The 56,623-nt window shown below is 66.4% G+C and carries 56 protein-coding genes (2 of these 56 only partly in view); 43 read left to right on the forward strand and 13 right to left on the reverse strand.

The annotated features are described in order from the left end of the window. Window positions 1–278: the start of an anti-sigma factor gene (locus MBR110_RS25220; RefSeq protein WP_176315224.1), read on the reverse strand. It extends 454 nt beyond the left edge of the window; the window shows 278 of its 732 coding nt (coding positions 1–278); the start codon lies at window positions 276–278; the stop codon falls past the left edge of the window. After that, window positions 275–886, reverse strand: coding sequence for a sigma-70 family RNA polymerase sigma factor (locus MBR110_RS25225; RefSeq protein WP_014725779.1), 612 nt, complete (start codon window positions 884–886; stop codon window positions 275–277). The genes MBR110_RS25220 and MBR110_RS25225 overlap by 4 nt, the downstream gene beginning before the upstream one ends. Window positions 887–1,128: 242 nt before the next feature. Here MBR110_RS25225 and MBR110_RS25230 point away from each other — a divergent pair, with 242 nt between their 5' ends. Next, complete coding sequence (locus MBR110_RS25230) at window positions 1,129–1,698, forward strand: lipocalin family protein (protein ID WP_059897252.1); 570 nt, start codon at window positions 1,129–1,131, stop codon at window positions 1,696–1,698. Between the two features lie 141 nt (window positions 1,699–1,839). Here the strand turns inward: MBR110_RS25230 and MBR110_RS25235 are convergent, their stop codons facing one another. Next, a complete protein-coding gene (locus MBR110_RS25235) occupies window positions 1,840–2,499 on the reverse strand; it encodes a carbonic anhydrase (protein WP_014725781.1) in 660 nt (219 codons plus the stop codon). Between the two features lie 25 nt (window positions 2,500–2,524). On the opposite strand from MBR110_RS25235, the gene MBR110_RS25240 reads away from it, so the two are divergent. From MBR110_RS25240 to MBR110_RS25250, 3 genes are all read left to right on the forward strand, one after another. Further along, entirely contained in the window at window positions 2,525–2,935 is a 411-nt protein-coding gene (locus MBR110_RS25240) for a hypothetical protein (protein WP_175562443.1), read from the forward strand. Then, window positions 2,893–3,846 carry a GlxA family transcriptional regulator gene (locus MBR110_RS25245; RefSeq protein ID WP_014725782.1) on the forward strand — a complete coding sequence of 318 codons (954 nt, stop codon included), beginning with the start codon at window positions 2,893–2,895 and terminating at the stop codon, window positions 3,844–3,846. The genes MBR110_RS25240 and MBR110_RS25245 overlap by 43 nt, the downstream gene beginning before the upstream one ends. Window positions 3,847–4,389: 543 nt before the next feature. Further along, window positions 4,390–5,031, forward strand: coding sequence for a response regulator transcription factor (locus MBR110_RS25250; RefSeq protein WP_014725784.1), 642 nt, complete (start codon window positions 4,390–4,392; stop codon window positions 5,029–5,031). 198 nt (window positions 5,032–5,229) lie between these two features. Here MBR110_RS25250 and MBR110_RS25255 read toward each other — a convergent pair whose 3' ends face one another. Then, window positions 5,230–6,480: a sensor histidine kinase gene (locus tag MBR110_RS25255; protein WP_258570002.1), complete on the reverse strand. Its 1,251-nt coding sequence runs from the start codon at window positions 6,478–6,480 to the stop codon at window positions 5,230–5,232. Between the two features lie 532 nt (window positions 6,481–7,012). Between MBR110_RS25255 and MBR110_RS32300 the strand changes: the two genes are divergently transcribed. Next, window positions 7,013–7,300 (forward strand): DUF3331 domain-containing protein, encoded by a 288-nt coding sequence (locus MBR110_RS32300; protein WP_059740502.1) that lies wholly within the window; start codon window positions 7,013–7,015, stop codon window positions 7,298–7,300. 137 nt (window positions 7,301–7,437) lie between these two features. After that, a complete protein-coding gene (locus MBR110_RS25265) occupies window positions 7,438–7,806 on the forward strand; it encodes a response regulator transcription factor (protein WP_181709655.1) in 369 nt (122 codons plus the stop codon). A 295-nt stretch (window positions 7,807–8,101) separates the two neighbouring features. Here MBR110_RS25265 and MBR110_RS25270 read toward each other — a convergent pair whose 3' ends face one another. Next, window positions 8,102–8,548 carry a cupin domain-containing protein gene (locus MBR110_RS25270; RefSeq protein WP_181709656.1) on the reverse strand — a complete coding sequence of 149 codons (447 nt, stop codon included), beginning with the start codon at window positions 8,546–8,548 and terminating at the stop codon, window positions 8,102–8,104. Between the two features lie 250 nt (window positions 8,549–8,798). Here MBR110_RS25270 and MBR110_RS25275 point away from each other — a divergent pair, with 250 nt between their 5' ends. Continuing rightward, window positions 8,799–9,146, forward strand: a complete 348-nt coding sequence (locus tag MBR110_RS25275; RefSeq protein ID WP_181709657.1) for a hypothetical protein — start codon at window positions 8,799–8,801, stop codon at window positions 9,144–9,146. A gap of 28 nt (window positions 9,147–9,174) precedes the next feature. Then, window positions 9,175–9,279, forward strand: coding sequence for a helix-turn-helix domain-containing protein (locus MBR110_RS32640; RefSeq protein WP_366918699.1), 105 nt, complete (start codon window positions 9,175–9,177; stop codon window positions 9,277–9,279). A gap of 218 nt (window positions 9,280–9,497) precedes the next feature. Here the strand turns inward: MBR110_RS32640 and MBR110_RS25285 are convergent, their stop codons facing one another. Beyond that, window positions 9,498–10,394, reverse strand: coding sequence for an oxidoreductase (locus MBR110_RS25285; protein ID WP_175984332.1), 897 nt, complete (start codon window positions 10,392–10,394; stop codon window positions 9,498–9,500). Further along, on the reverse strand, window positions 10,391–11,611 hold the full coding sequence (locus MBR110_RS25290) for an MFS transporter (protein WP_175900112.1): 1,221 nt from the start codon (window positions 11,609–11,611) through the stop codon (window positions 10,391–10,393). Before MBR110_RS25290 ends, MBR110_RS25285 begins: the two co-directional genes overlap by 4 nt. Window positions 11,612–11,749: 138 nt before the next feature. Between MBR110_RS25290 and MBR110_RS25295 the strand changes: the two genes are divergently transcribed. Beyond that, window positions 11,750–12,685: a LysR substrate-binding domain-containing protein gene (locus MBR110_RS25295; RefSeq protein WP_181709658.1), complete on the forward strand. Its 936-nt coding sequence runs from the start codon at window positions 11,750–11,752 to the stop codon at window positions 12,683–12,685. A gap of 125 nt (window positions 12,686–12,810) precedes the next feature. On the opposite strand, the gene MBR110_RS25300 is transcribed toward MBR110_RS25295, so the two are convergent. Continuing rightward, entirely contained in the window at window positions 12,811–13,554 is a 744-nt protein-coding gene (locus tag MBR110_RS25300; RefSeq protein ID WP_014725792.1) for a carbonic anhydrase family protein, read from the reverse strand. Window positions 13,555–14,242: 688 nt separating this feature from the next. Between MBR110_RS25300 and MBR110_RS25305 the strand changes: the two genes are divergently transcribed. The 5 genes from MBR110_RS25305 to MBR110_RS32305 all read left to right on the forward strand — a co-directional run bounded on the left by MBR110_RS25305 (window position 14,243) and on the right by MBR110_RS32305 (window position 23,999). Continuing rightward, on the forward strand, window positions 14,243–14,905 hold the full coding sequence (locus tag MBR110_RS25305; protein WP_014725793.1) for a response regulator transcription factor: 663 nt from the start codon (window positions 14,243–14,245) through the stop codon (window positions 14,903–14,905). Beyond that, entirely contained in the window at window positions 14,905–18,159 is a 3,255-nt protein-coding gene (locus MBR110_RS25310) for an ATP-binding protein (RefSeq protein WP_181709659.1), read from the forward strand. Before MBR110_RS25305 ends, MBR110_RS25310 begins: the two co-directional genes overlap by 1 nt. A gap of 275 nt (window positions 18,160–18,434) precedes the next feature. Continuing rightward, complete coding sequence (locus MBR110_RS25315) at window positions 18,435–19,268, forward strand: EAL domain-containing protein (protein ID WP_059897260.1); 834 nt, start codon at window positions 18,435–18,437, stop codon at window positions 19,266–19,268. Between the two features lie 932 nt (window positions 19,269–20,200). Next, window positions 20,201–22,771 (forward strand): YadA-like family protein, encoded by a 2,571-nt coding sequence (locus MBR110_RS25320; RefSeq protein WP_181709660.1) that lies wholly within the window; start codon window positions 20,201–20,203, stop codon window positions 22,769–22,771. 700 nt (window positions 22,772–23,471) lie between these two features. Continuing rightward, entirely contained in the window at window positions 23,472–23,999 is a 528-nt protein-coding gene (locus MBR110_RS32305) for a hypothetical protein (protein WP_014725800.1), read from the forward strand. A 75-nt stretch (window positions 24,000–24,074) separates the two neighbouring features. Here the strand turns inward: MBR110_RS32305 and MBR110_RS25330 are convergent, their stop codons facing one another. Then, entirely contained in the window at window positions 24,075–24,392 is a 318-nt protein-coding gene (locus MBR110_RS25330; protein WP_014725801.1) for a hypothetical protein, read from the reverse strand. A 128-nt stretch (window positions 24,393–24,520) separates the two neighbouring features. Then, window positions 24,521–25,405, reverse strand: coding sequence for a winged helix-turn-helix domain-containing protein (locus tag MBR110_RS25335; protein ID WP_176327364.1), 885 nt, complete (start codon window positions 25,403–25,405; stop codon window positions 24,521–24,523). A 1,445-nt stretch (window positions 25,406–26,850) separates the two neighbouring features. Between MBR110_RS25335 and MBR110_RS25340 the strand changes: the two genes are divergently transcribed. Next, a complete protein-coding gene (locus tag MBR110_RS25340; RefSeq protein WP_014725802.1) occupies window positions 26,851–27,156 on the forward strand; it encodes an H-NS histone family protein in 306 nt (101 codons plus the stop codon). A gap of 615 nt (window positions 27,157–27,771) precedes the next feature. Then, a complete protein-coding gene (locus tag MBR110_RS25345; protein WP_181709661.1) occupies window positions 27,772–29,178 on the forward strand; it encodes a YadA family autotransporter adhesin in 1,407 nt (468 codons plus the stop codon). Window positions 29,179–29,295: 117 nt separating this feature from the next. On the opposite strand, the gene MBR110_RS25350 is transcribed toward MBR110_RS25345, so the two are convergent. Further along, window positions 29,296–29,718: a hypothetical protein gene (locus MBR110_RS25350; protein ID WP_175562444.1), complete on the reverse strand. Its 423-nt coding sequence runs from the start codon at window positions 29,716–29,718 to the stop codon at window positions 29,296–29,298. Window positions 29,719–29,785: 67 nt separating this feature from the next. On the opposite strand from MBR110_RS25350, the gene MBR110_RS25355 reads away from it, so the two are divergent. Continuing rightward, complete coding sequence (locus tag MBR110_RS25355) at window positions 29,786–30,535, forward strand: carbonic anhydrase (protein ID WP_034192777.1); 750 nt, start codon at window positions 29,786–29,788, stop codon at window positions 30,533–30,535. 165 nt (window positions 30,536–30,700) lie between these two features. Continuing rightward, entirely contained in the window at window positions 30,701–31,120 is a 420-nt protein-coding gene (locus tag MBR110_RS25360) for a hypothetical protein (RefSeq protein WP_014725807.1), read from the forward strand. A gap of 34 nt (window positions 31,121–31,154) precedes the next feature. Here the strand turns inward: MBR110_RS25360 and MBR110_RS25365 are convergent, their stop codons facing one another. Both MBR110_RS25365 and MBR110_RS25370 read right to left on the reverse strand, forming a co-directional pair. Beyond that, complete coding sequence (locus MBR110_RS25365; RefSeq protein WP_059463617.1) at window positions 31,155–32,765, reverse strand: carbamoyltransferase C-terminal domain-containing protein; 1,611 nt, start codon at window positions 32,763–32,765, stop codon at window positions 31,155–31,157. A gap of 31 nt (window positions 32,766–32,796) precedes the next feature. Beyond that, window positions 32,797–33,864, reverse strand: coding sequence for a HoxN/HupN/NixA family nickel/cobalt transporter (locus MBR110_RS25370; RefSeq protein WP_059694206.1), 1,068 nt, complete (start codon window positions 33,862–33,864; stop codon window positions 32,797–32,799). 657 nt (window positions 33,865–34,521) lie between these two features. Here MBR110_RS25370 and MBR110_RS25375 point away from each other — a divergent pair. From MBR110_RS25375 to MBR110_RS25495, 25 genes are all read left to right on the forward strand, one after another. Then, the gene (locus MBR110_RS25375; protein WP_034192889.1) at window positions 34,522–35,595 is read left to right on the forward strand and encodes a hydrogenase small subunit; all 1,074 of its coding nucleotides are present in this window, start codon (window positions 34,522–34,524) and stop codon (window positions 35,593–35,595) included. Window positions 35,596–35,652: 57 nt separating this feature from the next. Beyond that, complete coding sequence (locus tag MBR110_RS25380; protein WP_011880063.1) at window positions 35,653–37,509, forward strand: nickel-dependent hydrogenase large subunit; 1,857 nt, start codon at window positions 35,653–35,655, stop codon at window positions 37,507–37,509. A gap of 118 nt (window positions 37,510–37,627) precedes the next feature. Next, on the forward strand, window positions 37,628–38,338 hold the full coding sequence (gene cybH / locus MBR110_RS25385; RefSeq protein ID WP_011880064.1) for a Ni/Fe-hydrogenase, b-type cytochrome subunit: 711 nt from the start codon (window positions 37,628–37,630) through the stop codon (window positions 38,336–38,338). A gap of 7 nt (window positions 38,339–38,345) precedes the next feature. After that, window positions 38,346–39,023 (forward strand): HyaD/HybD family hydrogenase maturation endopeptidase, encoded by a 678-nt coding sequence (locus tag MBR110_RS25390; protein ID WP_014725812.1) that lies wholly within the window; start codon window positions 38,346–38,348, stop codon window positions 39,021–39,023. Next, window positions 39,014–39,364: a HypC/HybG/HupF family hydrogenase formation chaperone gene (locus MBR110_RS25395; RefSeq protein WP_059561329.1), complete on the forward strand. Its 351-nt coding sequence runs from the start codon at window positions 39,014–39,016 to the stop codon at window positions 39,362–39,364. Before MBR110_RS25390 ends, MBR110_RS25395 begins: the two co-directional genes overlap by 10 nt. After that, complete coding sequence (locus MBR110_RS25400) at window positions 39,361–39,885, forward strand: hydrogenase (RefSeq protein ID WP_014725813.1); 525 nt, start codon at window positions 39,361–39,363, stop codon at window positions 39,883–39,885. The genes MBR110_RS25395 and MBR110_RS25400 overlap by 4 nt, the downstream gene beginning before the upstream one ends. A 17-nt stretch (window positions 39,886–39,902) precedes the next feature. After that, a complete protein-coding gene (locus tag MBR110_RS25405; protein WP_059897270.1) occupies window positions 39,903–40,766 on the forward strand; it encodes a hydrogenase expression/formation protein in 864 nt (287 codons plus the stop codon). A gap of 2 nt (window positions 40,767–40,768) precedes the next feature. Continuing rightward, entirely contained in the window at window positions 40,769–40,996 is a 228-nt protein-coding gene (locus tag MBR110_RS25410) for a rubredoxin (RefSeq protein WP_011880069.1), read from the forward strand. A 2-nt stretch (window positions 40,997–40,998) separates the two neighbouring features. Further along, entirely contained in the window at window positions 40,999–41,547 is a 549-nt protein-coding gene (gene hybE / locus MBR110_RS25415; protein WP_081064240.1) for a [NiFe]-hydrogenase assembly chaperone HybE, read from the forward strand. Beyond that, window positions 41,544–42,857, forward strand: a complete 1,314-nt coding sequence (locus MBR110_RS25420) for a hydrogenase maturation factor HoxV/HupK (RefSeq protein ID WP_176315212.1) — start codon at window positions 41,544–41,546, stop codon at window positions 42,855–42,857. The genes hybE and MBR110_RS25420 overlap by 4 nt, the downstream gene beginning before the upstream one ends. Next, a complete protein-coding gene (locus tag MBR110_RS25425) occupies window positions 42,845–43,192 on the forward strand; it encodes a hydrogenase maturation nickel metallochaperone HypA/HybF (protein WP_011880072.1) in 348 nt (115 codons plus the stop codon). Before MBR110_RS25420 ends, MBR110_RS25425 begins: the two co-directional genes overlap by 13 nt. Window positions 43,193–43,221: 29 nt before the next feature. After that, entirely contained in the window at window positions 43,222–44,259 is a 1,038-nt protein-coding gene (gene hypB / locus MBR110_RS25430) for a hydrogenase nickel incorporation protein HypB (RefSeq protein WP_131754505.1), read from the forward strand. Beyond that, entirely contained in the window at window positions 44,256–45,431 is a 1,176-nt protein-coding gene (locus MBR110_RS25435; RefSeq protein WP_176043231.1) for a Kae1-like domain-containing protein, read from the forward strand. The genes hypB and MBR110_RS25435 overlap by 4 nt, the downstream gene beginning before the upstream one ends. Further along, window positions 45,422–45,679: a HypC/HybG/HupF family hydrogenase formation chaperone gene (locus tag MBR110_RS25440; RefSeq protein ID WP_011880075.1), complete on the forward strand. Its 258-nt coding sequence runs from the start codon at window positions 45,422–45,424 to the stop codon at window positions 45,677–45,679. Before MBR110_RS25435 ends, MBR110_RS25440 begins: the two co-directional genes overlap by 10 nt. Then, complete coding sequence (gene hypD, locus MBR110_RS25445; protein WP_176315211.1) at window positions 45,676–46,812, forward strand: hydrogenase formation protein HypD; 1,137 nt, start codon at window positions 45,676–45,678, stop codon at window positions 46,810–46,812. Before MBR110_RS25440 ends, hypD begins: the two co-directional genes overlap by 4 nt. After that, the gene (hypE, locus tag MBR110_RS25450) at window positions 46,809–47,885 is read left to right on the forward strand and encodes a hydrogenase expression/formation protein HypE (RefSeq protein ID WP_011880077.1); all 1,077 of its coding nucleotides are present in this window, start codon (window positions 46,809–46,811) and stop codon (window positions 47,883–47,885) included. Before hypD ends, hypE begins: the two co-directional genes overlap by 4 nt. Window positions 47,886–48,005: 120 nt before the next feature. Then, complete coding sequence (locus MBR110_RS25455) at window positions 48,006–49,508, forward strand: sigma-54-dependent transcriptional regulator (RefSeq protein WP_045579647.1); 1,503 nt, start codon at window positions 48,006–48,008, stop codon at window positions 49,506–49,508. Then, the gene (locus MBR110_RS25460) at window positions 49,505–50,542 is read left to right on the forward strand and encodes a HupU protein (protein ID WP_181709662.1); all 1,038 of its coding nucleotides are present in this window, start codon (window positions 49,505–49,507) and stop codon (window positions 50,540–50,542) included. The genes MBR110_RS25455 and MBR110_RS25460 overlap by 4 nt, the downstream gene beginning before the upstream one ends. An 8-nt stretch (window positions 50,543–50,550) precedes the next feature. Beyond that, entirely contained in the window at window positions 50,551–52,008 is a 1,458-nt protein-coding gene (locus tag MBR110_RS25465; protein ID WP_181709663.1) for a nickel-dependent hydrogenase large subunit, read from the forward strand. Between the two features lie 54 nt (window positions 52,009–52,062). Then, the gene (locus tag MBR110_RS25470; RefSeq protein WP_081053382.1) at window positions 52,063–53,466 is read left to right on the forward strand and encodes a PAS domain-containing sensor histidine kinase; all 1,404 of its coding nucleotides are present in this window, start codon (window positions 52,063–52,065) and stop codon (window positions 53,464–53,466) included. A gap of 810 nt (window positions 53,467–54,276) precedes the next feature. Further along, window positions 54,277–54,981, forward strand: a complete 705-nt coding sequence (locus MBR110_RS25475; RefSeq protein ID WP_034192768.1) for a beta-ketoacyl synthase chain length factor — start codon at window positions 54,277–54,279, stop codon at window positions 54,979–54,981. Next, on the forward strand, window positions 54,965–55,759 hold the full coding sequence (locus MBR110_RS25480) for a lysophospholipid acyltransferase family protein (RefSeq protein ID WP_034192767.1): 795 nt from the start codon (window positions 54,965–54,967) through the stop codon (window positions 55,757–55,759). Before MBR110_RS25475 ends, MBR110_RS25480 begins: the two co-directional genes overlap by 17 nt. Continuing rightward, the gene (locus tag MBR110_RS25485) at window positions 55,734–56,039 is read left to right on the forward strand and encodes a phosphopantetheine-binding protein (RefSeq protein ID WP_034192766.1); all 306 of its coding nucleotides are present in this window, start codon (window positions 55,734–55,736) and stop codon (window positions 56,037–56,039) included. Before MBR110_RS25480 ends, MBR110_RS25485 begins: the two co-directional genes overlap by 26 nt. Beyond that, window positions 56,036–56,284 (forward strand): acyl carrier protein, encoded by a 249-nt coding sequence (locus MBR110_RS25490; protein ID WP_011880087.1) that lies wholly within the window; start codon window positions 56,036–56,038, stop codon window positions 56,282–56,284. Before MBR110_RS25485 ends, MBR110_RS25490 begins: the two co-directional genes overlap by 4 nt. 2 nt (window positions 56,285–56,286) lie before the next feature. Continuing rightward, a protein-coding gene (locus MBR110_RS25495) for a membrane protein (protein ID WP_034192765.1) crosses the window boundary here: on the forward strand, window positions 56,287–56,623 show its 5' portion. The gene runs 299 nt beyond the window's last position; the window shows 337 of its 636 coding nt (coding positions 1–337); the start codon lies at window positions 56,287–56,289; the stop codon falls past the right edge of the window.

The following is a 56,623-nucleotide window of genomic DNA, read 5'->3' on the forward strand; positions in this document are numbered from 1 at the left end:
TTCCACCATCCGCTTGATCGTGCGTCGCCGTGAGCGGGCGGCGCAGCGGCGAAGTCGAGTTCGTGCTGGATTTTCGTCCAGACGCGCGCGGGCGGCGCGACCGGCGCGACGTCTTCGGCGAGCGGCGCGAGACGGCGCTGCCAGCGCTCGAGCGTGGCGCGGAACATCGGATCGCGTGCGGCGGACTGCTCCAGCTCGCGGCGTGCGTCGGCGTCGAGCACGCCGAGGGCGTATTCCGCGCAGCGCAGTTCGGGATCGTGATCGGGCGGCGTATTCATTGCTCCAGACACACCTTTAGCTGCATCAGGCTGCGCCGGATCCAGCTTTTCATGGTTCCGAGCGGCACGCGCAATTGCGCGGCCAGCTCACTGTAGGTCGCACCGCTGAAGAAGGCTTCGCGCACCGCGCGGCCGTGATGCGGATCGAGCCGCTCGAGGCAGCGCTCGAGGCGTTGGCGCTGCTGACTCGCCTCCGCGAGCGCGGCCGGCGTCGGAGCGTCGTCGGGGAGCGTCAGCCAGTGTTCGTCGTCGAGCTGCGCGTCGCGATGCTGCCGCAACCGGTCGATCGTCCGGTTGCGCGCGAGCGTGACGAGCCATGTCATCGCGCCGCCGCGCGCCGGGTCGAACGCATCGATGCGCCGCCACGCGGTGGTGTAGACCTCCTGAAGGAGATCCTCGGCTTCCCCGTGATCGTGCACCATCCGCACGATGACGCCGAACACGTGCGCCGCGCTCAGCCGGTAAAGCTCGGCGAAAGCGGCCTGATCGCCGAGCGCCGCCTGCGACATCACGCGATTCAGGTGTTCGCGGCGCGCGGCGTCCGCGTCGCCGTCGCGCGCAGACGCCGACGGAGCGACGCGCCCGGCATCCTTCGGCCTGTCGTTCATGCGGAGAAAATGGCGCGCAGAGCCATGGCTTGAATGTGGAGCGAAATATAGCACTGTCGGACGTACCGGTTGAGCGATCGCGGTCGACACGCCGCCTGTCGTGCAGGCCGGCGGGCGTCGCAGGATCTTCAGTCAGATACGAGCGTCGCGCGCGTGCAGATGCAGCCGTCGTTCGCGGGATGCTGCAGCATCCCGCCGGTCGGGTGCAAAATGGCCGGACATCGTGCCTGGAGAGCTAGTCAATGAAGCAAAGTATCGTCCGTAGGCCCGCGCGTGCGGTGTGCATGATCGTCGCCGGCGCAGCACTGTTGCTCGCCGGATGCACCGGCCTGGCCGGCGGGCCGAGCGGCAATGCGCAGGTGCCGCAACCGGCCAGGCCCGTCGATCTCGATCGCTACGTCGGCCGATGGTACGAATTCGCGCGCTACGAAAACCGCTTCGAACGGGGATGCGACGGCGTGACGGCCGCCTATGCGAAGCGGGAGGATGGCCTCATCGGCGTGCGCAACAGCTGCCGCGAAGGCGGTCCGAACGGCCCGGTGCGGAGCTCCGAAGGGCGGGCGAGAATCGTCGCCGGCAGCGGCGACGCGAAACTGAAGGTGTCGTTCTTCGGGCCGTTCTTCTTCGGCGATTACTGGGTGCTCGATCACGCCGACGACTACTCATGGTCGATCGTCGGCGAGCCGTCGGGCCGGTTCCTGTGGATCCTCACACGCAGCGCGAAGCCTTCTGCCGACGAGGCCGCGGCGCTGATCGAACGCGTCCGCACGCTCGGTTACGACACGAAGATGTTGCGCCGCACCGCGCATTAGGGCGGCCGCGCGAGGTCGGCTCAGGGAGGCGACACACGCAAGCTGCATGCACGCGGCCGATCGAAGCGCATGGCGGGCGCGTGCCGACCGGCCTGCGACCCGGCTCGCGCCGGGCCACTGCCGGCGCAAGCCGGTAAGCGACTAAACCTGCCCGCGATCGCGCGCGTTCACGGCGACCACCGACGGCGATTCCGCAAGCGGGACGAAGCGCCGCGTCGCGCCGTCGAGCGCGTCGATGCCGCCGCTCTCGATGTCGTAGACCCAGCCGTGCAGGTTCATGCGGCCTTGCTCGAGCGCGAGTGCGACCGACGGGTGGGTGCGCAGGTTCGCGAGCTGCGCGATCACGTTTTCGCGGACCAGCCCGTCGAGCTTGGCGCGCGGCGTGTCGTATTCATGGGCGGCATTGATGACCTTCGCGGCATCGGCATGGCGCAGCCAGTTCGCGACGGCCGGCAGATGATCGAGGCACGTGCAGCGCGAAATCGCGCCCATCGCGCCGCAATCGGAGTGGCCGCAGATCACGATGTCGCGCACGCCGAGGACGGCGACCGCGTATTCGACGGTGGCCGACACGCCGCCCGGCTCGGGGCCGTACGACGGCACGATGTTGCCGGCATTGCGGATGACGAACAGTTCGCCGGGTTCGCGCTGCGTGAGCAGCTCGGGGACGACGCGGCTGTCGGAGCACGTGACGAACAGCGCTTTGGGGCTCTGTGACGTGGCGAGTTGCTTGAACAGCGCCTCGCGTTGCGGAAAGATGTCGCGCTGAAAACGCAGAAAACCGTCGATGATGTCTTGCATGCTTGCTCCAAGGCTTCAAGTTCGGATGCCGGCGCAGAAGCGGCACGTGCCCCTGCGCGGCGCGCAATATTATCCCGATATCGAGCCGGTGTGGTATCGCGCCTTCGCGAGCCTTCGTGTGGGGGCAGAACGCTCGCGCGCAAATGCTGCTGCGCAGATTCCGCTGGATTTTTGGGGTCGCACCGAAAACGAGAGGGTCGCGCGAAGCGTGCCGATCGGCACTCGGCGCCGTTTTCCCGGCTCGCCGTATGGCCATTCTCCCGCGCCGGAAAAATCTTGTAGCATCGCCGGCGTGCCAGCGGGCAGGCAGCGAGCGCCGCTGCCTGCCGGCTTTTTCCTGTTTGTCGCGGTCATGCCGGGTGGGCCGGCGGTGCCGATTCACATGAGGTCAGTATGCGTCGCATTGGGCTCGTCCTCGTCCCGCAGTTCCAGGTGATGAGTTTGCTAGCGTTATCCGTGTTCGACATCGCCAATCTGCGGGCCGGGCGCTCGCTGTACGAGGTCAGCGTCATCTCGGAGGATGGCGGCCCGGTGGAGGCGTCGTTCGGCATGTGCGCGTCGACCAGGCCGGCTCACGCGGCGGAGCTGCACACCGTATTCGTCGGGGCGTCGTTGTCGAAGCCGCCGCTGACCGACGGCATGCGCCAGTTGCTGCTCGATCTCTCCGGCAAAGTCGAGCGGATGGCCTCGATCTGCCTCGGCGCATTTCTGCTGGCCGACGCCGGCCTGCTCGACGGGCGCCGCGCCACGACGCACTGGGCGTACGTCGACCAGTTCAGGGAGCGCTTTCCGGCGGTGAGCGTCGAGAAGGACTGCATCTTCGTGCGTGACGGCAGGATCTGGAGTTCGGCCGGGATGAGCACGGCCATCGACATGGCGCTCGCGATGCTCGAGGAGGATCTCGGCGCGGATGCCGCGCTGGAGGTCGCCAAGGATCTCGTGATCGAACGGTGGCGGCGCTCGGGCGCGCAGCCGCAGACGTCGGTGCTGCTCGAGCATCCGGCGCGCAGCAACCGGATCCACGACGTCATCACCTACATCCGGCAGCATCTCGGCACCGAGCTGACCGTAGAGAAGCTCGCCGACGTGGCGCGAATGAGCAAGCGCCAGTTCACGCGTCGCTTCAAGGACGAAACGGGCCTGACGCCGGCCAAGGCGGTCGATCGCATCAGGCTCGAAACGGCGCGCGATTTCCTGACGAGTTCGTCATGGACCATCGACACGATCGCGCGCGAAACCGGATACGCGGATCCGGAGCGCATGAGGCGCTCCTTCGTGCGCGCGTTCGGACAGCCGCCGCAGGCGCTGCGGCGGCCGGCCACGGCCGAGCCCGTGGATCCCGACTGACGCGTGCCGGCGGATGTCGCCCCCAGCATGGCGCGAAACGAGGGAACTGTGTCCCTCCGCGCGCATCGTTGATAAATAAAATGAGCGCTGTCCGGATGGCATCGGTTCCGGGATGTCGCCGGCCGGGGCCTCGCAGCCGATGGGGCGCATCCAGCTGATCTCGCGTCAACCCGTCGACATCGTTTCCGCCAGTTGGACAAACTTTCCGCACCCGATTTCAGTGCCGCGCTCGGCTGCGTTCGCGCATGGGGGGCGATGCTGGTGCTCGCCGATCCGGCGACGGCGGCCCGACCACCTCGATGCGACGCGACGCTCGCAGCACGACGGCCGGCCGCTGGTTCGGCGGCGAAGGGACGCGGTCGGTCGGGCGCGTGCCGGGTACGCGCGCGAACGCGCTCGTCCGCCGCGCAGCGCACGCAATTGCCCGCGGCAAGCATCGAGCACCGGTGACGCAAGCGCCGTCGGACACGCCGGCGCGAGATGCGTCGCGGCCCGCATTCGCGGCACTGAACCATGACTGAATGGACCGTTGAGACGCAGGATATGGCAGAGGTAGCGACGCAAGACGGTTCGACGCCGGTCGTGTACATCGTCGACGACGATGCCGCGGTGCGCGCGTCGCTCGATACGCTGTTGCGCTCGATGGGCATGCGCGTCGCGACGTTTGCGAGCACGGCCGAATTGCGCGCGACGCAATGGGCGGACGCGTCGAGTTGTCTGCTGCTCGACGTCCGGCTGCGCGGCGAGAGCGGGCTGGTGTTCCAGCAGGCGCATGATCGGCCGCCGGTGCCGATCGTCGTCATCAGCGGCTTCGCCGACGTCGAGGTGTGTCGCAAGGCGCTGAAGGGCGGCGCCGTCGATTTTCTGGTGAAGCCGTTTACCGACCAGGAGCTGATCGACGCCGTGAACCTCGCGCTGTCGCTCGATACGGCTCGGCGTACGAACGACAGCACGCGCCGGCGGCTGCAGCAGTTGTTCGAGCAGCTCACGCGGCGCGAGCGCGAGGTGCTCGCGCACGTGGTCAGCGGGGCGTTGAACAAGCAGATCGCTTCGCAGCTCGGATTGAGTCTGATCACCGTCAAGCAACATCGCGCGTCGGTGATGCGCAAGATGAATGCGTCGTCGCTCGCCGACCTCGTGCGCAAGTCGGAAGCCATCGGCGTGCATGCGCCGGTGGCGGGTTAGGCGGCGCGGCGATGACGGCCGTTCGGTGTGGTTTCAGTTCGGCTTGCCGATCGAGGTGCCGGGCTCGAACCTGTCGGTGACCGTCTATGGGGGGCGGCCGTCGTGTTGATCCGGCGCTTGGGCGAACCGCGCGTTAAGCCGCCCCGCGGCGACGAGGGCAAGCGTTCAGCAAAACTGCGTCCGGCGCTACGGCGTTCTTCACGCGTCGGCGGCGTCGGCGGCGTCAGCCGGACGGCGCGCCGGTAGCGCGAACGAGAAGCGGCAGCCCGCGCCCGGTTCGCCGTGTGCCCATATCCTGCCGTGGTGCGCGTCGACGATCGAGCGAGCGACGGTGAGGCCCATTCCCATGCCGTCGCACTTGCTCGTGAAGAACGGCTCGAAAAGCTGGTCGATCGTCGCCTGTTCGACGCCGGGGCCCGTATCGCAGACGTCGAACACGACTTCGTCGGCATTCGCGGTGACCGACACGCTGAGCACGCGCTCGCGCGACGAACCGATATCGATCGCCTGGATACCATTGAGCAGCAGATTCGCGAGCACCTGCTGGATCAGCACCGGATCGGCGAATACGCGCGCGTCCGGATCGATCGAACGTTCGATGAGGACGTCCTTTGCGCTGGCTTCGGGCGAGACCAGAAACAGCGCGGCATGCACGGCGTCCGACGCCGCGAACTCGACGAACTGGACCGGCGCCTTGGCGATGAAGCCGCGAATCTTGCGGCATATCTCGGTCGCGTCGCGCGCCCAGCGCGCGGCGCGGGCGATGGCGGCCGTCGCTTCGCCGATGTCGGGCTCGTCGCGAGCGAGCCAGCGCAACGCGGCTTCGGCCGATGAACCGACGGCCGACAGCGGCTGGCTCACCTCGTGCAGGATCGATGCCGACATCTCGCCGAACAGCGACACGCGCGCGGCACGCGCGGCTTCCGCGCGCAACGCGTCGAGCCGGTCGCTGTGCTCCTTCTGTTCGGTCACGTCGAACGCGTAGAAATGCAGGCGCCGGTAGCCGTCCTCGTGCTTCGGCAGCGAGCAGCGCCACACGATCGGCACGCTGCGGCCCTTGAAGGTCAGCAGCGTGCGCTCGCCCTGGCACGCCGGGCGAGCGTCGTAGATGGCACGCAGCACCGCGCGGTTGCTCAATCGATCGGGCGGCAACAGGATCTGCGCATGCTCGAGGAAATGCGCTCTCGACTCCGCTTCGAACAGGCTCACCACCGCGTCGTTGACGGCTACCAGCGTGTGCTGCGCGCGCAGCTCCGCGACGGCGTGCGGATGCTCGTCGAAATAGCGGTCGAGATCGACGATGCCCGACCGCCGCAGCGCCTGCACCGCCCAATAAACGTGCGACCAGTCTTCGATCAGGATCGGTATCGGCGCCGACAGAAAGAACTCGCTTTCCGCCGGAGGTGAGCCGCCTGGCGGCTCGATCGTGAGGGTTGCGGACGTGGGCATTAGGACCAGGTGCTTGCGCTGAGGGCTCGCGTTGCGCGCGAAAAACCGGATGGACGGACGTGACGCATCGGGCCGGCGAACGATGCGTTGCATGTGCGTTCGATGCAAGTGCAACTATAAGGGAGATCGTTGCGCGTTGCAGCGCGTGCCGCGGGCGACGGATCGACAACCCAAACCTTGGTATGAGATGGAATCCACCACCGGCTGATGGTTCAGACGAAATCGTTCCACTAGACTCGCCTTCGACGTGAGTGAAGGGCGTGGTGCCGCGAAGCGGGGAATCGCCGAGGCGGGAGCTTCGCGGTTTCTTCGGCGCAACGCACCGATGGCGGGCGCTGCATGCGCGGTCGATGCGAGGGGAACGGAAGATATGACGCAGCCAACGTTTGCATACGACGATGTGTTCGAACGTGCACTGATGCGCTTGCTCGATCCGTCGAGAGGCGCAGGCGCGTGCGAGGGCGTGGCCGACGCGGCAGGTCGGCGGACGCGGCGCGGGGCGACCGCCGACGCTGCGGCCGACGTGGCCGACATGACCGCGCCTGCGGCCGTCAAGATCAGGATCGTCGAGATTCTGTCGGCGACGTCGGTCAGTGTGCGCTGGAGCGATCCGAGATTCGGGCATTTCGGCGAACAGGTATGGCGCTGCGTGACCGCGCGGATGGCGTCGCGCTGCGTGCTGACCGGTGTGCCGATCCATTGCGGCGATCGTGTGTATCGCCCGCAGGGGCGCGGCCGTACCGTGCCGTGCAACTGGGACAGGATGATCCACGCGGCAGCCGTCGCGCCGGGCACTTCGTGCATGGCGGACGACCAGTGACGCACGAGGGACCGCGGCCGGTATCGCACACTTCCACCTGGGCATGACCGTCGCGGCAGCGCGCCGGCGATACGTTGCCCGAAATCCGGTTGCGTTCCCGGCCCGGCCGGCGAGCGTGGCGTCACGCGAGACATGCTGTGCACGACAAGACGGTTTGCATCATCGACGATGAAATGGCGGTAAGGCAGTCGCTGGAATCGCTCGTGCGCTCGATGGGCGCGCGCGTGATGTTGTACGCGTCGGCCGAAGCGTTTCTCGCGCACGGAAGCGGCGGGCCGTTGCACTGCATCGTATGCGATATCCAGATGCCCGGTATGTCGGGCATCGAACTGCTCGCGTGCCTGCGCGCGCGCTGCTGCGACGTGCCGTTCATCTTCGTGACCGCGCACCTGAGCGCGCGGCGGCTGGGCGACGCGCAACGTCTCGGCGCATTGTGCGTCCTGGAGAAGCCGTTCGATCCGGGGGAACTGGTGCAGCGGCTGATGTGGGCGCTCGCGGATTGCTGACAGGGCGGCAGCGGAACACCTTCACTGCGTGCATGCGCTCTGACGGAGGCGCGGGTTGCGCCGCTGCCACCGTGGTCGCGATTCATTCGCCGGGACGCGTCGGCCGTGTTGCCGTGCAGCGTGCGAACCGGATGTGGGCCATACCATCACGATCGTACGGCGCCGACGAGGCGGCGCGCGCTGCCATATCGAGCGCCGCCCGACGCGCCGCTCGCGTCGTGTCCGCCATGCTCCACGGCGACGCACTGCCACGAGCGGCTGTCACTTTACGCAACACGTGATCGGTGGCGCACCGTCACGCGCGCGCCGCCTGCTGCGCTTCGAACATGCCGTGCAGAAGCTCGAGCGAGATCTCCGCGATCGGCGTGCCGTCATCGCTCAGGATTTCATACAGCAGTTCACCGGGCTGCGGGCGCATGCTGAACAGTACGATGGCGCCCTCATCGCCACCGCCCTCGCGATGCGGCGTCTCGGCCGCCGGCGTGATCGTGTAGATGCCGGTCGGACGCGCTTCCCGCAGGCTGCCGTCGTGTTCGTAGATGCGGTGCTCGCCCTGCACGACGAACGTATGGTTCAGCGATGTATGGCGATGCGAAACGATCTGCCGGCCCGCATCGAACCTGAAGATCACATCGGCGATTCGCTGCTCCATGTCGACGTTCATGATGAAGAACGCGAAGTGCGGGAATTCGCCGAAGGGCTGCCAATCAATTGCGCTGGCGTCGAAATTGCTAACGGTCATGCGTCTGTCTCCTGAATGGATCATGTCCGTTTACTTGGGGTGGGCGGAAACGTCCCATCAAGATATGCGCCGGATCGCACCCACACTTGCCATTTCGCGCCACGTGCCGATGCGGTGGTTCACCGGATCGGCGCGATGTCGGCTGTAGGCCTGACGCGCGCGCGGTCGATGGGGCCGCTGGTCGAGGCCGTGGTGCTATGCGGCGTTTCGGTCGAGCGCGCTGTTCGCGCGGGCCGGCTTGCCGCCGCGATTGATCGACGATCCGGACCATCTGATTCCGCTGCGGGACCAGTTGGCCCTGGTCGAGCATGCGCGGCGCGGTGGCGAAGCTCGCCATGCCGATGAACTGCTCGACGCGCCGAATCCGATGCGCACAACCGGCCCGCTGCACATTCCGCCGTCGCTGCCGGACGAGGACGACTTCGTCTGTACCGTGACCGAATTGGTTCGTACCAGCACGTTGCTGGACCAGCAGGCTCGCGTCGACTGGGTAGCGAAACGGCTCGGCATATCGAGCCGAATCCTGCAACGGCAGTTGGCGATGCACGGGCGCGATTTCCGGAGGATTCGTCAGGATCCGTCAGGCGGTTTCCTGTGAACGGGCGCACGCGATGCTCGCAACCGGGATGCGCGTGACCGAGATCGCGTATGAACTCGGCTACAGCGATCCCGCGCATTGTTCGCGCGCGTTTCGCGCGTGGACCGGGCGGCCTCCGCAGCGGTGGCGGTAGCGCCGCATTGGCAGTGCGTCGAGGTTGGGATCGCGAACGCGGAAATTCAGCAAAGCCGCGTGCTTCGGAGGCGATGCGACGGGGAGCAGATCGCGGCCACCGTCGATGCAGAGAACGCGCGCCTGTCCGCAGCGAATCCGGTCAAGAAGTTCGCGATATGCGTCACTGCGTTTGCCGAACGGTGCAACTCGATTCGCTCGGGTGGCGGTTCCCTGAGCCTAGCCTGGCCCATCGCTGGCGGCGGCAAGCAGCGGTACGACCAGATCGCTGATCGGCGTCGGAATGCCGTGAGATCGACCGAATCGCTGCACGACGCCGTTCCGGCAATCCCATTCGAGCGGGTGACCGTGCTGCCGGTCGGCGAGAATGGACGTGCCCAGATCGGGCGGATAGCGCCGAAATGCATCGACGATTTCCTGCGGCACGTCGTCGCCCAGCTTCGCCCCTTCCGCGCGGGCGACCACAAGACATTCGCGCAGATAAGCGAGCGACAGATCGGCGATGTCGCTTCGCGCGTACATTCCGGCGCGACGGCCGGTCAGCACCATGAGCCCCGCGACCGCGTTCTGCAACAGCTTGCGCCACGCGAGCGAGATGAAATCCTCGGCGACGTCGACCGAGCAGCGCGTGCCGCGCAAGGCCGACACCACCACGCTGCTCGCCGGCGTATCGGGCACAGTGAGGCGCGGCGCGGCGCGCAGCCACACCGACGCGCCCGACTCGCGTTGCGCCGGAAACCAGACCACCGACGGCACGACCGTCGCGCCCGCCGCGTACGGGGCGAAGGCGGCTTGCTGCTCGACGCCGTTCTGCAACACGCAGACGACGGAGTTCGTATCGCTGAGCGCGGCGAGCCATGGCGCGGCGCTCGCCACCTGGGTCGACTTCACTGCCACGAACACGAGATCGAACCGTTCGCGGATCGAATGCGGATCGGTGATGACGGGCCCCAGCACGACGATCTCGCCGCCATCGAAGCGCAATTTCAGTTGCGCGTGCGCCGAGCGGCCGCAGATCGCCGGCGTGCGGCCGGCTTCGTGAAGCGCGGCGGCGATGGTGGTTCCGATCGCGCCCGGGCCCACGACGGCGATGGTTGGGTGGTCACGCTTGGTCATCGTGTTCCTCCTGATTGGTCATGCGCCAGATGCGGACGCAGTGCGACGGCGAACGGAAAGATCGCCAGCGCGGTCAACGCGGTGGCATAGGTCGCGCCACGCACGCCGATCGCGTCGCCGAGGAAGCCGTAGAGCACCGGCGAAAGTGCGCCCGATGCAATCGTCCCCGTGTAGAAGATCGCGAACGCGCGCTCGGTGCGGTCGGGCGACGACATCTCCGGAACGGTTCCGTACAGCACCGACGATGTGCCGTTGAGCATCATGCCGAGGATCGGCAGCAGCACCATGGTAAGCGTCAACGGCAGATACATCATCGCGACGATGCACGCGGCCGTCCCGCCCTCCGTGAGCAGCACCGTGGCGACCACGCCGGTGCGCGCGCCGAGCCAGCCGCACATGAATTTGCCGGCCGCCCCGCCGATGAACACCAGCGCGAGCGCCGTGCCGACGAGTGGCGGCGACACGCCCTTTGCGTTGAGCAGGAACGGCAGAAACGTGAGCAAGCCCATGCGTACGGCCGTATCGAGCACGCCGATCGAGAACAGGGCCCGGAATCCGCTTCCCACCGCGCCGTCGCGGCGAGCCGGCGCCGCGGCGCCGGCCGTCACGTCGCGAGACGCCGACGGCACCGCGGGAAACGACGACGCGATGACCGCGGCGAGTACGCAGCCCAATCCGGCGACGATCCAGAGCGCGTGACGCCACGGCATCATCGTCGCGAACAGCGAAATGGCTGCCGGCAGCGCGGATTTCCCCAGATCGCCCGAAAAGTTGTAGATACCGAGCGGGCCTCTCGCGTCGCGCCCATAGCTGCGCGACACGGCCGCCGATGCGATCGGGTGCTGCGTGCTCGACCCGACGCCCGAAAGCGCCAACGCCGCGGACAAACCGAGCAGCCCGCCCGACATCCCCGCCAGCGCATAGCCCAGCGCGGCCAGCAGCGTGCCGACGGCGAGCGTGGCGCGACTGCCGAAGCGTTCCGCCAGACGCCCCGCAGGCAATTGCAGCGTCGCCATCGTGCCGGCATAGACGCCGCGCACGATCGCGAGCGCGGCGAAGTCGAGCCCGAACTCCGCCTGCCACACCGGCAGCAAGGCGTAAATCATGTCCGTATAGCCGTCGTGCAATGCGTGCGCAATGCACGATAGCCACAGCACGCGCGGCCGCGATTGCGCAGCGTCCGCGGCCATCGGAGGGGAAAAATCCGGCAAGCGCATCGTGGTTCTCTCCGTACGCGAGGGAGGTGGGAGCCGCTCGTGGTGTCGATTTCAGCCTCGCCGTGCGAATTCTATGACCGAGCTCGAGGGCATTTCAATTGAGCTAAAATCGCGCCACCAGAGAGAAAAAGTCACGCCATGAGCGGAATCGGAGAAATTGCGAAGTACCGGGACGAGTTGCCGCCGCTCAATGCGCTGCGCGCGTTCGACGCGGTCGCGCGGCACGGCAGCTTCGCGGGCGCCGCGGTCGAACTGCACGTCACCCACTGGGCCGTAGGAAAGCAGATCCGCTTGCTGGAAGACTGGTTCGGCCGCCCGTTGTTCGACCGTCGCCCGCGCGGCGTCGTGCTGACCGACGACGGCGCCGCGTTGCTCGGCGACGTCAGCAGTGCGTTCGAGCGCCTCGGGACCGCGGCGGTGCGGCTGCGCCAGCACGCGTCGACGCAGCGGATATCAGGTGTCGTGCGGGTGAACGTGCCGATGAGCTTCGCGTTTTGCTGGCTGCTGCCACGGCTCGCCGATTTCCATGCGCGTTACCCCGACATCGACGTGCGGGTGTCGACGACATCGCGCAAGCTGCGCTATGTCGCCGACGCGTTCGATATCGGCGTCCGGTCCGGTGCGGAGGAAGGTGCGAGCGTGGTGTCGCGATCGTTGATGGCCGACTTGCGCATGCCGGCGTGCAATCCCGCATTGTTGCGTCAGCATCCGATACAGAGCGTGACCGACCTGCGCCATCACACGCTGCTGCATTCGGCCACCACGCGCTCCGCGTGGTCGCACTGGTTGAAGGCGGCCGGCGCCTCCGATCTGCGGGCGGTGCGCCACGTCGAATTCGATCACGTGAACCTTCAGCTATGCGCGGCCGTCGAGGGGCTCGGCGTGGCGCTGGCGTCGCTGCCGCTGATCAGTCGCGATCTCGCCGAGGGGCGGCTCGTGTGTCCAATCGCAGCGCCGGTATGGCGCGCTGACGACTACATGCTGGTGACGAATGCCGATCGCAGCGCAGATCCCGTGGTAGCCGCGTTCGAGCAATGGATCGAACACATGGCCGGCCGCGACGGCGGCGCGTGAGCGCGTGGCGCAACGACAGTGTGTGTGGTCGAGCGCCTCGGTTTGACCGGCCGCCGGCTTTCGCGGCGATCCGAAGCAACGCACCCGAGGACGCTCTCGAGAATTGAAATGCCCGACCTGACGGGTCAGCTGAGGAAGACGACCTTGCCGCCGACCAGGTGGTACATGGCGCCGACGATCTTGATCTTCCCGTCCTTCTCCAACTGGGCCAGCACGCTGCTGCGGCGACGGATCTCGCTGATCGTCAGTTGAACATTGGTCGTCGCGACCGCGTCGACGAACTCGTTGTTCTTGCTGCTTCGGTCGCCGGTGTACGTGGTGCTCTCGACCGCGGGTTTGATTTTCGCGAGCAACTCGGTCAGATTTCCGAGTTCCGCGCCGTCGATGGCTCCCTTGATTGCGCCACAGGACGTGTGCCCCATTACCAGCACGACTTTCGAGCCGGCCACGGCACAGGCATATTCGAGACTGCCCAACAGGTCGTCGTTGGCGACGTTGCCGGCGACGCGGGCATTGAAGGTATCGCCGATGCCGGCATCGAGAATGACTTCCGCCGGTGCGCGCGAGTCAATGCAGCTCAGAATCACGGCGGCAGGGTATTGACCGTTTACGCTGGCCCGCTTCTGGGCGAGGTAATCATGCGTATGCATTTTGCCCAATCGGAATCGGTCATTACCCTTCTTGATCATCTCCAGCACGTCGTCGGGCGTCATCGCGTCACGCTGGGCCTTGGTCAGCGCAGCCGCTTCCGCGGCCCCGGGAAATATCCCGCCGACGATTCCGAGCGCCGCGATGCCGAATGCGGATTTCAGGGTGGCGCGACGCCCGATGTGGTGCGCGGTACAGCAATCGCTATCTTCGTGATTCATTGATACCTCCGGAGTATATTTTCCCGTAATTGAAACTTGGCGCCCATGAAAATTACAGCGCGCAATGAGGCGTTGCAAGAATCGTTTTTGATATAGATCAATTGCGTTGTGGAATTTCGGTATTTCAAATTTCCAGACTGCTAAACATTAAATGAGGATATCGTTTTGTTTATCAATCTGATATCGTTATTTAAAGTATTGTATTCCGATTTTGTGCGTGACATTCTCGCGCTATTTGTGGTATTGATTTGGCGCGTTATGCATGTAAATTGAAGCGCGCCGTGTATTAAGTCGACGACGCGGCGCGATACCGGGAAAGCGCGTACGCCGGAGGCTCTGACGGATAGACGTGCCCGCGCGGCAGGCGGCGGGCGCCGGTTTTCATCGCGATAAAACGATTTGGATCACATACGAAATCGACCGCGAGTTCTACTCACGGTAGAATGCGAGCATACAAGCCCGCATGGAACGTACACAAGCCCATCTTCTGACGACGCTCGTGTGAATACTCGCAATGGACGACAAATGCGCGCGTGAAACTGCGAAGCGGGGATTGCAGGCGCCGTTGGGTCGGGTCTAAACGCGCAGCGCGTTCGACGGCCCGCGGTTCGACATCGAGATTGTTCCGGAGTCGGCCTGTCACGTCCGCTAGAGGCCATTTCGTTTTTCTGCCGTTTTTGGAGTTGTCATGTCCCACGTCGCATTGACCACCAACGTCGCGGTTGCCGACGATCACCCGATCGTATTGCGCGCCGTGACGAGCTACTTCGACTCACTGCCGGGGTTCCGCGTGGCCGCGGCGGTCTCGTCGGGCAGCGCGTTGCTGGATGCGCTCCGCGAGCAAAAGGTCGATCTGGTCGTGACCGACTTCGCGATGCAGCAGGGCGATGACGACAAGGACGGATTGCGCCTGATCTCCCAGTTGATGCGGGCCTACGAACACACGCCGGTGGTCGTCTTCACGATGCTCACGAATGCGGGCTTGATCAATCAGCTGTGCAGGATGGGCGTGGCCGGAGTGGTCGGGAAGGAAGAGGAGATCGGCGAACTCGGCCAGGTCTGCAGAAAGATCCTGAACGGCGCGACGCAATCGTTGTCGCCGGGCATGGCCCACCGGCTCGCGCTGGCCGGCAGTTTGAAGCCCGGCATGTCGGACTTCCAGGCATTGACGCCGAAGGAGCTCGAGGTCGTGCGGCTGTTCGTGACCGGCGTGGCACTGACGGACATCGCACGCATGCTCAATCGTTCGCTCGGGACGATTTCCACGCAAAAGCGTTCTGCAATGCGCAAACTTCATGTGGAGACGAACGTCGATCTGATCGACTGCGCGCGTGAGCAGGGACTGCTCTGATGCAGAGCATTCTTCAAGAATCCGACGGCTCGCCGCTGAAGAAATTCTATTCGGTCGAATCCAATCTGACGCGCGAGCGTCGCGTGTTTTCCGTCGTCATTGCGCTGCTCGTGGCGCTTGCGCTGGCCGTGTCGATCATCACGATCGTCGGATTGTTCCAGACGGCGTTCAGGCAGGAGGAGCAAGCCGCGCGCATTCACGAGAGGGAGGTGGTCGATACCTTCCTGCAGCGGCGCATGGTGCTCACGACGGCCGCGCTCGTACTGCAGTTGCGGATGAACGGCACACCGGCGATGACGAGCGTGGCCGCACCGAACACGTGCACGGCGATCGACCAGAACAAGGTCGACGACAACGCGCTGCGCGAGAGCTGCGACTACACGGTGCAATTGCTGACGAACACCGGGCAGGCGCCCAGCATCGGCATGGTCACCGCGGACGGCTCGGTCGGCTACGGTCATCTGTTTCCGATGGGCGACCTGAGTGCGCTGCGTTCGAGCACGCCGGCCGAACTCGTCGCCGCCGTGCTGGATCGCTACAAGAGGCGCGGCATCGACCCAGCGGAAGCCGCCCGCAAGAAACAGATCCTCTGGTTCGCAGTCGGGAGCGGCGGGCAGGGCGGCGAGTTGCACATGGTCGGCGCTTCCGTGGTGTTCAGGGGCGACGAGCTCTATGCGATCGTGCTGACAAGCGTGGATCTGCACAGCCTGATCGCGACGATCGAGCGCGCGGGGCGCGTTCAGCAGCCGGTCGTGGTGGATGCGGACGGCGTGCCACTGGTCGATGCGGCCGACGTCGCGATGGTCCGCCGCGTCGACGCGAGCCTCGTCACGAAACAGGATGGCCTGTATCACTGGGTGCCGGGATTCGGCTGGGCGCTGCGCCGCCCGGCGCTGTACGCGGGGTTCGGGCACATGATGTACCTGCTGCCGCTCGAGCTGCAGCTGCGGTCGATGCGTTACGAGCTGTGGCTGATCGGCGGCGCCACGATCGTGCTGATCGCGCTGCTGTTCATCGCGTTCCGCTACTGGAACTACCGGTTTCTGACGCGCATCTATTCGGAGGCATCGCGCGCGCTCGAAAGCGAGATGCTCAATCACTTGCTGGTGCATGCGACGCCGGTGGGCCTGTGCATCGTGCGGCGCGTGACGCTCGAGATCGTGGTCGCGAACCCGATCGCGCGCACGATGCTCGGGCTGCGGATCGCTGACAAGCATCTGCCGCCCGAGTTGCAGAACACGTTCGAATCGGCGCTCACGGACCAGGACGCCGACGCGGACGATTCCCGCATTTTCCAGTTCCCGTTCGCGCTGTCGCGCGCCGGGCATGCGGCCGTCTACATCGAGATCACCTACGCGCCCGCGACGCTGAACGGCCAGGAGGTGTTCTTCTGCGCGATCACCGACATGACGGTCCATCATCAGGCGGAAATCCTGCTGAGGGAGGCCAAGCTGACGAGCGATGCCGCCGCGAAGGCCAAGGTCGCCTTCTTCGCGTCGATGAGCCACGAGATCCGCACACCGCTCGCGTCGCTCGTCGGCAACATCGAGCTGCTCGCAGGCGGCGCGCTCGTGCCGGAGCAGCAGGCTCGCGTGAAGGCGATGGAGACGTCGGCCCGCGGGCTGATGCAGATCGTCAACGACGTGCTCGACTTTTCGAAGATCGACGTCGGCGAGCTGAGCCTGATGGAAGAATGGGCGTGCGTCGCCGATCTGCTCGAGCGTCTCGCGCTGTCGCACGCATCGCTCGCGACGCAGCAAGGGTTGAAGTTCTATACGGTGTTCGAGCGCAACCTCCCGTCGCGGCTCTACTTCGACCCGATCCGCATTTCGCAGATCGTCAACAACCTGCTGAGCAACGCGCTGAAGTTCACGCCGTCCGGGAAGATCGTGCTGCGCGCGAGCTGGCGCGCGGGCGAGCTCGAGATCAGCGTGACGGACTCCGGCATCGGCATTCCGGACGACCTGAAACAGCGACTGTTCCTGCCGTTTACGCAAGGCGACAGCAACCGGCTTACGCAAGCGCGCGGCACCGGCCTCGGGCTGTCGATCTGCGCGCGCCTGTGCGACTTGATGAAAGGACAGATGGATTTGCAGAGCACGGTGGGCGTCGGAACGCGCATCACCGTCACGCTGCCGCTGAAGGCCTCCGAGGGCGATGTGAGCTGCGCCGGCTGGACGCTGCCGTATCGTCGCGTCGCCGTGCTGTGCCGCGCGCAGGAGAACCTCGAATGGCTCGGCAACTTGTTCGACCCGGCCGACGCAGTCGTGACGGCCGTGTCGAATCCGGTGGACCCGATCGACGCGCATGCGCACGAGTTCCTGATCGTGACGGACGAGTTCGCGCCGGCGGAAGTGTTGGCGTGGTGGCCGACGCCTGGCTCGATCGTGTGGGCCGCGCAGGCCGGGCCGCTGGTGCCAAGCCGGCGCGACGACGGCGGTATCGAGATCAGCATCTACAGCCTCGAGGGATTGAAGTCGGCGGCACGGATGCTGACGGCGGGACGCGACGTGCCGATCGGCGTGGCGAACCTGCGCGGCGGCGCCGGTGCCGCGACGATCCTGATCGTCGAAGACAACCTGCTCAATCGCAGCTTGCTGCTCGATCAGCTGACCACGCTCGGCGCGCACGTGATCGAGGCGACCAACGGCGAGGAAGCGCTGGCGCTGCTGTCGAAGGAGACCGTCGACATCGTGATGACCGACATCGACATGCCGGTGATGGACGGATTCCGGTTGCTCGCCGAGATGCGGGCGCAGGGTTTCGCGATTCCGGTCTATGCGGTCAGCGCGAGCACGCGGCCGGAAGACATCGCCGAGGGGCGCGCCCGCGGCTTCACCGACTATCTGGCCAAACCCGTTCCGCTCGAGACGCTCGCGGCCATCGTGCGGCAAAGCGCCGAGCGTGGCCGCTGTGACAAGCGGCGGGGCGACGAAGGTGATGTGGCCGACGCGCTTCCCGACGTACCCGACGTGCCGCAAGCGTACGTGGAGGCCTTCCGCATCCAGGCCGGCCGGGAACTCGCCGAGTTCGACGAGGTGATGCGCGAGCGTACGCTGACGCGGCTCAGGCACTGGCTGCATGGCGTCGCAGGCGGGCTTGCGGTGCTCGGGCCGTCCGGGTTGTACGAGCAATGCCAGGAGCTGCGGACCTACGCGCGCGAAGCGGTCGAATGGGATCGCGAAGTCGAATTGCAGGCGATGGCCATCCGCGATCAGCTTGCGTACATGGCCGCGGTCCTGGCGCGACGCTGATCGTCAGCCGCGCGACGTTGCGCATTGATCCGGCGCGCGCGATTTGGCGCGCCGGGCCCGGTCTGTCGCAAAGCACGTGCTCGTCATCCTCCCGATCTCTGAATCTAAGAATTGTGATTCGCGCGCCGCTGTGCCCGGTTTACCTTTGACGGAAGTTCGCGCGCGCATCGCAGCAAACGCTTCGGATCAGGGGTGGCACGATGCGACGTCGCGCGCGACGGACATGAGGCGCCGCAATCGCGGCCCGTCGATAACGGCGTCTTTGGGAGAGCAACATGGGAGCGGGCATCCCGCATCATCGGGACGCATGGACCGCTTGGGAGCACGAGGTCGACTTCCCGTTCCGGGCGGCCGAGCTCGAGCAGGCGATCGAGCTCGGTGAGTTCGCAATCGATTACCAGCCCATCGTTTCGACGTGGTCGGCGGCCGTGACCGGCGCGGAAGCGATGGCGACATGGCATCACCCGCGATGGGGTGCATTGAGTCAGGCAGTTTCGTACGCGATTGCAGATCGGCTGGGCGTATCGGCGAGCATCAGCGAATATGTCGTGCGTGAGGTGTGCCGGCAGTTGGGCCAGTGGTACAAGCAGCGCAGTGGCGCGCTGCCGATCTCGCTGAGGCTGTCGGGCGCGCGGCTGTGTGCCGACGGAATGTCGGAGCATCTGGCGCGGTCGGTCGCGGAATTCGGCGTGGCGCCGGCGCAGTTGACGCTCGACATTCCGGAGATGCCCGAGCGCGAGGAATCGCAGTCGTTGCTCGACACGCTCAAACGTTTGCGACGAAAGGGATTCGGCATCGTGTTGAGCGATTTCTGCGCGCACCACACGGCGATGTCGACGTTGCTGGTGTTGCCGGTGACGGGCGTGAAGTTCAGCGAGCCGTTCACCGCGCGCTTGCCGCAGTCGACGACGGCCGAGGCTATTCTGTCGAGCGTGTCGCGCCTTGCACATGACCTGCGCTTGACCTTGACTGTGTCCGGCGTCGACAGCGCAAGCCAGCTCGAATTCCTGCGAAAGTACCGCCACATCGACTTGCAGGGCGACGCGCTGTTCAAGCCGATGAACGCGCAAGCCTTGCTTGCTTGTGCCGACGGGCGCGGGTCGTCATGAGGCTCTTGTCGTGAGGCGCTATGCCCGCTTGTCGCTCGCAACGAGTTCCGGGAACCCGAGGTACCGCAGTAACGCGGCGGCGTGACGCCGCCGCATGTGCCGCTGCTCCGTTCATACGATCAAGGCGCCGCAATGCAACGCGTCGAGTACGCTGTTGTGTCAAGTCCCGCACCGGGATGTCGGCGAAAACATCGCTCGCAGCAATGCGCCGGCGTTCGTGAGCGCAATGCGGAGTGCGCGTGATTCAACGCGTGTTCATGCCCACCAAGTTGGAACATCGTGTATCCGGGCTTCGCATGAAGCGCGGCGTCGATTGGATAGCGATCGAGCAGCGATGAAAGGCGTTTCGCCGCCAGTCGCGGATCTGGTTCACTCTTCGGTTTGAACTCCATTTGCCAGCGGTGCGACCGATCCGAGGTACGCGTCCCTGCGCGTGCAGGTGCGGCGAAGCGCGCGTGCCAGGCGCAGCCCGTGGAAATACACGACCGGTTCAATGGAAAATCGCCGGTCTGCCTGAGGTGTCGTCGACGCGCGTGCTCGTAGCTCTTCAAGGGCGACTGTCGACAGCTTGCTGCGCTTCTATCATCTGATCCCTGTTTCGGCTTCGTGACCTGAGTCGCTGCAGGCTCGCGTCGATATCCATCTGTCGGTTGCCGTTCGTACATACGTACTTGTGTCGCTGCGGATTCGGACGTGTACGGAAAATTAGAACAATTGAGATATTCTGATTTTCTGTATCTCGATATCTTTGAGTCTAGATCTCGCGGGGTGATGTGAAGACATTCTGTCCTTGGCGAGCCTTCTCGATTAATCCGATGTGCCGGGTTAATTCCATGTTCTGACCGTGTCGTTGACGACGCTTCCGGCTCGATTCGAGTCATGTGTGTCCGCCATCAACGTAGCACTACGAACTAAATTCGTGGGAGGATTGCATGAACAAGATTTACAAAACGGTGTGGTGCGAAGCGACGCGTACGTGGCTTGCAGTGTCGGAGAACGCAGTAGGGCACGCTGGCGGAACGTCGAAGATCGTCGAGCCTGCGCTCGAAACGAAGCGCTTTTTGAAGGTGACGCTTCTGGGTGCGGCAGCATTGCTTGCGCTCGGCATGGTCGGACCGTTTGCCCCCGAGGCGCACGCTGCATCGAATACTGGCTTGTGTTTGACGTACAAGGGCGGCACCAACAACGTCAGCGGCAACGGTGGCGTGCTGTCCAACGGCTGTAATTCGGCAGCCTGGATCAATGGCTTGACGCCCGGTGGATCGACCGATTGGGTCGGGTTGACCGCGGACGATACGCAGGTCGTTCTCGACGGCAATGCTGGCAAGATTTACTTCCGCACGGGCGGAGCGAATGGCAACGTATTGACGATGTCGAATGCAACCGATGGCATATTGCTCAGCGGTGTGGCTGCCGGTGTCCGGTCGACCGACGCCGTCAACATGTCGCAGCTGAACTCGCTGTCGACGTCGACTGCGAGCAGCGTCAGTTCGCTGTCTACTTCCACGGCCAGCGAAATCGCATCGTTGTCTACTTCTACGGCTGGCGACATCGCATCGTTGTCGGATTCGACGGCAAACAGCCTCGCCTCGTTGTCGACGTCGACAAGCGGCAGCATTGCATCGTTGTCGACTTCGACGAACAATGGCTTTGCATCCTTGTCGACTTCGACGGCAAACAGCATCACGTCGTTGTCGACGTCGACGGCGGAGAGCATTGCATCGCTTTCGACCAGCATGCTGTCAACCGGCACGAGCGTCGTGACGCAGGATGCGACGACCGGTGCAATCAGCGTCGGCGCCGAGTCGACCGGCCGCACGGTGGATTTCGCGGGCAGCGAAGGAACGCGTACGCTGACGGGTATCTCCGCCGGCGTCGAGGATACGGACGCCGTCAACGTCAGCCAACTGCATTCTCTGTCGACCACGACGTCGAACAGCCTGACTTCGCTGTCGACAGGGTTGTCATCGAGCGAACGTGACGTGTCGTCGTTGTCCACGTCGCTGCTTGGCACTGCGGACGAGGTCGCGACGCTGTCGACGAGACTCAGCACGGTCAACGCGAACCTGAGCGATCTCGGCGCGACTATAAACGGTCTCCAGACGTCGATGGGCAACGCCGTGTCTTATGACGATTCGTCGCGGGCATTCATCACGCTCGGCGGGGTAGGCGCCACGAACGCAGTCCTACTGACGAACGTCGCGGCCGGTACGATTTCGGCTACCAGCACGGATGCGGTCAATGGCTCGCAAGTGCACACTCTGCAGCAGGACTTCGCCGCGCAGTACGACGTGCTGACGTCGCAAGTGTCGTCGCTCAGCACAGCGGTAGTCGGCCTGGAGAGCGCCGCGAGCGAGAACGCCGCCGTGTCTCCCGACAGCAGCACCGCGTCGGGCGACAACAGCACGGCGACGGGTACGAACTCGACGGCGACCGGTGAGAACAGCACCGCGACCGGCACCGACTCGACCGCATCCGGCAACAAGACGACGGCGACCGGTACGGAGTCGATCGCATCGGGCGACAACAGCACGGCGACGGGCACGAACTCGACGGCGACCGGCGAGAACAGCACGTCAACCGGCACCGACTCGACCGCATCCGGCAACAAGACGACGGCGACCGGTACGGAGTCGATCGCATCGGGCGACAACAGCACGGCGACGGGTACGAACTCGACAGCGACCGGTGAGAACAGCACCGCGACCGGCACCGACTCGACCGCATCCGGTGTGGGCTCCACCGCAACCGGTGAGAAGGCTTCGGCAATGGCGGACGGCACGACGGCCACGGGCAACAACTCGACGGCCTCGGGCACCAATAGCACGGCGAACGGCTCAAGCTCGGTTGCCTCCGGCGACAGCAGCACGGCATTCGGCGCGAGCTCGGCGGCGACCGGCGAAGGCAGTACCGCGCTTGGCGTGAATTCGGTTGCGTCCGGCACGAACGGCGTCGCGACCGGCTCGGGTGCGGTTGCGGCGGGCTCGCACAGCTCGGCGTACGGCACGAACGCCAGCGCGACGGGCGAGCGCAGCGTCGCGATGGGCGAGGGCGCTGTCGCATCGGGTTCGAATTCGGTGGCGCTCGGAACGGGCTCCGTCGCGAACGAGGCCAATACGGTGTCGGTCGGTTCGTCCGGCAATGAGCGCCGCGTCACCAACCTCGCAGCGGGCGTGGCCGATACGGATGCAGTGAACGTCGGGCAGTTGAACGCCACCGTTTCCGGCATCCAGAACCAGTTGTCGAGCATGCAAGGCCAGATCAACTCGGTCGCGCGTGATGCGTACTCCGGTATTGCAGCGGCAACGGCACTGACGATGATTCCGGACGTCGACGCGGCGAAGACGCTGGCGGTCGGTATCGGCACCGCGAACTACAAGGGGTATCAGGCATCCGCGCTCGGTGCTACCGCACGCATTACGCAGAACCTGAAGGTGCGAGCCGGCGTGAGCTACAGCAGCAGCAATTATGTCTGGGGTGCGGGCGCGTCGTATCAGTGGTAAGTCGCCGGCTGCGACGCTCGACGCTGGCAATCGACCGTACGGTCGAGACGCCAGCGTCGGCGTTGCAGAGCGCGTATGTGGTGGTGGTCTGCTCCTCGCGTATGTCCGCGAAACGTGACGCAGTGGGGCCCCGCGACATGGCCTTGAATGATCGGTTTGCCGGGCGAGGGCATTCTCCACATCCTCGCCAAGCCGGGTGAGTACCCGCGCGATAGTTGACTCACAGCTCGTAGAACCACGCGCAGCGCTTCGCAATGATCCACAACGCGTGTCGTCAACACCGAATCCTGCCCGCGAACTACGGCGGCGTCGCTGCGGCGATAGATGCCGGCAACCGTTGCCTGTCGCGAGTCGCTCGAACAGCTTTGGCACTTGCGAGCCCTGCTGCGAAGTACGCACTGTCGTGACAAGCCACCTGGCATGTCGTTATCGAAGCGAGCTCAAGCCAGGTCGAAGCTATACCGTATCGCGCGCCGGGCAAGTGGCTGGTGAGCGGCTCGTGAGTGGCGTGCAGCGAGCGCGGCACCGAGCGGGGCACTTCAGCGGTGAGCGGCGGCACGTCGGGCCGAGCCTCGTTCCACCACCCTCGACACGCATGAAGACATCACCGGCGACATGTCGCTGGACTTCTTGCTCTGTCCATTGACGGATCAGTTAGCGGTGTCGCTCGATCTCGAACGACGCCGATCGGAGGTTTGAAATGCTCGATCAAACGACGTCGACCCGTTTTCCATCTTCCACGCGATGGCACGCCGATGATGCATGGGACAAGACTTCGCGATGGGTGCTGTTCGTCGTGCCCGCAGTCTTCGTGATTCTCTGCGTGCTGTTGGTTTCGCTCTGGTGCGTCGACCTGCTCGACGGCTGGTTGATCGTCACGTTTGTATTGCTGATCGAGGCGATGCTGTTGGGCGTCTGCGTTTTCGTGTTCGCGTTGACGACCGTGTCCCGCTTGCGTCTGCGTAGGGCGAAGGACAGCATCTGCTGCTCGGGGCGGCCGATCGATGCGGATGCGTCGGCGTCGCCTGACGAGTTCGAGGGCATGCAGGCGGTTCGCTGCATGCCGAATTCGGGGTCTGCCGATGTGTTCCAGGTGCGCTGTTACAACACCCATTGCCCGCGCATCGGTTGTCGCGGTGACCTTGCCCCGGTCGCGCACCCTGCCGGAACGCCGGCTGCAAGTCCGCACGACGAAGCACGCGATGAAGAAGTCGCGGATCTGGTTTGATGGCACGGCGATTTGGAATGATAGGCACACAGTTCAGATCCACGAGCGCATTGCGCGACGATTCAGCGAACTCGCTCACTTATACATGATGCAATAACCAAGATCGAGCGATCCGATTCCTACGTTCCAGACCCTGTCCTTGAACAGATTCATATCGAACAGTATGGAGTTGCCTTTATGAATTTGTATCAGAAACGGATCGTCTTTGGGCAGGTCGCCCGAACCGGAAAAGTCCGTGACGACGCCAGACAACAGGATGCGCTCGCGTGAAGCTTTTACCGAAGTCTGGCCGAGTCGAATCTGCCTTATCGCCGACGCATGTCCATTGGCATCCATGTAGCGGAACTGCGCGCTGCCGTCTGCGGGCGATACTGAATAGACGAGCGTATGCATTATCACGCCATCGTTACCCGACATGGATATCGTCTTTCCCTCGCATTCAATGAGGGAATCTTTCTTGATGTCGCCTGCCGTGAGGCGTATGTAAACGCCATATGATGCAGCGATCGTGACGGCCGCAGTCAGTAAAAATAATAGGTAACGCATGGGAGCCGGGTTTGGGGTTCGTAAACGAGCATTTGCATCACTGAGGGTGTTTCCTCAAAATAATAATCAAAGCTCCGCGGTTCGGAATCGCATTGATTTTCCGGGTGTGCCTTCGATATATAGAAGGCGATCAACTCTGACGACAGCGCCGAATCCCGCACATATACTCGCATGCCCGATACATTGCGCTCTATCCATGGCTTCGACTTTTTCCCGGATGGGGCTCGTGTGTACGATACGCTCAAATAGACGCTGATCAGCGCTACGCCCATCGTTGCGAGCAGTATCGCCAGGTATCGCGCTCGCGCGATCTGCGACAAGAGGCCGAATCGGCCGCGCGGCGTCGGCTTTGCTTCAGCGCTTGCCGTCGTCGGGCCAACGCTGTCGTTCTCCGCACCTGCGGCAGCCGGCTCCGGAACGGATTGCTGATCCGCACACGAGGCGTCCGGTGCTGACGCGACGCCTGCGTTTTCCGCTGGTGTGTCGATTTCACCGCGTTCGGGCTCATCGTCGAGCGACTCATCGTCGAGTTCGGCACGATTTGGCACGAGTTCGAGCCCATACCGCGGAATAGTCCGAAGAATCTTCCTGGACAAACTGAGTTCTTCGAAGCTGTTTCTTACCTGCGTGACCAGCTGGTAGTAGCTCGCGTCCGTCACGACAACACCGAGTTCGCCCCAAACGCGATGAATCAGCGCTTCTTTGGTCTGCGGCCCTTCCAGCAGCAATCCCAACAAGCGCGCTTCGTTGCGTGACAGAAACTTCTGGTCGCCGGTCGCTGGATTGCTCAACATCCGCTCGTCGAGATGAAACGGGAGCGAATCGGCGGCAAGACCGGGTTTTTGGCTTTCGTCCGTCATTGTGCCCCTACAGGGGAAGGACAAAACGGACCGCTTGGGCGTCGAATTCTGTCGGTTAAGGTAATGGTCATACTATTTTTGATGTGCTTCCAACTGCATTGCTGTACGAGGCGGAAGCCGTGAATCGACTCTCCGAACCTGATATTGCAGCGGCCTTTCCGTGTCTGTTGCACTGGCAGACGTGGAAGCCTCACGTTGACGAAAATTAACCATATTGTACATGCTGACGTTCGTCGTGCTGAAGGAAGGACGGCTGGTATTTCGGACTGCGCGAGCTTTTCGGTTATCGGACTGTTACTTCGGCGCCCGATGGTATCGACACGCAAGACGCGATACACCGTTGCGGTGTAGCGCACCGGGCGAAAACTAGGCGCCGCGCGGGATGCAACAGCTGTGGGCATTTGACTGGTGCGGCCTGATTCTGAAAAATTTCTGAAGCGTTTCTGATTCAGGGGTGCCGCACCTCATGCAGCTTAATCATTCGGTGGTTCATGTCCGGCGGATTGATGTGTCATTCACGGCTACGGGCGTGGAACACCGTCTTTACGGGGGCGGTAAAAATTTCACAATTGTGATATTCGCTGCTAAACAGAGCGAGACATGAGGCGGAATAATGCGAGGCAGCAATTCTGAATCGTAAGGTGCCGCTGATGAACCGTCAGAAGGGGCGTCGGCTTAATATCTGAAGCGCTTGATGTGCGTCGAATGTCGCCCGGCAGTATGTTGGTCTTACAAAATGCCCGTTCGCGAGCGCGTTGGTCGTCAACGCCCCCGGCCTGACGGGGCGGACGCCGCGTCAGGCCGGGGCGGTTGATGTGAAATCAGAATTATTCATATATCGATCATATATTCCTCACGGCTCGGCGTTTCTCGCTCAAGTAGACTGCTGTTTCGTTGGCATGGCGCTACTCCGTTTGCGGATCGACCATTATCCTGGTTTGGTCTGGTCTTGGTCGTTTTGCGGTGACGTATTTGAATCTTCCTGCCGCGATTGCCCCATTAGGACAGGGCGCGATTCGGGGCGGCGGCTGCCGTCATCGTTTGACTTTCAGGCGAGAATATTATCGAAGACGGCGTGGTATGAAATCGCGGTGTGGTGGAAATGACGATTTCTTCGGTTTCTCTGGCGAAACGTTGATTTTGAAGTTGGTGCGCTCAGGATCGCCGGACTTGTATCCGTCGCGTATGTGGGATGCACCCCAATATATCGGGTTGTACGCGGTCGCCGCCGCCCGACATTGGAACGCCGATTGATTAAAGGATATTTTTAGGCCGTCACCTACGACGCTCCGATCCCCCGCGGAGCAAGGTGGCTTTGCGATCGCCGGTTCGGCGATCGCCTTTTTATTCAGTACGTTTCGACGCGTGCATCGCGCGTGCCGCGCCGACTGGTGTCGCGGGAAAATCGAATGGCGCGTCGAAACGCTAATTATCTGGAGGGTGTTGTGGCAACTTATGAGGAATTGAAGGCACAGATTGACGCGCTCACCCAGGAAGCCGAAGCAGCGAGAGCGCGCGAAATCTCTGCGATCGTTTCAGAAATTCGACAGACCGTGCGGACGTATCAAATTCGACCGGAGCAGATCTTTCCGCAAGGCGCTCGTCGCCGGCCACCGACCACCCGGCGTGAACCGGCGCCAGCGAAATATCGGAATCCGGTGACGGGCCAGACGTGGAACGGCAGAGGCCGAACGCCGAAATGGCTGTGCGACGTGCGTCGCGACGAATTTCTGGTCGATGGGCTTTCGTGAGCGCAGCCTGACATTCGCCGCGTATTGGGCCGCCGGGCAACATTCATTAGTCTGGCTTGCGTTTGTCCGGTGGCGGAACCGGGGCGCTGCGGACGCCCTCGTTAATGGATAGTTCTGAGTCATCGCGCCGGCTGCAAGGCGGGAGAGCTTTTTCGAATGTCGCTTGCGTCGTGCGCGTCGCCTTGCGAACTTCTGCGTAGTACTACCCGGAGCGCGTACGCCCGGAAAGTGGCGGGCGCGATGCGAGTAGAAACTGCGTTACGACGCGACCGTTGAAGCTCCCGCGGTACACCGCACCGCGGACTTGGCCGATCGACTCTAGCCAGCTTGCTGTTCGATTGCCGGAGAAAACGCCGAAGCTCGTGCGGAACTGAGCGTGCGATGTGACTCGCTATCGAGTAAAGGAGTGAATCGCTGACGCGTTGGTTTCGATTGGTGTGGTGATTTTTTTAAAGTGGCTAATTGAGCGAGGGTATTTTGAGCAAGAATTGCAATGTGGATTGGTGTGAGTCGGTAAATGCGTGTGGTGTGGGGGCGGAATGTGCAGCGGGATGCAGTCAAGGCACTTTGAGGCGGCGGCAGAATGCATTCACGCTTTCGCGTGTCGGTGTCACATTGCTGCTGCTTGCGGGTATTGTCGTCGGGCCGTTTGCCAGCGAAGCGATGGCCAACGGCAAGGACTCGATCGCCAATGGCGACGGCGCGACAGCCAACGGCAAGGACTCGATCGCCAATGGCGACGGCGCGACAGCCAACGGCAAGGACTCGATCGCCAATGGCGACGGCGCGACAGCCAACGGCAAGGAGTCGTACGCCAATGGCGACGGCGCGACAGCCAACGGCAAGGACTCGACCGCCAATGGCGACGGCGCGACAGCCAACGGCAAGAACTCGGACGCTGAAGGCGACGGCGCGACAGCCAACGGCAAGGAGTCGTACGCCGAAGGCGACGGCGCGACAGCCAACGGCAAGGACTCGTACGCCCGAGGCGATGGCGCGACAGCCAACGGCAAGGACTCGTTCGCCCGAGGCGATGGCGCGACAGCCAACGGCAAGAACTCGTTAGCCGATGGCGACGGCGCGACAGCCAACGGCAAGAACTCGTTCGCCGATGGCGACGGCGCGACAGCCAACGGCAAGGACTCGTTCGCCCGAGGCGACGGCGCCACAGCCAACGGCAAGAACTCGAAGGCTCTCGGCGACGGCAGCACGTCCATCGGCAAGAACTCGGACGCTGAAGGCGACGGCGCCACAGCCAACGGCAAGAACTCGAAGGCTCTCGGCGACGGCAGCACGTCCATCGGCAAGAACTCGGACGCTGAAGGCGACGGCGCCACAGCCAACGGCAAGAACTCGAAGGCTCTCGGCGACGGCAGCACGTCCATCGGCAAGAACTCGGACGCTGAAGGCGACGGCGCCACATCCATCGGCAAGGACTCGAAGGCTCTCGGCGATGGCAGCACCGGACTCGGCAACCAATCGAACGCATCGGGCGATCGCAGCACGGCGCTCGGCAACCAATCGAACGCATCGGGAAATCGCAGCACGTCCCTCGGCAACCAGTCGAACGCGTCCGGAGATCGCAGCACGGCGCTCGGCGACCAATCGAGGGCGTCCGGCCAGAATTCCGTCGCGTTGGGTGCAGGCTCGGTCGCTGACGAGGCGAACACGGTATCGGTCGGGTCGTCCGGCCACGAACGCCGGATCACCAATGTCGCGGCAGGTGTCCACGACACCGACGCAGTCAACGTAAGCCAGCTGAACAGCGTCAGGAGCCAGATCAGTGCGGTCGAGCACGGTGCGTATTCGGGCCTTGCCGCCGCAACCGCGTTGACGATGATCCCGGACGTGGGTGACGGCAAGACCCTCACGGTTGGCGTCGGCACCGCGAACTACAAGGGTTATCAAGCGGTCGCGATCGGCGCTACGGCGCACGTCACGCAGAACATCAAGGTCAGAAGCGGCATCAGCTATAGCGCGGACAACATGCTGTGGGGCGCCGGGATGGCTTATCAGTGGTAATGCGGTCGCCGCAGGCTCTCCCGACCGGCGTTGGATCGAGCCTGCAGCATTTCGCACGCGTTCTGCAAAGAGCGAAATACCGGCTCGACTGCGAGGGTTCGAACCGACTGGCGGTCGCTAAACCGGCGCATATCTGCGCGACCGACCAATCAACGACCGCCGGGCGGCATGGGCAATCCGAATGGCTGGCGCTATCGGTCGCGATGCCGCTACCGCCGTTCGGAAACGGCGCGACCCATCGCCGTAGATGAATCGCAGATTTTCTGCAACCCCGGCAAACACAGCTATCTGCCGGTAAGCAAGAAAAGCCACGCATCGCAAGAAAGCTAGACGTTTTATCTCGACATCATTGGAAACTCTGATGAAGAAGCAAATATTCTGGGCCGTCCTTATTGCATCGATGTGCTGCTGCATCGCGATCGCGCTGTTCGAGCCGGCATGCGAGCGTCGATTTTCCGGTAACGATATCGGGCGCATCAGATAAGCGTATGGGAATCCCATATTGCATACGGCACTGAACACGCATTCCGCGCGCAGCAAGCGAGCAGTCGTTCAATGCACACACCGGCATATCAATCAATTCAACTCAACAGGAATAAAAACGAACATGTGTAAATCCGATACTTGCAAAACGGCAACGAACCATCCGGCCCGCCGACAATTCATCCGGATGGCAGGCGTATCCGCACTCGGTGTAGCCGCAAGCGGTGCTTCGCTGACGAGTTTCGCCGCGACGCCCGATACTCGTCCGCTGCCGAAACCGCTGAATGCGATGAGCCCGGATGCCGCGATCAGCCGGCTGAAGGAAGGCAATGCCCGCTATGTCGCAGGTCTGATGCTTCGTCACGACTTCGCACACGAGCGTGAATCGCTCGGTACCGGACAGAATCCCTATGCGGCCGTCCTGAGCTGTGCAGACTCGCGAATCGCTCCCGAGTACGCGTTCGATAGCGCGCGAGGCGACCTGTTCGCGGTGCGCGTAGCCGGCAATTTCGTCAATGACGACGTGCTGGGAAGCCTCGAGTACGCAGTTGCCGTACTGAAAACCCCGGTGATCCTCGTGCTCGGCCACGACAAGTGCGGCGCAGTGAGCGCCGCCGTCAATATCGAGACCAAAGGAACCATTTACCCCGGAAAGATCCAGGACCTGGCGATGGCCATGTTGCCGTCCGTCAGACAAGCGCAGCGGGCCGGCGGCGTACCGCTGGATGCTGCGATTGCACAGAACGTCAAAGACTCCGTTCGCCATCTGTCCGCACGCTCGACCATCATTTCAGGCGCAAAGCGGGATCGAAAGCTGAAAATCATCGGCGGCATTTATCGACTGGCGACGGGTCACGTCGATTTCATCGTCTGACCGTTCGGTGTCGCTCACCCGGCCGTCATTGAAGAAACAGTCCAATCAGTTTGAATCCTCGAATCCGGCCGACGAGAGAGCGTCGGCCGGCGAGTGCGCCAAAACACAGAAACAGCACGGCACAGCAACGACGCGGCTGCCCCGGTGACTCAAGGAAAGTGCGCCATGAAGCAAGACATCAACGACATCATCGTGAATATCCTCTCGGTGACGCAAAGAGAGTGGGCCATCAACCAGGACATCAAGCGCATCGTCGCGCAGATTCTGCGCCTGAGCGGCCCCGACCAGGTGGCCGACTCCGCGTCGCTGTTCCGCGAACTCAACATGAGTCCGATCGACTACGTCGCGCTCTGCGACGCGCTGCACACCAAGGTGGACCATCGCGTCAACCTCGACAACCTGTGGCCGTTCGACCACATGCTGCTCGACCCGCAATGGCACACGGGCACGGAGTGGACCGACGCGGGCTGGAAACAGGTCTGCGACCTGATGAACTGGCCCGCTCGCGACAAGTGCGGCGCGCAGAATCTCGACGAGCACTTCTCGGTGAACTACATCGGCCGCCGCATTGCGCAGTTCGGCTGACACGTGCGCGGCACGTTCCACCCGAGCGCCCGCATCACCGTTTCTCGAGCAGCCGGTCGCCGATCCACAGCGCGTCGATGTCGTTGCGCGCGAAGCCGCGCAGCGCATCGGCCGGCGTCTCGACGAGCGGCTCGCCCGCGACGTTGAACGACGTATTGAGCAGCACGGGGATGCCGGCCACGCGTTCGAACGCGCGCAGCAACCGATGGAGATGCGGGTTGTCTTGCGGCGAAACGGTCTGCGGCCGCGCGGTGCCGTCGACGTGCGTGATCGCGGCGAGGCGCGCGCGCCACTGCGGCCGGACCGCGCAAATCCGCAGCATGTACGGGCTCGGCGTGTCGAGCTCGAAATAGCGCGCGGCGTCCTCCACCGGAACGCATGGCGCAAACGGTCGGAACGCCTCACGCCGCTTCACCCGCAGATTCATCCGGTCGCGCGCGTCCGCGTGCGCGGGACTCATCAACAGCGAGCGATTGCCGAGCGCGCGCGGGCCCATCTCGGCGCGCCCGGCGTGCAGCGCGACGCACTGCCCGGCGGCAAGCAGCGCCGCCGTGCGTTCGGCCAGTTCGTCGATCGTGCCGCGCGTGTCGCGATAGCGCGCCCGGTCGGGCAGTGCGGCGAGCGCGGCGTCCACGTCCGCCTCGCTGTACGGCCGTCCGCCGTACGGAGAAAACGGTCCGGGGCGAAACGGCACGCCCTGCACACCGTGATACCCCCACAGCGCCGCGCCCAGCGCCGTCCCGCAATCGGCGCCGGCCGGCCCGGCGAACACCGCGTCGAAGCCTGCGTCGCGCCACACCAGATCGTTGGCGCGCCCGTTGAGCGACACCTCGCCCGCGAGACAGAGCCGGCGTATCCCGGTCATCTCGCGCACGGCCCGCGCGAGATGCAGCATGGCGCGCTCGCATTCCCGCTGTGCCGCGCGGGCGAGCGCGGCGCGCGCGGTCAGGCTTGCGTCGTCCGTCGCGCCCGCGAGCGGCGACAGGCCGAACAATCGCGCGCCGTCGGCGTCGCAGCGGGCGCCGTAATCCACGGCCAGGCCATCGAGGCGTCCGCCGAGGTCCGGTGCGGCCGCATCGTCGCCATACGGCGCGAGCCCCATCGTCTTGCCGGTTTCGTGCGCGCCGAAGCCGATCGCGACGGTGACCGCCTCGTACAGCGCGCCGATGCCGCACGACGCGCTGCGCATCACGGGCTCGATGCGCCCGTTCCAGCCGATCCACACGCTGTGCGACGACGGCGTCGCGCCTTGCTCGCGTCGATGGCCGTCGACGACGAGAATCGCGGCTTCGTCGAACGGCGAGCAGTAGTACCCGGCGGCGGCATGGCAGAGCGCGTGTTCGACGCGCAGCTGCGGCACGGTATCGACATATGGCGGCAGCGGCGCGGCCTGCCCGGTGTCGACGCACGCGACGAGCGACGGGCGCGCGTCGGCGGGCAGGTCGAGCGCGATGCGGCAGGCGTCGACCGCGGCGGCCGGATACGCACACGACTGCTTGATGCGGTCGAAACGCTCCTCCCCCGCATGCGCGATGCGGCGAGCGCCGGCCGCCGTCGCGACCCATGCGGCGCCGGTGTTCGGCGCGGGGCCGGTCTGCACGCCCAGCACGCCATCGGCGTGCGCGGGCGGAATTCTGTGTGACATCAACGACGTACTTCCCTGAAAATCGCGACGCCTAGCCGTGATCGTGCTCGGCGAGCGGCGCGAAGCTGCCGCGCCTGAACCGATAGATCGCCGCGCACACGAGCCAGCTCGCCGCGCACAGCACGACGATCGCGTAGCCGAGCGCGCCGAGATGCGCGTTCAACGCATCGACGACATCGCGGAACGCGCCGCGGATCCCGAACGTGTCGCCGAGCAGCGCGAAGCCCTCGACGCAGCCGATCAGCAGCGCGACCGCCGCGGACAGCGCGGTGATCCCGACGTTGTAGTAGAGCTTGCGCACCGGCTCGCGGAACGCCCAGCCGTACACGCCGAGCATCAGCATGCTGTCGGCGGTGTCGACGAGCGACATGCTCGCGGTAAACAGCGCCGGAAACACCATGATCGACCACGCGGACATCCCGTGCGCCGCGCTGGTCGCGGAGATGCCGAGCACGCCGATCTCGGTCGCGGTGTCGAAACCCAGCCCGAACAGCGCGCCGAGCACGTACATGTGCCAGCTTTTCGTGACCATCCGGAGGACCGGCCGCAGCAGCCGTGCGAGAAATCCGTGGTGGTGCAGCGCCGTGTCGGCATGCGCGTCCGCATATCGCTCGCCGCGTTTCACGCGCCGCAGCGTGCGGACGACCGAATGCAGCGTCACGAGGTTCGCGACGGCGATCGCGAGCAGGAACGTCGTCGACACGAGCGTGCCGATCGTGCCGGCGATGTCGTGAAACGCGGCGAGGCGCTCGCGCAACCCGAAGGCCGCGGCCGCGATGGCGGCCGACGCGACGATCACGATGGTCGAGTGCCCGAGCGAGAACATCAGCCCGACGGTCAACGGACGCCGGCCTTCGTGCATCAGCTTGCGCGTCACGTTGTCGATCGCGGCGATGTGGTCGGCGTCTACCGCGTGGCGCAGCCCGAACGTGTAGGCGAGCACGCAGGCGCCCATCAGCGTGGGCTGGCCGCCGAACACGGCGACGGCCCAGCCCCAGGCGGCCAGGTTGAACGCCGCGAGCGCCGCGAGCAGCAGGACGAGCTTGCCGCGCGCGCCGCTTGCGCGAACGCCGGCGGCGGGCAGGACGGGGGCGGTCATGACGGCCGCCGGCGCACGGACGGTACACGGGCTGCCGCGTGCGGTGCGGCGCGCTCACCGTGGCGTGACGGCGCAAGAGGCGCGGCGCATGAGCGTCGCTGCGGCGGGGGGAAGGCGTTCACGGGAAGTTCCATCGTCTCTGAGTCGAAGCGGTTGCGTTGCCGCGCAATGGCCAATGGCGCGCGCAGCAGCGGCCCGCATTGTGCCGCTTTGCTGGACCGCGCGCCATGAGCGGCACATGAGCGCGCGGCGCGACAAAGCCGTTGACTCATGCAACTTCCGTTCCAATCGGAATGACGCCCGACCGCGCGCATATGCCGCCGGGCATCGCCGCCGAGCCCGGCGCCGCGTGCCGCCGCGCGGCCGTGCGAACGCGCTGGTCACGCCATTGCCAGTTTGGCCGGCCAACCGGATGCGCCGTGACTACCGGCCCATCCGGCGTGCGCCGCCGCCGCACCGGCCCCGGCGCCGATTTTTCCTTTTTGATACAGATCAATGGCGTCGAGTGGGCCTGCCCGTACCGTGTCGGCGCGCCCCTGGCACGGTTCTTGTTTTAAAGCACGGCATTCACGCCGAAGCCACGCTCCGGCGCCCGCTCCGGCAGCGCCCCCGCATGCCGGGCCGTCGGCCAGATGGCCATCAAGGAACCACACCGTGATTGAAACGTTTTATGAGGTCATGCGCCGCCAGGGCATCTCGCGCCGCAGCTTCCTCAAGTTCTGCTCGTTGACCGCCACGTCGCTCGGCCTCGGGCCGGCCTTCATGCCGAGGATCGTCGAGGCGATGGAAACGAAGCCCCGCACGCCGGTGCTGTGGCTGCACGGCCTCGAATGCACGTGCTGCTCGGAATCGTTCATCCGTTCCGCGCATCCGCTCGCGAAGGACGTCGTGCTGTCGATGATCTCGCTCGACTACGACGATCTGCTGATGGCGTCGGCCGGCCATCAGGCCGAGGCGATCCTCGAAGAGGTCATGACGAAGTACAAGGGCAACTACATCCTCGCCGTCGAGGGCAATCCGCCGCTGAACCAGGACGGGATGAGCTGCATCATCGGCGGCAAGCCGTTCGTCGATCAGCTGCGCCGCGTGTCGAAGGACGCGAAGGCCGTGATCTCGTGGGGTTCCTGCGCATCGTGGGGCTGCGTGCAGGCCGCGAAGCCGAACCCGACGCAGGCGGTGCCGATCCACAAGGTGATCACCGACAAGCCGATCATCAAGGTGCCCGGCTGCCCGCCGATCGCGGAAGTGATGACGGGCGTCATCACCTACATGCTGACGTTCGACCGCGTGCCCGAGCTGGACCGCCAGGGCCGCCCGAAGATGTTCTACAGCCAGCGCATTCACGACAAGTGCTACCGCCGCCCGCACTTCGACGCCGGACAGTTCGTCGAGGCGTGGGACGACGACGCCGCGCGGCGCGGCTACTGCCTGTACAAGGTCGGCTGCAAGGGCCCGACGACCTACAACGCGTGCTCGACGGTGCGCTGGAACGGCGGCACGAGCTTCCCGATCCAGGCCGGACACGGCTGCATCGGCTGCTCGGAGGACGGCTTCTGGGACAAGGGATCGTTCTACGACCGCCTGACCCACATCAACCAGTTCGGCGTCGAAGCGAACGCCGACAAGATCGGCGGCACCGCGGCCGTCGTCCTGGGCGCCGCCGCCGCCGCGCATGCAGCCGCCTCGGCGATTCAGCGCGTCAGCTCGAAACGCGATCGCGACGGCCGCTAGCCGTTAGCCGCCCGACGCCACGCGCAGCCCCCACACGCACAGGAACTACACAACAGCATGACAGCCTATTCCACCCAGGGTTTTCAGCTCGACAACAGCGGACGCCGGATCGTCGTCGATCCCGTGACGCGCATCGAAGGCCACATGCGGGTCGAAGTGAACGTCGACTCGAACAACGTGATCCGCAACGCGGTGTCCACCGGCACCATGTGGCGCGGACTCGAAGTGATTCTCAAGGGCCGCGACCCGCGCGATGCGTGGGCGTTCGTCGAGCGCATCTGCGGCGTCTGCACCGGCTGCCACGCGCTGGCGTCGGTTCGCGCGGTCGAGGACGCGCTCGACATCCGGATTCCGCCGAACGCGCACCTGATCCGCGAGATCATGGCGAAGACGCTGCAGGTGCATGACCACGCGGTGCACTTCTATCATCTGCACGCGCTCGACTGGGTCGACGTCGTGTCCGCGCTGAAGGCCGACCCGAAGCTCACCTCCGAACTCCAGCAGCGCGTGTCGCCGTCGCATCCGATGTCGTCGCCGGGCTATTTCCGCGACATCCAGACGCGGCTGCGCAAGTTCGTCGAAAGCGGCCAGCTCGGCCCGTTCATGAACGGCTACTGGGGCAACCCGGCCTATCTGCTGCCGCCGGAAGCGAACCTGATGGCCGTCACGCATTACCTCGAGGCGCTCGACCTGCAGAAGGAATGGGTCAAGATCCACACGATCTTCGGCGGCAAGAACCCGCACCCGAACTACCTGGTCGGCGGCGTGCCGTGCGCGATCAACATCGACGGCGACCTCGCGGCCGGCGCGCCGATCAACATGGAGCGCCTGAACTTCGTGCGCTCGCTGATCGACCAGGCGGAGACGTTCTGCCGCAACGTCTACGTGCCCGATCTGCTCGCGATCGGCACGATCTACAAGGCGCGCGGCTGGCTGCATGGCGGGGGCCTCGCCGCCACCAACGTGATGGACTACGGCACGTATCCGCTCGTCAACTACGACCCGTCCACCAACCAGATGCCGGGCGGCGCGATCCTGAACGGCGACTGGGACAACATCCTGCCGGTCGACGCGCGCGATCCGGAGCAGGTGCAGGAGTTCGTCACCCATTCGTGGTACCAGTACCCCGACAACGACCGCGGCCTGCATCCGTGGGACGGCATGACCGAGCCGCACTACGAGCTCGGACCGAACACGAAGGGCACGCGCACGGCGATCGAATCGGTCGACGAAAGCGCGAAGTATTCGTGGGTGAAGGCGCCGCGCTGGCGCGGCCACGCGATGGAGGTCGGGCCGCTCGCGCGCTACATCCTCGGCTATGCGCATGCGAAGCAGGGCAACCCGCACGGCGCGCGGATCAAGGAGCAGATCGACGCGGCGCTGCAGTCGGTCAACCAGGACATGCCGAAGCTCCTCGGGCTGCCCGAGACGACGCTCGGCGCGAAGCAACTGCTGCCGACCACGATCGGCCGCACGCTCGCGCGCGCACTCGAAGCGCAGTACTGCGCCGAGATGATGTCGGACGACTGGCAGCGGCTCGTCGACAACATCCGCAACGGCGACACCTCGACCGCCAACGTCGAGAAGTGGGACCCGTCGACGTGGCCGGCCGAGGCGAAGGGCGTGGGCACCGTCGCCGCGCCGCGCGGTGCGCTCGGTCACTGGATCAAGATCAAGGACGGCCGCATCGAGAACTATCAGTGCGTCGTGCCGAGCACGTGGAACGGCGGCCCGCGCGACGCGAAAGGCCAGATCGGCGCGTTCGAGGCGAGCCTGATGAACACGCCGATGGCGAACCCCGAGCAGCCGGTCGAGATTCTGCGCTCGCTGCACTCGTTCGATCCGTGCATGGCCTGCTCGACGCACGTGATGAGCGAAGACGGCGCGGAAATGACCACCGTCACGGTGCGTTGATCGTGCAGCGCCGCTGGCGATACTTCCCGCGTCGACGCACCGTCGCCTGACGCACCACCGGTAACAACAGGACGCCGTCGCGGCCGGCTTCGGCCGGCCCGCGCGGCAAGGAAGAATGATGACGATGCAAACGCAGTCGCGGCGCGGCCGCGCGCCCGATACCGTTCCGGCCGCCAAGGCGATCTACGTGTACGAAGCGCCGGTGCGCATCTGGCACTGGATGAACGCGGCGTCGATCGCAGTGCTGTCGATCACCGGCTACCTGATCGGCTCGCCGCTCGCGACGCAACCGGGCGAGGCCAGCGCCCATTTCCTGATGGGGTACATCCGGTTCGCGCATTTCGCGGCCGCGTACCTGTTCGCGGTCGGCCTCGCGGGCCGCGCGTACTGGGCGCTGGTGGGCAACCACCACGCGCGCGAGATGTTCTGGGTGCCCGTGTTCACGCGCGACTACTGGCTCGACGTGTTCGGGATGCTGCGCTACTACATGTTCCTCGGCCCGTGTCCGCGGCAGTACAGCGGCCACAATCCGCTGTCGCGCTTCGCGATGTTCTTCGTGTTTCTGACGGTCTCGCTGTTCATGGTCGTGACCGGTTTCGCGCTGTACGGCGAAGGCGCGCAGGCCGGCTCCTGGCAGCAACGCACGTTCGGCTGGATCCGGCCGCTGCTCGGCCAGTCGCAAGGCGTCCACACGTGGCACCACCTCGGGATGTGGGCGATCCTGCTGTTCGTGATCCTTCACGTGTATGCGGCGATCCGCGAGGACATCATGGGACGCCAGAGCGTGGTCGGCTCGATGATCTCCGGCTACCGCACGTTCAAGGACTGACGCACCGATGGACACTTCCCCGCAAACCATCCCGTCGGCGCAGGACGGCGCCGCGATCGTCGCGCTCGGCATCGGCAACGTGCTGTGGGCCGACGAAGGTTTCGGCGTGCGCTGCATCGAGGCGTTGCAGCAGCGCTTCGAATGCGCGCCGAACGTCACGCTGATGGACGGCGGCACGCAGGGCCTTTATCTGATCCAGCACGTGCAGGCGGCCGACTTCCTGCTGATCTTCGATGCGGTCGACTACGGCCTCGCGCCCGGCGAGCTGAAGATCGTCGAGGACGACGAGGTGCCGAAGTTTCTCGGCGTGCGCAAGATGAGCCTGCACCAGACCGGCTTCCAGGAAGTGCTGATGCTCGCGCAGCTGACCGGCAAGTATCCGCGCCGCGTGGTGCTGATCGGCTGCCAGCCGGAAGAGATCGAGGACTACGGCGGCAGCCTGCGTCCGTGCGTGAAGGCGGCGCTCGAGCGGGCGCTGGACGCGGGCGTCGCGTATCTGCGCGAGTGGGGCGGCGCGCCGCTGCCGCGGCGCACCGCGCTGCGCGACGACGAAGCCGTCACGCTGCACCATCTGGCGCTGGCTCGCTACGAAGGCGAGCGCCCGAGCGAAGCCGACGCGTGCCGCATCGGCGACGAGCGCGTGCTGGTGCGCGCGCTCGCCAAGGAGCCGCCGTCATGTGCATAGGGCTGCCGATGCAGGTCGTCGACGCGCAACCCGGCCATGCATGGTGCGTCGGCCGCGGCGTGCGACGCCGCGTCGACACCGCGCTGGTCGGGCCGTGTGCGCCCGGCGACTGGCTGCTGGTGTTTATCGATGCGGCGCGCGAACGGCTCGACGCCGCACGCGCGGCCGAAATCGACGCGACGCTCGCGCTGATCGAGTCGGTGATGGCGGGCGAGGGCGGCGCGGCAAGCCCGGCCGCGTTCGCGCTGCCGTCGGCACTCGGCGTGGATGAATTGACCCGGCTCGTCGGCGGCTCGCAGCGCGCGGCCGGCAGCCTTGCTGTTCCTGAGGAATCGAAATGAGCGAAACAAGCGGCTCCGTGCCCGGAGCAACGCAGGCCGAGGTGCCGAATGTGCCGAGCGCAGCGGCGGCCGGCCAGGATTGCCCGGCCGTCGTGCAGCGGCTGATCGAGCAAGCGCACGCGACCTTCGTCGACGAGCACACGCTCGACGGCTGGCTCGCCGACGGCGGCGAGTGCGTCGTGCTGCTGATGGGCGATCCGGTGCGGTTTCCCGAATCGCTCGACGTCGCAGCCGTGCTGCCGGAGCTCGCGCACGTCGCGGCGGTCCGCTTCGGCCGGGCGCTGCGGCTGGCGGTGGCGACGCGCGCCGGCGAGAACGCGATCGCGCGCCGCTTCGGCTCGCTGCGCTGGCCCGCGCTGCTGTGGCTGCGCGACGGCCAGTACGTGACGGTGCTGTCCGGCATGATGGACTGGGACGACTACGTGAAGTGCGTCGCCGACGCGCTCGCCAGCCCGACCACGCGCGCGCCGTCGATCGGCATTCCCGTCAACGTCGCCGGCGGCTCGTCCGGCTGCCACTGAATTCACGCTCGCCGACCATGCAGATGAAAACCTTTCCCGTCCCCGTCGTGCCGTTCGGTCCGGGCAGCCAGCCCGAAGGCGATGCGGTGCTCGACTACATGCCGATGCCGCAGGCGATGCACACGTTCGTCGCGCCGTCGCTGCCCGAGCGCGCCGACGCGCGTGCGCTCGACGTGGTGCGCGGCATCCTGCTCACCGTGCTCGACGCGCTCGACGCATGCCGCCGCGGCGAACAGCCCGCGCCGATCGATCTGACGGCCTGCGACGCCGATGCGCTGCGCATCCTGAACGCGGTGCTCGGCGAAGGCGAGGTCAGCGCGCGCATCGACACCGCCGACGCCGGCAGCGTGCTGATCCAGGAGACCGTGTTCGCGGGCGTGTGGCGCATCGCCGAGGACGGCCCGGCCGGCCGCGCCGAGCGCATCGAGGTCGGCGGCGCGCCGGCCGCGCTGGCCGTGGCCGCACATGCAGCGGCCGCGCCCGAGCTGCCGGTGTCCGACACGCACCCGAGCGGCGTGATGAACGCGCCGGCGATCCTCACCGAAGTGCGCGACCAGGTCGCCCGCTGGCGTGCCGGCGACGCGCCGCACGTGATCAACCTGACGCTGCTGCCGCTGTCGTCCGAAGACGGCGCGTTCATCGACGCGGTGCTCGGCGGCGGGCCGGTGTCGGTGTTGTCGCGCGGCTACGGGAATTGCCGGATCGCCAGCACCGGAGTCGTCCATTGCTGGCGCATCGCGTACTTCAACTCGCAGGACACGCTGATCCTGAACACGATCGAGATCACCGATCTGCCCGAAATCGTCCAGGCGGCGCCCGAGGACATCGACGACTCGCACGAGCGTCTCGCACAATTGATCGACTGGGTCGAGGAGGCGTGACCATGAACCAGACCGCGGCGCTGTTCGAAGGCAGCTATCTCGGCGATCGCAGCCGGATCGCGGCCGATACGCGGCTCGAATGCAAGATCTGCTGGTGGATCTACGATCCGCGCCAGGGCGATCCGGTTTGGCAGATTCCGCCCGGCGTGCCGTTCGCCGCGTTGCCGGCGCACTGGCGCTGCCCGACCTGCGACGGCGATGCGGAGCAATTCATGGTGCTGAGGGACTGACGTTGACCACGCGAAGCCCGACCCGCGACGGCGATGCGTTGCGTGCGTCCCTGCCGGGCGGATCGTCCGATCCGCGCATCGGCGCGCTCGTCGCGTACTACACGACGGTCGCGGCGACCACGATGCTCGGCATGCCGGTCGTGCATCCCGGCTTGCGGGTCGAGGCCGTGGCGTTCGGGCCGTATCCTGCTGGCGGCGATGCCAGCGGCGATCTGCTCGGCATCCTCGTCACGCCGTGGTTCATGAACCTCGTGTGGCTGCCGGGCGCGAACGGCGCGGCTCAGCCGTGCCCGTCGCCGGGGCAGCTGGCCGCGCGTCGCGTGGGCGCCGTCGAGTTCGACTGGATCGGCGCGCACGTGCCGCAGGCCGGCGCGCACGCGTGCTGTTCGCTGTTTTCGCCGATGTTCGACTTCAGCGATCACGCGAGCGCGGTGGCGACTGCGCGCGCGGTGCTCGCCCAGCTGCGCTCCGCGGCCGCCGACGCGCCACCGCGCACGAGCCGGCGCGCGTTCCTGCTGCGCCGGCCCGCGACGCGCGAGGCCGGCGCATGACGGGCGGCGCGAGCACGAGCGAAGATACGTCCGGGTTCGCCGCGCTGGCCGGGCGATACGTCGTGCGCCCGGGCCGCTCGCCGAGCATCGACGGCGGCCGGCCGCCGCTCGCCGGGCTGCTGCTCGCCGGCCAGCCGGCCGCGCTGGCCGCGCCGCGGCTGTCCGCGGTGTTCTCGCTCTGCGGGCGCGCGCATGCGCTGTGCGCCGAGCTTGCCGTGACGGCGGCCGGCGCGTATGCGAATGCGGGCGGCGCGGCTGGCGATTGCGGTGGCGAAGGCGATGGGGATCGCAATGGCGCGGGCGATGACGATGGCGCGGGCTGTGGCAACGGCGAAGGCGATGGCAAAGGCAACGTCGATCGCAACGGCGCGGGCGATGACCATGACGCGGGCCGTGGTGAAGGCGAGCGCGACGGCGAAGACGCTCGCTCAGCCACGCTCGCGCGCGAGACGATCGCCGAGCATCTGCGCCGGATCTGGCTCGACTGGCCCGCGCGCCTCGTCGGCGGTGTGCCGTGCGCGCTGCCCGACGTACGGGCGGCCGGCACGCGCGAATGGATCGAACGTCACGTGCTCGGGGAACCGGCCGACGGCTGGCTCGCCCGCTGGGATCAAGATCCGCGCGCCTGTCTGAGCGCATGGACGGCGCGCGCGACGAGCTTCCCGGCGTCGCTGCTGCTGCACTGCCGCACGGTCGCCGACGCGCTGCGGATGCCGCCCCGCGCGCTGCGTATCGACGGCGCGGACCGCGCGCGGCTGCGCCGGATCGGCGCGGCGATCGCGGGCGACCCGCGCTTCGCGCAGCGGCCCGAACAGGACGGCGCGCCGGCCGAAACCGGCGTCTGGACCCGCTGCGGCGATCCGCACGCAGCCGCTTACGACAGCGCATGGCTGCGGCTCGGCGCGCGTGTCGCGGAGCTCGCGCGGCTCGCAGCCGGCGGTCCGGCCGCGTTCGCGCTGCGATCGGGCGCGCTGGCGCTCGCGCCCGGCGAGGCGCTGGCATGGTGCGAGACGGCGCGCGGCGTGCTGATCCATTGGGTGCGCCTCGTGCCCGGCGACGCCGCGCGCGTCGCCGACTATCGCGTGGTGTCGCCGACGGAGTGGAATTTTCATCCGGACGGCACGCTCGCGCACGCGCTCGCACGCGTCGATGTGCGGCCGGACGGCGGCGGCGATGCCGCGCTCGCGGCGCGCGTCGGCGCATTGATGGGCGCGTTCGATCCGTGCATCGCCTATGCTCTCGAAACCGCCGCGCCGGTTCGGCGCGACGATGATCATACGAATGGAAACCGATCGACATGCATGAAGTGAGTCTGGCGGGCGGCGTGCTCGCGGCGGTCGAGGCAGCCGCCGCGCGCGAGCGTTTCGCGCGCGTCAACGTGCTGCGGCTCGAAGTGGGCCGGCTCGCGGGCGTCGAGGTCGACGCGCTGCGCTTCGCGCTCGACGCGATGGCGCCCGGCACCTGCCTGGCCGGCGCGCGCATCGAGATCGCGGAGCCGCCGGGCCGCGCGTGGTGCCTGAACTGTCATTGCGACGTGCCGCTGGCCGCGCGCGGCGAGCCGTGCGGCCGCTGCGGCGGCTACTGGCTGCAGCCGAACGGCGGCACGGAATTGCGCATCGTCGACATGCTCGTCGACGATGCCTGAAATCAACCGAATTGCGGAAGGAGAACGACATGTGCGTGGTATGCGGCTGCGACAGCCCCGACGGGGCGCACCGGGATCGGCACGATGCGCATCACGCGCACCACGACGCTCACGCGCACGTGCGCGCCGATGCGGCGAGCGGTGACCTGCATTACGGCCTCGGGCCGGCCGGCGTCACGGTGCATGGCCTTGATCAGGGGCGCACGGTGCGCATCGAGCAGGACGTGCTCGGCGAGAACGATCGCCATGCGGCGCACAACCGGCGGCATTTCGCGGCGCACGGCGTACGCGCGCTGAATCTCGTGTCGAGCCCCGGCTCGGGCAAGACGACGCTGCTGTGCGCGACGATCGCCGCGCTGCGCGCGCGCGCGCCGGCGTTGCCGATCGCCGTGATCGAAGGCGACCAGCAAACCGCGAACGACGCCGAGCGCATTCGCGCGGCCGGCGCGCCGGCGATCCAGGTCAACACCGGCAAGGGATGCCATCTCGATGCGGCGATGGTCGCGGCGGCCTATGAACGGCTGCCGCTGCACGCGCATGGTCATGATCACGGCCACGCGCATGGCCACGGCCACGAACATCACCACCACGATCACGATCATCACCACCCGCACGACGCGCACGCTTCGTCCGAGCGCCGCGGCGCGGCGCAGCAGCCCGACAGCGTGCTGTTCATCGAGAACGTCGGCAATCTGGTGTGCCCGGCGTTGTGGGATCTCGGCGAGGACGCGAAGGTCGCGATCCTGTCGGTGACCGAAGGCGAGGACAAGCCGCTCAAGTACCCGGACATGTTCGCCGCCGCGCGGCTGATGATCGTCAACAAGACCGACCTGCTGCCGTACGTGCAGTTCGACGTCGAGCGCTGCATCGAATACGCGCGCCGCATCAATCCGGCGCTCGACGTGATCTGCGTGTCGGCGACCACCGGCGACGGGATCGACGCGTGGCTCGACTGGGTTCTGCGCACGGGCGACGCGCACGATCCGCTGGCCGCGCGAATCGGCGAGCTGGAGGCCGAGCTGGCGGCGCTGCGCGCGCAGCAGCGTCGCGCCGGAGACGCGGCATGACGCTGCGGCGCGAACGCCTGCCGCGCGCGTGGGGCGCCGACACCGTGCTCGCGACCGGCGCGTGGCTGAAGAATGCCGCGTGCGTGTACGTCGACGGCGACGTGTACTGGTCGCCGCTGCACGGCGATCTCGACGATCCGCGCCATTGCGTCGCGCTCGAGGCCTCCGTCGCGTCGCTCGTCGATGCGGCCCGGCAAGCCGGTCGGCCGGTGCGCGCGATCGCACATGACCTGCATCCGGATTTCCACAGCTCGCGGCTGGCCGTCGAATGGAGCGAGCGCCTCGGCGTGCCGGCGATCGCGGTGCAGCATCACCATGCGCATATCGGCGCGGTCGCGGCCGAGCATGGGCTCGCGGAGCCGGTCGTCGGGCTCGCGCTCGACGGCGTCGGGCTCGGCACCGACGGCGCCGCCTGGGGCGGCGAACTGCTCGAGGTCGCGCCGGACGGCTGGCGGCGGCTCGGGCATCTGACGCCGCTCGCGCTGCCCGGCGGCGACGTCGCGGCCCGCGAGCCGTGGCGCATGGCTGCGGCGGCGCTGCACACGCTCGGCCGCGCGGACGAGATCGAAGCGCGGCTCGGCGGCGACGTCGGCACGCGCGCGGCGCGCACGATCGGCACGATGCTGGCGCGCGGCCTGAACTGTCCGCCGAGCACGGGTGCGGGCCGGTGGTTCGACGCGGCCGCCGGCTTGCTCGGCATCTGCCGCCATCAGCGCACCGAGGCGGAAGCCGCCATCGCGCTCGAACGACACGCCGCCGACTATCTGCGCGACCATCCCGAGCCCGATACGGACGGACTGTGGCGCATCGCGGACGACGGCGAGCTCGACCTGCGCCCGCTGCTGGTTCGCGTGCTCGAACTGGCCGATGCCGGCGCGAGCGCGCACGGCGCCGCGCTGTTTCATCTCGCGCTCGCCGACGCGCTCGCCGCGTGGGCCGCCGCGGCCGCGCACGGACGTGCCGTGCTGCTCGGCGGCGGGTGCTTCGCCAACCGGCTGCTGTCGGCGCGCTTGCGCGCCGCGCTCGACGCGCGCGGCGTGCGCAGCTGCGCGCCGTCGTCGGTGCCATGCGGCGACGCCGGCCTGGCGTTGGGCCAGGCATGGGTCGCCGCGCATACATTGACGTCGGGCGCCGTGCGCGCGACGTCCGAAGGAGTTTCGACATGTGTCTAGCCATTCCCGCACGCGTCGTCGAGCTGCGCGACGCCGACATGGGCGTCGTCGACCTCGGCGGCGTGCGCAAGACGATCTCGCTCGCGCTCGTCCCCGACGCGCGGCTGGGCGAATACGTGATCGTGCACGTGGGCTACGCGCTCGGCAGGATCGATCCGGACGAGGCCGAGCGTACGCTCGCGCTGTTCGGCGAATTGGCGCACGCGGCCGGCGACGGCGACGTGCATCCGAGCGGAGCGCCGCAATGAAGTACATCGACGAATTCCGCGACCGCGCGCTCGCCGAACGCATTTCCGCGCGCATTCAGACGGAGGCGCAGCCCGGCACGCGCTATCACTTCATGGAATTCTGCGGCGGTCACACGCATGCGATTTCCCGCTACGGCGTGACCGACCTGCTGCCCGACAACGTGCGGATGATCCACGGCCCCGGCTGCCCCGTCTGCGTGCTGCCGGTCGGACGCGTCGATCTCGCGGTGCAGCTCGCGCTGGAGCGCGGCGTGATCGTCTGCACCTATGGCGACACGATGCGCGTGCCGGCCTCCGGCGGGATGTCGCTGATGCGCGCGAAGGCGCACGGCGCCGACATCCGGATGGTTTATTCGCCGCTCGACGCGCTGAAGATCGCGCGCCTGAATCCCGACCGCGAGGTCGTGTTCTTCGCGATCGGCTTCGAGACCACCACGCCGCCCACCGCGCTGATCGTGCGCGACGCGGCCGCTGCCGGCGTCGACAATTTCAGCGTGCTGTGCTGCCACGTGCTGACGCCCGCCGCGATCACGCATCTGCTCGCGGCGCCGGCCGTGGCGGCCGACGCCGTGCCGCTCGACGGCTTCATCGGCCCCGCGCACGTCAGCATCGTGATCGGCTCGGCGCCCTACGAGGGCTTCGCGCGCGACTATCGGAAGCCGGTCGTGATCGCGGGCTTCGAGCCGCTCGACGTGATGCAGGCGATCCTGATGCTGATCCGCCAGGTCAACGACGGCCGCGCCGAGGTCGAGAACGAATTTTCGCGGGCGGTCACGCGTGCCGGCAACGCCGCCGCGCAGGCGCTGATGGACGACGTGTTCGAGGCTCGCGAGAGCTTCGAGTGGCGCGGCCTGGGCGAGGTGCCGGCCAGCGCGCTGCGGATCCGCGCGAAATACGCGCGCCACGACGCCGAAGCGCGTTACGGGCTGGTCTACCGGCCCGTCGCCGACCACCGCAAATGCGAGTGCGGCGCGATCCTGCGCGGCCTCAAGCAGCCGCGCGACTGCTCGCTGTTCGGCACCGTGTGCACGCCCGAGAATCCGATGGGTTCGTGCATGGTGTCGAGCGAGGGCGCGTGCGCCGCGCATTACTCGTATGGCCGTTTCAAGGACATTCCGCTGGTACCCGCATGAGCTCGACACCGACCCCTCGCACCAAGCCCGCGTACGTGCGGCCCCTCAATTTCCGCGACGGCCGGATCGACATGGGTCATGGCGCGGGCGGCCGCGCGTCGGCGCAGCTGATCCGCGAACTGTTCGTCGCCGCCTTCGACAACGAATGGCTGCGGCAAGGCAACGATCAGGCCGCGTTCGCGCCGCCTGCGACGGCGCCCGGCGAGCGCGTGGTGATGGCCACCGACGCGCACGTCGTGTCGCCGCTGTTCTTTCCGGGCGGCGACATCGGCAGCCTGGCCGTGCACGGCACGGTCAACGACGTCGCGATGTCCGGCGCGCGGCCGCTGTACCTGGCCGCCAGCTTCATCATCGAGGAAGGCTTCGCGCTGGCGGACCTGAAGCGCATCGTCGAATCGATGGCGAACGCGTCGCGCGAGTGCGGCGTGCCGATCGTCACCGGCGACACCAAGGTCGTCGAGCGCGGCAAGGGCGACGGCGTGTTCATCACGACCACGGGCGTCGGCGTCGTGCCGGCGGGCATCCGGATCGACGGCGCGCTCGCGCGCCCGGGCGATGCGGTGCTGCTGTCGGGCACCATCGGCGAACACGGCGTCGCGATCATGTCGACGCGCGAGGCGCTCGAGTTCGACGTCGAGATCAGCTCCGACAGCGCCGCGCTGCACACGCTGGTCGCGAGCATGCTGGCGGCCGTGCCGGGCGTGCGCGTGCTGCGCGACCCGACGCGCGGCGGGCTGGCGACCACGCTCAACGAGATCGCGAGCCAGTCGGGCGTCGGCATGCTGATCCGCGAGGACGCGATTCCGGTGCTGCCGCAGGTAGACGCGGCATGCGAGCTGCTCGGCCTCGATCCGCTTTATGTGGCCAACGAAGGCAAGCTCGTCGCCGTCTGCGCGGCCGAGGACGCGCCCGCGCTGCTGGCCGCGATGCGTGCGCATCCGCTCGGCGCGCACGCCGTGCAGATCGGCGAGGTGACCGAGGACGCGCACGGTTTCGTGCAGGTCGAGACGAAGTTCGGCGGACGGCGGATCGCCGACTGGCTGTCGGGCGAACAGCTGCCGCGCATTTGCTGACGCCGCGGAACGGCGAGGATCGTCCGACGCGGGTATCATGCGCGTTGTCAGGCCGCCTGCTGCCGCATTCCGCGTGCGGCGGGCCTGAATCGGCCGGATCTGCACGGCCTCGATCGACCCATGAGCTCGCCTTTACCCGTCCATCCCAGCACCGACCCCGAACCCGATCCGGCGCCGCTGCGCAGGCCCCCCACCGTGCTGGTCGTCGACGACGAGCTGCGCGCGCAGGAAACCATTCGCCGCGTGCTGGACGAGGAGTTCGAGGTGCTCACCGCGAGTTCCGCCGACGAGGCGCGGGCGATCCTGCAACAGCAGCCGGTCGCCGTGATCCTCTGCGATCAGCGGATGCCGGGGCGCACGGGCGTCGAGTTCCTGTCCGAAGTGCGCGAGACGTGGCCCGACACCGTGCGGATCATCGTGTCCGGCTACACGGATTCGGAGGACATCGTCGCGGGCATCAACCAGGCCGGCATCCACCGCTTCGTGCTGAAGCCGTGGATGCCCGACCATCTGCTCCACACGGTGCGCCAGGCCGCGGAGGCGCAGTCGCTGCAGCAGGACATGCATCGGCTCGACCTCGAGTTGCGCAACAGCGTCCCGCTGCTGCGGCAGCGCAGCCACGAGAAGCTCGCGCAGGTGCAGAACACGCTCGGCTTCGATGCGATCGTGCGCGCGCCGGGCAGCCCGCTCGATCCGATCTGCAAGCTCGCGTCGAAGCTCGCGCGCTACGACCTGTCGATCCTGATCCTCGGCGAGTCCGGCACCGGCAAGGAGATGCTCGCGCGCGCGATCCACTACGCGAGCCCGCGCGCGGCCGGCCCGTTCGTCGTCGAGAACTGCGCGGCCGTGGCCGACACGCTGCTCGAATCGGAGCTGTTCGGCCACAAGCGCGGCGCCTTCACCGGCGCGGTTCACGACCACGCGGGGCTGTTCCAGCGCGCGAACGGCGGCACCATCTTCCTGGACGAGATCGGCGACACGTCGCTCGCCTTCCAGGTGAGGCTGCTGCGCGTGCTGCAGGAAGGCGAGGTGCGGCCGGTCGGCGCGACGCGCGCGGTGCCGGTCGACGTCCGCGTGATCGCCGCGACGCATCGCGACCTCGAGCGCGAAGTCGAGGCCGGGCGTTTCCGCGAGGATCTTTACTACCGGATCGCGACGGCCACGCTGGCGCTGCCGCCGCTGCGCGAGCGCAGCGGCGATCTGGTGCCGATCGCGCACCGGCTGCTGCAGGCCATCGCCGAGCACGAGTCGCGCCCGGCCGGGCTGGACTTCGCCCGCGATGCGCTGGCGGTGCTGCTCGGCTATGCGTGGCCGGGCAACATTCGCGAGCTGCGCAACGAGATCTACCGCGCGGTCGCGCTGAGCGACGACGACCTGATCCGCGCCGACGCGTTTTCGCCGAAGGTGCTGCGCGGGCAGTCGGGGCCGGCCGCACGCGGGCCGGAAGCGCAGATTGCGTCGGCCGGCACGTTGCAGGAGCGGCTCGATGCGATGGAAACGATGTTGATCAAGGAGGCGCTGTTGCGGCACCGGTGGAACAAGACGCGCGCCGCGTCCGAGCTGGGCCTGTCGCGCGCCGGGCTGCGCCAGAAAATGCAGCGATTCGGTCTGGAGAAGAAATGAGCGTCGATACCCGCGCGCCCGACGGCACGGGCGCGTTCAACGTGTTGTGGCTGCAGTCGGGCGGCTGCGGCGGCTGCAACATGTCGCTGCTGTGCGCCGACACGCCGGACTTCTCCGGCATGCTGTCGCGCGCCGGCATTCGGCTGCTGTGGCATCCGTCGCTGTCGCTCGAAACCGGCGCGGACGCCCGCGACGTGCTGCAGGCGTGCCTCGACGGTACGGTCGAGCTGCATGCGCTGTGCGTCGAAGGCGCGATGCTGCGCGGCCCGAACGGCACGGGGCGTTTTCACGTGCTGGCCGGCACCGGGGTGCCGATGATCGACTGGGTCGCCCGGCTCGCGAGCGTCGCGCATTACACGGTGGCGATCGGCACCTGCGCCGCTTACGGCGGCATCACCGCGGCCGGCGCGAATCCGGCCGATGCCTGCGGGCTCCAGTACGAGGGCGATCAGCCGGGCGGGCTGCTGGGGGCGGCGTACCGGTCGCGCAGCGGCTTTCCGGTCGTCAACGTGGCCGGTTGCCCGACGCATCCGGATTGGGTCGTCGAGACGCTGAGCGCGCTGTCGATGTCGCTGCTCGATCCGGCTGCGCTCGATACGCTCGGCCGGCCGCGCTTCTATGCCGACCAGCTCGTCCATCACGGTTGCACGCGCAACGAGTTCTACGAGTACAAGGCGAGCGCCGTGCGTCCGTCCGATCTCGGCTGCATGATGGAGCACATGGGCTGCAAGGGCACGCAGGCGCATGCCGACTGCAACACGCGCCTGTGGAACGGCGACGGCTCGTGCACGCGCGGCGGGTATGCGTGCATCAACTGCACGGAGCCGGGCTTCGAGGAGCCCGGTCACGCGTTCCACCGCACGCCGAACGTCGCCGGCATCCCGATCGGCTTGCCGAGCGACATGCCGAAGGCATGGTTCGTCGCGCTCGCGTCGTTGTCGAAGGCCGCGACGCCGAAGCGCGTGCGCGAAAACGCGACGGCCGATCATCTGAAAGTCGCGCCCGCGGTCCGTTCGCGGCCCCGTAATAAATAGGTGTCTTGATGTCTCGACTCGTGATCGGTCCGTTCAATCGCGTCGAAGGCGACCTCGAGGTGCGCATCGAGGTCGTCGACGGCCGGGTCAGCGACGCGCATGTGAACGCCACGATGTTTCGCGGCTTCGAGCAGATCCTGCTCGATCGCGATCCGCTCGATGCGCTCGTCTACGTGCCGCGCATCTGCGGTATCTGCTCGGTGTCGCAGGGCGTGGCGGCCGCGCGCACGCTGGCCGACCTGGCCGGCGTGACGCCCACGCCGAACGGCCAGATCGCGACGAACCTGATGCTCGCCGCCGAGAACCTCGCCGATCACCTCAGTCACTTCTATCTGTTCTTCATGCCGGATTTCGTGCGGCCGGTCTATGCGGCGCGCACGTGGCACGCCGAAGCGGTGTCGCGCTTCACGCCTTATCAGGGCGAACGGCACCGCGCCTCGCTTGCCGCGCGGCAACGCTGGCTGCGCCTGATGGGCACGCTCGGCGGCAAGTGGCCGCACACCGGGTCGATCCAGCCCGGCGGCAGCGCGCGCGCGATCGACAACGCGGAGCGGATCCGCCTGCTCGGGTTCATCGGCGAATTCCGGCAGTTTCTCGAAGAGGTGCTGTTCGACGCGCCACTCGAGGAGATCGCGCAGCTCGACAGCGAAGCCGCGCTCGCCGCCTGGCGCGCGCGCGGCGAACGGCGTGGCGATTTGCGGTTCTTCCTGACGCTCGCCGGCGATCTCGGCCTCGACCGCCTCGGCGCCGGCCCCGGCCTGTACCTGTCGTACGGCGCGTATCCGCAACCGGACGGCGCGCACGCGTTCCGCGGCGGCGTCTGGGACGCGCAGCGCAAGCAGGCCGATGCGCTCGATCTCGACGCGATCACGGAAGACGCGACGCATGCATGGCTGGACGATGCGGGCGGCGCGCGGCATCCGTTCGCGGGGCTCACCGAGCCGCGCGCGGACAAGCCGGGCGCTTACACCTGGAACAAGGCGCCGCGGCTGAACGGCGCGGTGCTGGAAACCGGTGCGATCGCGCGGCAGCTGGCGGATGGTCACCCGTTGATCGCCGACGCCGTCGCGCGTTGCGGCGGCTCGGTGTACACGCGCGTGCTGGCGCGATTGCTGGAGCTGGCCCGCGTCGTGCCGATGATGGAGCAGTGGGTGCGCGCACTCGCGCCCGGCATGCCGTATTGCGCGGCCTTCGCGCTGCCGGACGAGGGCCGCGCGGTCGGGCTCAACGAGGCCGCGCGCGGCAGTCTCGGCCATTGGCTGGCGGTGAAGGACGGCAGGATCGCGAATTATCAGATCATTGCGCCGACGTCGTGGAATTTCTCGCCGCGCGATGCCGGCGGCCGTCCGGGCGCGCTCGAAGCCGCGCTGATCGGCGCGCCGGTCGAGCCGGGCGAGACGACGCCCGTGGCGGTCCAGCACATCGTGCGGTCCTTCGACCCGTGCATGGTCTGCACGGTGCATTGAGCCGGCCGCCACGGTCGGCCGAACCCGGATTACGAACAGCGTACTGACAGCGTCATGGCGAGCAATCGATCGAACCCACCCAAACCGGCGGCGAAGCGCCGCGCGGCGCCCGGCGCGGATGCGCTGAGCCACGCCGCCGCGGGGCCGGACGCCCGGCCCGATGCCGAAGGTCTCGACGACGCAGCCTGGCTCGAAGTGATCCACAAGATGGACGAGGTCTACTCGCAGCTCGTGCAGGACGAGATTGCGCTCGAGGAGAAGAACGCGCAGCTCGAGCAATCGCAGCAGTTCATTCTCGGGCTGCTGTCGTCGATGTCGGACGTGCTGGCCGCGTGCAATGCGCGCGGCGAGGTCGAGGAAACCAATGCCGCGATGTGCGAACTGCTCGGGCAGCCGGACAGCGTGCTGCGCGGATCGCGCTTCGAGAGCTGGCTCGCCGACGACGCGAGCGTCACCGCGCTGCGCGCCGTCACGGCGTCGGGCACGCCGGCGCAGGGCACGGTGGTCGAACTGAACATGCGCGATCGGCAAGGCGCGGCCGTGCCGGTCGACTTCAGCTGTACGCCGCGCGGCGGGCCGCGCGGCCGCAGGCTCGGCTACCTGCTGGTAGGCCGCCCGACGGGCGAGCTCAAACGCGCGTATCGGCAGCTGCGCGAAGCGCACGACGCGCTCAAGCACGCGCAACAGCAACTGCTTCACTCGGAGAAAATGGCGGCGCTCGGGCGTCTGGTCGCCGGCGTCGCGCACGAGCTGAACAACCCGATCAGCTTCGTGCTCGGCAACGTGCATGTGCTGAAGCGGTATGGCGAGCGCCTGACGCGCTTCATCGATGCGACGGCGCAGCCGCTATCGGCCGCCGAGCGCACCCGGCTGCGCACGGAGTTGCGGATCGATCCGATTCTGGCCGACTTGCCGTCGCTGGTGGACGGAATGGTCGAAGGCGCGCAGCGCACGGCGGACATCGTCAGCGCGTTGCGCAGGTTCTCCGCGGTCGATCGCGAGGAGCTCGGCGCGGTCGACATCAACGAGGTCGTGACGCGCGCGATTCACTGGATCAGGAAAGGCGCGGGGCCGGATTTCGACGTTCACTGGTCGCCCGGCGAGCCGCAACTCGTGCACGGCAGCGCGGGGCAATTGCTGCAGGTGATGATGAACCTGATCCAGAACGCGTGCGACGCCGCGTCGAGCGCGCATCGAGGCACGCCGGAGATCTGGATCGACGCGACCCACCGTGACGGCCAGGTGATCGTCACGGTGCGCGACAACGGCACGGGCATCATGGACGAGCATCTGCCGCACGTGTTCGAACCGTTCTTCACGACCAAGCCGCAGGGGCGCGGAACGGGGCTCGGGTTGTCGATCAGCTACGGCATCGTCGATCGTCACGGCGGAACGCTGACGGCCGGCAATGCGGAGCAGGGCGGCGCGATCTTCACGCTGGCGTTGCCGCAGAGTTGAAGCGGCGTCGGGCGGGGCTCGGCAAGTCAGACGCCAACGAGCGATTTTGGAAACACCGAGGCGAAGACCAACGCCCGTCTCGCTGCAAGAAAATACCGGCCATCGCGACGGCAAGATTATCGCCACATCGAGACGCGACAAACCGCTCGTGGAATCGTATCTCCGTATCGAATCGGGAAACCCCGCGACGTAATTGAATACCTCCGCGGCGGCTGATACTGGATTCGGATAAATGATCCGCATTGCGCGTTCTTCGGCGCGCTCGAAATGCCCGCGACTACATCGCCGGTTGCGCCAGACGCATCAGTGTCAGGAACGAGGCCCGCGGTTCGACGCAACGGTGCGCCCGGCGGCGGCATGCGCACGCATAACGCGTCGAGACGCGCGCCCGAATGGACACCGGCTATCCGGTTCACCGCATCGCGCTCGCCGGTTATGCGCTCGACCGCTAACGCGTTATACTCCCGACCGTTTGACGCTTTCGAATCGAGCGTTTCATAACAATTGACAAATCGGATTAAATATCGTCTGACGCCGGCGTCGGCGCGTTGATTTCGCACGACGGTCCTGTTACAGTCTCGCCGAAACAAGACCGCCCGACGGTCGGCCGTCCGTCGATTGTGTTGCGTGACGCCGCGATTTCCTGCGTGATCGGCTGTATGGCTCCGGGGAGCCGGTAAGCCGATGTCTCGAACCGCCGAGTCCGACGTGCAGGACGGCATGCTGGATGAAACGGCATCTGACTGCGCATCGCGAGCGGCGCATTAAAAAAACTACCCTCAGCGAAGTAACCGTAAAGAGAACAAAAAAATGGCCGATTTGCATTGGACCATGCCAATCGCCAGATGGACGTCGATTTCGACCGCGGGGGCACCGGGCGTCGAAGCCCTCGATCCGATGGTGCGACGCCGCTTGAGCCGGCTGTCGCGTGTCGCGCTTCAGGCAGCGTACGACTGCGCAGGATCGGACGACGATCCGCTGCGTATGGTGTTCGCATCGCGCCACGGGGAGCTGGCGCGCACCACCGGCATACTCGCCGCCATCGGCGCGCGCGAGCCCGTGTCGCCGACGGCGTTCAGTCTCTCGGTTCTCAATGCGGTCACCGGCATCTTCGGCATCGCCAGGCGCGACCGCTCGCCCGCGACCGCGATCGCGGCCGGACACGAAACGCTCGGTTACGCGCTGCTCGAAGCCTATTCCCAATACGAAACCTCGCCGGCGTCGCCGGTGTTGCTCGTCTATGCGCACGAGCCGGCCGATCCCGTGTACGGCGCGGTCGACGACGATCCGGAGAGCGTCGGCCTCGCCATCCTGCTGGGCGCCGCCGAACCGGCCGGCTATCTCACCTGCGAGATGGCCGCCGAGGATGCGGACGACTGCGCGGACGAAGAGGCCGACGACGCAGCCGGCACGCAAAGCGCCGCGCTGCTGCGTTGCCTGTCGACGCGCACGACGGCGTCGTGGCGCAGCCGCCATGCATCGTGGCGATGGAGCTGGAATGATCGCGCGGCTTGACTACGGCTGGCGCCTGTTCGCGACCGGCGCGAGCCTGGCGTTTTTCGCGCTGTGCGGCTCGGCTTTCTCGTTGCTGGCGATCGTCGCCAGCGCCCTGTGGCCGCATCGCCGTTCGCGTCAGCGCGGCGTCACGCTCGTCATCCATCATTTCTTTCGCGCGCTGGTCGCGCTGCTGCAGCGCGTCGGCGTGATGAAGCTCGAACTGAGCGGCGTCGAGCGTCTGGCGCAGCGCGGCCCGGCCATCGTCGTGGCGAACCACCCGACCTGGCTCGACGTGATGGTGCTGCTGTCGCTGACGCCGAAGGCCTGCTGCGTGGTCAAGCGCGGCCATTGGGGCAACCCGTGCTTCTGGGGCATCGTGCGCGCCGCCGAGTACGTGAGCAACGCGGACGCCACGGAGCTGGTCGACGCCGGCGCGCGCCAGCTGGCGGCCGGCTACACGATGATCATCTTCCCGGAAGGCACGCGCAGCCCGGGCGGCAATCGCCTGCACGCGTTCTCGCGCGGCTTTGCGCACATGGCGCTGCAGTCGGGCAGCAGGATTCAGCCGGTGCTGATCGATTGCGACCCGCCGGTATTCACCAAGACGCTGCGCTGGTATCACGTGCCGTCTCGTGCGTTCCGCATGCGCATCGACGTGCTCGAACCGATGGACCTGGACCGGCTGGCAGCGAACGTCGCGTCGCCGTCGATCGCCGCGCGCAGCATTGCCCGCGAGGTGGAAGTGCACATTACTCAAAGTCTCATTCAGCATGGTTACTTTAAAACTGCAAATTAAGCAGCTTCTGATCGAGACGCTCGATCTCAGCGACATGACCGTCGACGACATCGACGACGATGCGCCGCTGTTCTCGACCGACGGCATCGGGCTCGATTCCGTCGATGCGCTCGAAGTCGGCATCATGCTGCGCAAGAAGTTTCATCTGACGATCGCCGCCAACGACGAGCGCACGAAGGCGCATTTCCGGTCGGTCAACACGCTCGCGGCGTTCATCGCCGAGCAGCAGTCTCATCAGGCATCGCACGAAGCCGTGCTGGAAAAGGGGAGTCTCTCGTGACCGACGCAGAAATCCTGGAGCGCATCCGCGCCATCTTTCACGAGAACTTTGCGATCGAGCCCGAACAGGTGCAGCCCGACACGCACCTGTTCGAAGAACTCGACCTGGACAGCATCGACGCCGTCGATCTGGCGATCAAGCTCCAGGAAATGACCGGCAAACGCATCAAGCCCGAAGAGTTCAAGTCCGTGCGCACGGTCGGCGACGTCGTGGCCGCCGTGCACGCGTTGCTCGCAGACGCGTGACGATGGCGGTGACGGGCATGCGCGCGACCACCGGCACGCGCGGTTCGCGGCGGCTGGCCGTCGCGGGCCGGGCGGTGCTGGCACTCGCCTATCCGCTCGTCATCCTGTTCGCGTGGCAGAGCATGTCGCCGCGTTACGTCGGTTGCCTGCTGGTTGCGCTGCTGTGGCTGCAGCGCACCGTCGGCAACGGGCCGTTCGCAAACGCGCTCAGACGCCTCGCGCTGCTCGACTGGTGCGTCGCCGGCGCATTGACCGCACTGTCGGTTGCGATCGCCGTCACCGACAGCGAGCGGCTTCTTCATCTGTATCCCGCATGCGTGAGCGCCGGCTTGCTGATCG

The organism is Burkholderia sp. MBR-1 (assembly GCF_013822785.1).
In the GTDB taxonomy this organism is placed as follows: domain Bacteria; phylum Pseudomonadota; class Gammaproteobacteria; order Burkholderiales; family Burkholderiaceae; genus Burkholderia; species Burkholderia vietnamiensis.

Bases quoted from the DNA above. Each gene is read 5' to 3' on its own strand.
- MBR110_RS25225 (WP_014725779.1), bottom strand. From the start codon at position 886: ATGAACGACAGGCCGAAGGATGCCGGGCGCGTCGCTCCGTCGGCGTCT.
- MBR110_RS25230 (WP_059897252.1), top strand. From the start codon at position 1,129: ATGAAGCAAAGTATCGTCCGTAGGCCCGCGCGTGCGGTGTGCATGATC.
- MBR110_RS25235 (WP_014725781.1), bottom strand. From the start codon at position 2,499: ATGCAAGACATCATCGACGGTTTTCTGCGTTTTCAGCGCGACATCTTT.
- MBR110_RS25240 (WP_175562443.1), top strand. From the start codon at position 2,525: ATGCCGGCGCAGAAGCGGCACGTGCCCCTGCGCGGCGCGCAATATTAT.
- MBR110_RS25245 (WP_014725782.1), top strand. From the start codon at position 2,893: ATGCGTCGCATTGGGCTCGTCCTCGTCCCGCAGTTCCAGGTGATGAGT.
- MBR110_RS25250 (WP_014725784.1), top strand. From the start codon at position 4,390: ATGGCAGAGGTAGCGACGCAAGACGGTTCGACGCCGGTCGTGTACATC.
- MBR110_RS25255 (WP_258570002.1), bottom strand. From the start codon at position 6,480: ATGCCCACGTCCGCAACCCTCACGATCGAGCCGCCAGGCGGCTCACCT.
- MBR110_RS32300 (WP_059740502.1), top strand. From the start codon at position 7,013: ATGACCGCGCCTGCGGCCGTCAAGATCAGGATCGTCGAGATTCTGTCG.
- MBR110_RS25270 (WP_181709656.1), bottom strand. From the start codon at position 8,548: ATGACCGTTAGCAATTTCGACGCCAGCGCAATTGATTGGCAGCCCTTC.
- MBR110_RS32640 (WP_366918699.1), top strand. From the start codon at position 9,175: ATGCGCGTGACCGAGATCGCGTATGAACTCGGCTACAGCGATCCCGCG.
- MBR110_RS25285 (WP_175984332.1), bottom strand. From the start codon at position 10,394: ATGACCAAGCGTGACCACCCAACCATCGCCGTCGTGGGCCCGGGCGCG.
- MBR110_RS25290 (WP_175900112.1), bottom strand. From the start codon at position 11,611: ATGCGCTTGCCGGATTTTTCCCCTCCGATGGCCGCGGACGCTGCGCAA.
- MBR110_RS25295 (WP_181709658.1), top strand. From the start codon at position 11,750: ATGAGCGGAATCGGAGAAATTGCGAAGTACCGGGACGAGTTGCCGCCG.
- MBR110_RS25300 (WP_014725792.1), bottom strand. From the start codon at position 13,554: ATGAATCACGAAGATAGCGATTGCTGTACCGCGCACCACATCGGGCGT.
- MBR110_RS25305 (WP_014725793.1), top strand. From the start codon at position 14,243: ATGTCCCACGTCGCATTGACCACCAACGTCGCGGTTGCCGACGATCAC.
- MBR110_RS25310 (WP_181709659.1), top strand. From the start codon at position 14,905: ATGCAGAGCATTCTTCAAGAATCCGACGGCTCGCCGCTGAAGAAATTC.
- MBR110_RS25315 (WP_059897260.1), top strand. From the start codon at position 18,435: ATGGGAGCGGGCATCCCGCATCATCGGGACGCATGGACCGCTTGGGAG.
- MBR110_RS25320 (WP_181709660.1), top strand. From the start codon at position 20,201: ATGAACAAGATTTACAAAACGGTGTGGTGCGAAGCGACGCGTACGTGG.
- MBR110_RS32305 (WP_014725800.1), top strand. From the start codon at position 23,472: ATGCTCGATCAAACGACGTCGACCCGTTTTCCATCTTCCACGCGATGG.
- MBR110_RS25330 (WP_014725801.1), bottom strand. From the start codon at position 24,392: ATGCATACGCTCGTCTATTCAGTATCGCCCGCAGACGGCAGCGCGCAG.
- MBR110_RS25335 (WP_176327364.1), bottom strand. From the start codon at position 25,405: ATGACGGACGAAAGCCAAAAACCCGGTCTTGCCGCCGATTCGCTCCCG.
- MBR110_RS25355 (WP_034192777.1), top strand. From the start codon at position 29,786: ATGTGTAAATCCGATACTTGCAAAACGGCAACGAACCATCCGGCCCGC.
- MBR110_RS25360 (WP_014725807.1), top strand. From the start codon at position 30,701: ATGAAGCAAGACATCAACGACATCATCGTGAATATCCTCTCGGTGACG.
- MBR110_RS25365 (WP_059463617.1), bottom strand. From the start codon at position 32,765: ATGTCACACAGAATTCCGCCCGCGCACGCCGATGGCGTGCTGGGCGTG.
- MBR110_RS25370 (WP_059694206.1), bottom strand. From the start codon at position 33,864: ATGACCGCCCCCGTCCTGCCCGCCGCCGGCGTTCGCGCAAGCGGCGCG.
- MBR110_RS25380 (WP_011880063.1), top strand. From the start codon at position 35,653: ATGACAGCCTATTCCACCCAGGGTTTTCAGCTCGACAACAGCGGACGC.
- cybH (WP_011880064.1), top strand. From the start codon at position 37,628: ATGACGATGCAAACGCAGTCGCGGCGCGGCCGCGCGCCCGATACCGTT.
- MBR110_RS25390 (WP_014725812.1), top strand. From the start codon at position 38,346: ATGGACACTTCCCCGCAAACCATCCCGTCGGCGCAGGACGGCGCCGCG.
- MBR110_RS25395 (WP_059561329.1), top strand. From the start codon at position 39,014: ATGTGCATAGGGCTGCCGATGCAGGTCGTCGACGCGCAACCCGGCCAT.
- MBR110_RS25400 (WP_014725813.1), top strand. From the start codon at position 39,361: ATGAGCGAAACAAGCGGCTCCGTGCCCGGAGCAACGCAGGCCGAGGTG.
- MBR110_RS25405 (WP_059897270.1), top strand. From the start codon at position 39,903: ATGCAGATGAAAACCTTTCCCGTCCCCGTCGTGCCGTTCGGTCCGGGC.
- MBR110_RS25410 (WP_011880069.1), top strand. From the start codon at position 40,769: ATGAACCAGACCGCGGCGCTGTTCGAAGGCAGCTATCTCGGCGATCGC.
- MBR110_RS25420 (WP_176315212.1), top strand. From the start codon at position 41,544: ATGACGGGCGGCGCGAGCACGAGCGAAGATACGTCCGGGTTCGCCGCG.
- MBR110_RS25425 (WP_011880072.1), top strand. From the start codon at position 42,845: ATGCATGAAGTGAGTCTGGCGGGCGGCGTGCTCGCGGCGGTCGAGGCA.
- hypB (WP_131754505.1), top strand. From the start codon at position 43,222: ATGTGCGTGGTATGCGGCTGCGACAGCCCCGACGGGGCGCACCGGGAT.
- MBR110_RS25435 (WP_176043231.1), top strand. From the start codon at position 44,256: ATGACGCTGCGGCGCGAACGCCTGCCGCGCGCGTGGGGCGCCGACACC.
- MBR110_RS25440 (WP_011880075.1), top strand. From the start codon at position 45,422: ATGTGTCTAGCCATTCCCGCACGCGTCGTCGAGCTGCGCGACGCCGAC.
- hypD (WP_176315211.1), top strand. From the start codon at position 45,676: ATGAAGTACATCGACGAATTCCGCGACCGCGCGCTCGCCGAACGCATT.
- hypE (WP_011880077.1), top strand. From the start codon at position 46,809: ATGAGCTCGACACCGACCCCTCGCACCAAGCCCGCGTACGTGCGGCCC.
- MBR110_RS25455 (WP_045579647.1), top strand. From the start codon at position 48,006: ATGAGCTCGCCTTTACCCGTCCATCCCAGCACCGACCCCGAACCCGAT.
- MBR110_RS25460 (WP_181709662.1), top strand. From the start codon at position 49,505: ATGAGCGTCGATACCCGCGCGCCCGACGGCACGGGCGCGTTCAACGTG.
- MBR110_RS25465 (WP_181709663.1), top strand. From the start codon at position 50,551: ATGTCTCGACTCGTGATCGGTCCGTTCAATCGCGTCGAAGGCGACCTC.
- MBR110_RS25470 (WP_081053382.1), top strand. From the start codon at position 52,063: ATGGCGAGCAATCGATCGAACCCACCCAAACCGGCGGCGAAGCGCCGC.
- MBR110_RS25475 (WP_034192768.1), top strand. From the start codon at position 54,277: ATGGCCGATTTGCATTGGACCATGCCAATCGCCAGATGGACGTCGATT.
- MBR110_RS25480 (WP_034192767.1), top strand. From the start codon at position 54,965: ATGATCGCGCGGCTTGACTACGGCTGGCGCCTGTTCGCGACCGGCGCG.
- MBR110_RS25485 (WP_034192766.1), top strand. From the start codon at position 55,734: ATGGTTACTTTAAAACTGCAAATTAAGCAGCTTCTGATCGAGACGCTC.